At 71.5% G+C, this 57,671-nt stretch carries 44 protein-coding genes and 3 pseudogenes (1 of these 47 running past the window's edge); 18 read left to right on the top strand and 29 right to left on the bottom strand.

What is annotated here, in order from left to right; translation table 11 throughout:
• The 4 genes from ACFXOM_RS08485 to ACFXOM_RS08470 form a co-directional block, all read left to right on the top strand.
• Nucleotides 1-623: the end of a sarcosine oxidase subunit delta family protein gene (locus tag ACFXOM_RS08485; protein WP_385037396.1), read on the top strand. It extends 2,611 nt beyond the left edge of the window; 623 of the gene's 3,234 nt are visible here — the last part of the coding sequence; its start codon lies beyond the left edge, outside the window; its stop codon occupies nt 621-623.
• Entirely contained in the window at nt 616-1,230 is a 615-nt protein-coding gene (locus tag ACFXOM_RS08480) for a sarcosine oxidase subunit gamma (protein ID WP_384928737.1), read from the top strand. Before ACFXOM_RS08485 ends, ACFXOM_RS08480 begins: the two co-directional genes overlap by 8 nt.
• 667 nt (nt 1,231-1,897) lie before the next feature.
• Nucleotides 1,898-2,269, top strand: coding sequence for a hypothetical protein (locus ACFXOM_RS08475; RefSeq protein ID WP_384929027.1), 372 nt, complete (start codon nt 1,898-1,900; stop codon nt 2,267-2,269).
• Between the two features lie 209 nt (nt 2,270-2,478).
• Nucleotides 2,479-2,850 (top strand): ArsR/SmtB family transcription factor, encoded by a 372-nt coding sequence (locus tag ACFXOM_RS08470; RefSeq protein ID WP_384928734.1) that lies wholly within the window; start codon nt 2,479-2,481, stop codon nt 2,848-2,850.
• Nucleotides 2,851-2,857: 7 nt separating this feature from the next.
• Here ACFXOM_RS08470 and ACFXOM_RS08465 read toward each other — a convergent pair whose 3' ends face one another.
• The gene (locus tag ACFXOM_RS08465; RefSeq protein WP_384928731.1) at nt 2,858-4,054 is read right to left on the bottom strand and encodes a globin domain-containing protein; all 1,197 of its coding nucleotides are present in this window, start codon (nt 4,052-4,054) and stop codon (nt 2,858-2,860) included.
• A gap of 73 nt (nt 4,055-4,127) precedes the next feature.
• Nucleotides 4,128-4,571 (bottom strand): RrF2 family transcriptional regulator, encoded by a 444-nt coding sequence (locus ACFXOM_RS08460; protein ID WP_384928728.1) that lies wholly within the window; start codon nt 4,569-4,571, stop codon nt 4,128-4,130.
• A gap of 183 nt (nt 4,572-4,754) precedes the next feature.
• Here ACFXOM_RS08460 and ACFXOM_RS08455 point away from each other — a divergent pair, with 183 nt between their 5' ends.
• A complete protein-coding gene (locus ACFXOM_RS08455) occupies nt 4,755-5,000 on the top strand; it encodes a DUF6158 family protein (protein WP_384928725.1) in 246 nt (81 codons plus the stop codon).
• A 232-nt stretch (nt 5,001-5,232) separates the two neighbouring features.
• Nucleotides 5,233-6,006, top strand: a complete 774-nt coding sequence (locus tag ACFXOM_RS08450; RefSeq protein WP_384929024.1) for a VOC family protein — start codon at nt 5,233-5,235, stop codon at nt 6,004-6,006.
• Between the two features lie 501 nt (nt 6,007-6,507).
• Here ACFXOM_RS08450 and ACFXOM_RS08445 read toward each other — a convergent pair.
• The 3 genes and pseudogenes from ACFXOM_RS08445 to ACFXOM_RS08435 all read right to left on the bottom strand — a co-directional run bounded on the left by ACFXOM_RS08445 (nt 6,508) and on the right by ACFXOM_RS08435 (nt 8,200).
• Nucleotides 6,508-6,925: pseudogene (locus ACFXOM_RS08445) on the bottom strand (VOC family protein).
• A 186-nt stretch (nt 6,926-7,111) separates the two neighbouring features.
• Nucleotides 7,112-7,279 (bottom strand): CsbD family protein, encoded by a 168-nt coding sequence (locus ACFXOM_RS08440; protein ID WP_384928722.1) that lies wholly within the window; start codon nt 7,277-7,279, stop codon nt 7,112-7,114.
• 540 nt (nt 7,280-7,819) lie between these two features.
• The gene (locus tag ACFXOM_RS08435) at nt 7,820-8,200 is read right to left on the bottom strand and encodes a VOC family protein (protein ID WP_384928719.1); all 381 of its coding nucleotides are present in this window, start codon (nt 8,198-8,200) and stop codon (nt 7,820-7,822) included.
• A 372-nt stretch (nt 8,201-8,572) separates the two neighbouring features.
• On the opposite strand from ACFXOM_RS08435, the gene ACFXOM_RS08430 reads away from it, so the two are divergent.
• From ACFXOM_RS08430 to ACFXOM_RS08420, 3 genes are all read left to right on the top strand, one after another.
• The gene (locus ACFXOM_RS08430) at nt 8,573-10,741 is read left to right on the top strand and encodes a SpoIIE family protein phosphatase (RefSeq protein ID WP_384928716.1); all 2,169 of its coding nucleotides are present in this window, start codon (nt 8,573-8,575) and stop codon (nt 10,739-10,741) included.
• Between the two features lie 53 nt (nt 10,742-10,794).
• A complete protein-coding gene (locus ACFXOM_RS08425) occupies nt 10,795-13,302 on the top strand; it encodes a SpoIIE family protein phosphatase (RefSeq protein WP_385037393.1) in 2,508 nt (835 codons plus the stop codon).
• A gap of 253 nt (nt 13,303-13,555) precedes the next feature.
• Nucleotides 13,556-15,775: an NADP-dependent isocitrate dehydrogenase gene (locus ACFXOM_RS08420; protein ID WP_384928710.1), complete on the top strand. Its 2,220-nt coding sequence runs from the start codon at nt 13,556-13,558 to the stop codon at nt 15,773-15,775.
• A 228-nt stretch (nt 15,776-16,003) separates the two neighbouring features.
• On the opposite strand, the pseudogene ACFXOM_RS08415 reads toward ACFXOM_RS08420, so the two are convergent.
• The 5 genes and pseudogenes from ACFXOM_RS08415 to ACFXOM_RS08395 form a co-directional block, all read right to left on the bottom strand.
• Nucleotides 16,004-16,207, bottom strand: a pseudogene (locus tag ACFXOM_RS08415) (choline oxidase); the annotation flags it as partial.
• A gap of 65 nt (nt 16,208-16,272) precedes the next feature.
• Nucleotides 16,273-17,484 (bottom strand): type III PLP-dependent enzyme, encoded by a 1,212-nt coding sequence (locus ACFXOM_RS08410; RefSeq protein ID WP_384947172.1) that lies wholly within the window; start codon nt 17,482-17,484, stop codon nt 16,273-16,275.
• The gene (locus tag ACFXOM_RS08405) at nt 17,474-19,240 is read right to left on the bottom strand and encodes an IucA/IucC family protein (RefSeq protein WP_384947169.1); all 1,767 of its coding nucleotides are present in this window, start codon (nt 19,238-19,240) and stop codon (nt 17,474-17,476) included. The genes ACFXOM_RS08410 and ACFXOM_RS08405 overlap by 11 nt, the downstream gene beginning before the upstream one ends.
• Before the next feature lie 6 nt (nt 19,241-19,246).
• A complete protein-coding gene (locus ACFXOM_RS08400; RefSeq protein ID WP_385037391.1) occupies nt 19,247-21,028 on the bottom strand; it encodes an IucA/IucC family protein in 1,782 nt (593 codons plus the stop codon).
• Nucleotides 21,025-22,266, bottom strand: a complete 1,242-nt coding sequence (locus tag ACFXOM_RS08395) for an acetyl-CoA carboxylase biotin carboxylase subunit family protein (protein ID WP_384947164.1) — start codon at nt 22,264-22,266, stop codon at nt 21,025-21,027. The genes ACFXOM_RS08400 and ACFXOM_RS08395 overlap by 4 nt, the downstream gene beginning before the upstream one ends.
• Nucleotides 22,267-22,467: 201 nt before the next feature.
• On the opposite strand from ACFXOM_RS08395, the gene ACFXOM_RS08390 reads away from it, so the two are divergent.
• The 3 genes from ACFXOM_RS08390 (at nt 22,468) to ACFXOM_RS08380 (ending at nt 26,003) form a co-directional block, all read left to right on the top strand.
• Complete coding sequence (locus tag ACFXOM_RS08390) at nt 22,468-23,340, top strand: (2Fe-2S)-binding protein (protein WP_384928696.1); 873 nt, start codon at nt 22,468-22,470, stop codon at nt 23,338-23,340.
• Between the two features lie 463 nt (nt 23,341-23,803).
• Complete coding sequence (locus ACFXOM_RS08385) at nt 23,804-24,862, top strand: nitrous oxide reductase family maturation protein NosD (RefSeq protein WP_385037388.1); 1,059 nt, start codon at nt 23,804-23,806, stop codon at nt 24,860-24,862.
• A 58-nt stretch (nt 24,863-24,920) separates the two neighbouring features.
• On the top strand, nt 24,921-26,003 hold the full coding sequence (locus ACFXOM_RS08380; RefSeq protein WP_384928692.1) for a methyltransferase: 1,083 nt from the start codon (nt 24,921-24,923) through the stop codon (nt 26,001-26,003).
• Nucleotides 26,004-26,128: 125 nt separating this feature from the next.
• Here ACFXOM_RS08380 and ACFXOM_RS08375 read toward each other — a convergent pair whose 3' ends face one another.
• The 7 genes from ACFXOM_RS08375 to ACFXOM_RS08345 all read right to left on the bottom strand — a co-directional run bounded on the left by ACFXOM_RS08375 (nt 26,129) and on the right by ACFXOM_RS08345 (nt 31,423).
• Nucleotides 26,129-26,461, bottom strand: a complete 333-nt coding sequence (locus tag ACFXOM_RS08375; protein ID WP_385037385.1) for a TcmI family type II polyketide cyclase — start codon at nt 26,459-26,461, stop codon at nt 26,129-26,131.
• Nucleotides 26,462-26,505: 44 nt separating this feature from the next.
• Nucleotides 26,506-26,985: an SRPBCC family protein gene (locus tag ACFXOM_RS08370; protein ID WP_384928688.1), complete on the bottom strand. Its 480-nt coding sequence runs from the start codon at nt 26,983-26,985 to the stop codon at nt 26,506-26,508.
• 1 nt (nt 26,986) lies between these two features.
• Entirely contained in the window at nt 26,987-27,253 is a 267-nt protein-coding gene (locus tag ACFXOM_RS08365; protein ID WP_384928685.1) for an acyl carrier protein, read from the bottom strand.
• Between the two features lie 16 nt (nt 27,254-27,269).
• Entirely contained in the window at nt 27,270-28,520 is a 1,251-nt protein-coding gene (locus ACFXOM_RS08360; RefSeq protein ID WP_384928682.1) for a beta-ketoacyl synthase N-terminal-like domain-containing protein, read from the bottom strand.
• The gene (locus tag ACFXOM_RS08355; RefSeq protein WP_384928680.1) at nt 28,517-29,785 is read right to left on the bottom strand and encodes a beta-ketoacyl-[acyl-carrier-protein] synthase family protein; all 1,269 of its coding nucleotides are present in this window, start codon (nt 29,783-29,785) and stop codon (nt 28,517-28,519) included. Before ACFXOM_RS08355 ends, ACFXOM_RS08360 begins: the two co-directional genes overlap by 4 nt.
• Complete coding sequence (locus tag ACFXOM_RS08350; protein WP_384928677.1) at nt 29,782-30,219, bottom strand: cupin domain-containing protein; 438 nt, start codon at nt 30,217-30,219, stop codon at nt 29,782-29,784. The genes ACFXOM_RS08355 and ACFXOM_RS08350 overlap by 4 nt, the downstream gene beginning before the upstream one ends.
• 79 nt (nt 30,220-30,298) lie before the next feature.
• On the bottom strand, nt 30,299-31,423 hold the full coding sequence (locus ACFXOM_RS08345; protein ID WP_384928674.1) for a SchA/CurD-like domain-containing protein: 1,125 nt from the start codon (nt 31,421-31,423) through the stop codon (nt 30,299-30,301).
• 269 nt (nt 31,424-31,692) lie between these two features.
• Here ACFXOM_RS08345 and ACFXOM_RS08340 point away from each other — a divergent pair, with 269 nt between their 5' ends.
• Nucleotides 31,693-33,333, top strand: a complete 1,641-nt coding sequence (locus tag ACFXOM_RS08340) for an FAD-dependent oxidoreductase (protein ID WP_384947159.1) — start codon at nt 31,693-31,695, stop codon at nt 33,331-33,333.
• 178 nt (nt 33,334-33,511) lie between these two features.
• On the opposite strand, the gene ACFXOM_RS08335 is transcribed toward ACFXOM_RS08340, so the two are convergent.
• Nucleotides 33,512-34,015 carry a metallophosphoesterase family protein gene (locus ACFXOM_RS08335; RefSeq protein WP_384928669.1) on the bottom strand — a complete coding sequence of 168 codons (504 nt, stop codon included), beginning with the start codon at nt 34,013-34,015 and terminating at the stop codon, nt 33,512-33,514.
• A 160-nt stretch (nt 34,016-34,175) separates the two neighbouring features.
• On the bottom strand, nt 34,176-34,790 hold the full coding sequence (locus ACFXOM_RS08330) for a GPP34 family phosphoprotein (protein WP_384928666.1): 615 nt from the start codon (nt 34,788-34,790) through the stop codon (nt 34,176-34,178).
• Between the two features lie 461 nt (nt 34,791-35,251).
• Between ACFXOM_RS08330 and ACFXOM_RS08325 the strand changes: the two are divergent.
• From ACFXOM_RS08325 to ACFXOM_RS08315, 3 genes and pseudogenes are all read left to right on the top strand, one after another.
• A pseudogene (locus ACFXOM_RS08325) lies at nt 35,252-35,386 on the top strand (RNA polymerase subunit sigma-24); the annotation flags it as partial.
• 462 nt (nt 35,387-35,848) lie between these two features.
• Complete coding sequence (locus ACFXOM_RS08320) at nt 35,849-36,742, top strand: universal stress protein (protein ID WP_385037382.1); 894 nt, start codon at nt 35,849-35,851, stop codon at nt 36,740-36,742.
• An 87-nt stretch (nt 36,743-36,829) separates the two neighbouring features.
• A complete protein-coding gene (locus ACFXOM_RS08315; protein WP_384928660.1) occupies nt 36,830-39,490 on the top strand; it encodes a SpoIIE family protein phosphatase in 2,661 nt (886 codons plus the stop codon).
• Nucleotides 39,491-39,637: 147 nt separating this feature from the next.
• Here ACFXOM_RS08315 and ACFXOM_RS08310 read toward each other — a convergent pair whose 3' ends face one another.
• Nucleotides 39,638-42,088, bottom strand: a complete 2,451-nt coding sequence (locus ACFXOM_RS08310) for a SpoIIE family protein phosphatase (protein ID WP_384928657.1) — start codon at nt 42,086-42,088, stop codon at nt 39,638-39,640.
• Between the two features lie 229 nt (nt 42,089-42,317).
• On the bottom strand, nt 42,318-44,384 hold the full coding sequence (locus ACFXOM_RS08305; RefSeq protein ID WP_384928654.1) for a SpoIIE family protein phosphatase: 2,067 nt from the start codon (nt 44,382-44,384) through the stop codon (nt 42,318-42,320).
• Between the two features lie 199 nt (nt 44,385-44,583).
• Between ACFXOM_RS08305 and ACFXOM_RS08300 the strand changes: the two genes are divergently transcribed.
• A complete protein-coding gene (locus ACFXOM_RS08300) occupies nt 44,584-45,921 on the top strand; it encodes a hypothetical protein (RefSeq protein ID WP_384928651.1) in 1,338 nt (445 codons plus the stop codon).
• Between the two features lie 124 nt (nt 45,922-46,045).
• Complete coding sequence (gene polX / locus ACFXOM_RS08295) at nt 46,046-47,764, top strand: DNA polymerase/3'-5' exonuclease PolX (protein ID WP_384928649.1); 1,719 nt, start codon at nt 46,046-46,048, stop codon at nt 47,762-47,764.
• 6 nt (nt 47,765-47,770) lie between these two features.
• On the opposite strand, the gene ACFXOM_RS08290 is transcribed toward polX, so the two are convergent.
• The 8 genes from ACFXOM_RS08290 to ACFXOM_RS08255 form a co-directional block, all read right to left on the bottom strand.
• Nucleotides 47,771-48,568 carry an endo alpha-1,4 polygalactosaminidase gene (locus tag ACFXOM_RS08290; RefSeq protein WP_384929021.1) on the bottom strand — a complete coding sequence of 266 codons (798 nt, stop codon included), beginning with the start codon at nt 48,566-48,568 and terminating at the stop codon, nt 47,771-47,773.
• 5 nt (nt 48,569-48,573) lie between these two features.
• Nucleotides 48,574-49,236 carry a spherulation-specific family 4 protein gene (locus ACFXOM_RS08285; protein ID WP_384947154.1) on the bottom strand — a complete coding sequence of 221 codons (663 nt, stop codon included), beginning with the start codon at nt 49,234-49,236 and terminating at the stop codon, nt 48,574-48,576.
• Nucleotides 49,233-50,147, bottom strand: a complete 915-nt coding sequence (locus tag ACFXOM_RS08280; protein ID WP_384947152.1) for an NAD-dependent epimerase/dehydratase family protein — start codon at nt 50,145-50,147, stop codon at nt 49,233-49,235. Before ACFXOM_RS08280 ends, ACFXOM_RS08285 begins: the two co-directional genes overlap by 4 nt.
• A 7-nt stretch (nt 50,148-50,154) precedes the next feature.
• Nucleotides 50,155-50,868 (bottom strand): NDP-sugar synthase, encoded by a 714-nt coding sequence (locus tag ACFXOM_RS08275; protein WP_384928641.1) that lies wholly within the window; start codon nt 50,866-50,868, stop codon nt 50,155-50,157.
• A 39-nt stretch (nt 50,869-50,907) separates the two neighbouring features.
• Nucleotides 50,908-51,909 (bottom strand): SDR family NAD(P)-dependent oxidoreductase, encoded by a 1,002-nt coding sequence (locus ACFXOM_RS08270; protein ID WP_384929018.1) that lies wholly within the window; start codon nt 51,907-51,909, stop codon nt 50,908-50,910.
• A gap of 105 nt (nt 51,910-52,014) precedes the next feature.
• Entirely contained in the window at nt 52,015-53,397 is a 1,383-nt protein-coding gene (locus ACFXOM_RS08265) for a hypothetical protein (protein ID WP_384928638.1), read from the bottom strand.
• Entirely contained in the window at nt 53,394-54,908 is a 1,515-nt protein-coding gene (gene pelF, locus ACFXOM_RS08260) for a GT4 family glycosyltransferase PelF (RefSeq protein WP_384928635.1), read from the bottom strand. Before pelF ends, ACFXOM_RS08265 begins: the two co-directional genes overlap by 4 nt.
• A 102-nt stretch (nt 54,909-55,010) precedes the next feature.
• On the bottom strand, nt 55,011-57,170 hold the full coding sequence (locus ACFXOM_RS08255) for a hypothetical protein (RefSeq protein WP_385037380.1): 2,160 nt from the start codon (nt 57,168-57,170) through the stop codon (nt 55,011-55,013).
• Between the last annotated feature and the right edge of the window lie 501 nt (nt 57,171-57,671).

Below are 57,671 nucleotides of genomic sequence, written 5' to 3'. Positions count from 1 at the left end.
CGTGGCGCGAGTCGGCCGTCGCAGGCATCTCCGCCAGGATCTGTCGGATCAGCTTCTCCGGCGAGCTGGCCTACGAGATCAACGTGTCGCCGTGGCACGCCCGTACGGTGTGGGAGGCCCTGTACACGGCAGGTCGCCCGTTCGGCCTCACCCCCTACGGTACGGAGACGATGCACGTGCTCCGCGCCGAGAAGGGCTACCCCATCATCGGCCAGGACACCGACGGAACGGTCACCCCGCAGGACCTCGGCATGGGCTGGGTGGTGTCCCGGAAGAAGGCCGACTTCATCGGCAAGCGCTCACACACCCGCGTCGACACCGTGCGTCCTGACCGCAAACACCTCGTCGGCCTGCTCCCCGACGACCCGGATTCCCTCCTCCCCGAAGGGACCCAGCTCGTCGCCGATGCGGTGCTCCCGGCCCCGCCGGTGCCGATGCTCGGCCACGTCACCTCCAGCTACCGCAGCGCCGCGCTCGGCAGGACCTTCGCCCTCGCCCTGGTCAAGGGCGGTCGGGACCGCACGGGCGAGCGGCTGTACGCGCCGGTGGGTGACCGGATGGTCCCGGTCACCGTTGCGAGTCCCGTCCTCTACGACCCCGAGGGAGCACGTCGCGATGGCTGACACCGCAACCCGACGCAGCCCACTGGCGCACGCAGCCGTGGGATTCGCCGCCGCCACCCGTGCCTCGGGGGGCGCGCTGCGCCTCGCCGAACTGCCCTTCCTCGCCCAGGTCGATCTGCGGCTCGACCCCGAGGGGCCGGCAGCGGACGCCGTCGGTCTCGCCCTCGGAACCCCCCTGCCGCTGGAGCCCGACACCGCCGTCCGCGCCGGCGAGCGTTTCGTGCTCCGGCTCGGTCCCGACGAATGGCTGGTCGTGGCGCCGCCCGGAAGCCAGCCGGTGCTGGAGCAGCAGATCCGGGCGGCCTGCGGCGACGAACCAGCGGCCGTCACGGACGTCTCCGCCCAGCGCACCACGCTGCTCGTCGCCGGCCGCAGCGCCCGTGAGCTGCTGGCCCACGGCTGTTCGCTGGACCTCCACCCGCGTGCCTTCCGCCCGGGCCGCTGTGCCCAGACCACGCTGGCCCGCGCCCAGGTCGTCCTGGTCGCCCGGGGGCGGGCCGGGGCGGGCTTCTGGGTGCTGGTCCGTTCGTCCTTCGCCGGCTACCTGGCGGACTGGCTGCTGGATGCAGCGACGGAGTACACCGCACCGGGGTCCGCCCGGTGCTAGGGCGCAACACGCCCTAGCACCGGCAGCTGCCGCGGTTACGCGCGTGCCCTGCAGGGCCGGACGACCAGCCGTGCACGCGCCGGTTGCCGCGACGTCTCGTCCCGTGCCGGAGGGAGACGCCTCGTCCCGCGCCGGAGGGAGTGGTGTGCCCGTCCTCCCGTCCCCCGAGCCGGGATGGCCGTCCGCCGCGGCGGCCTGTGCACGGAACGTACGATGTCCTGATAAAAGACCCACAACCCCTTGACTCGGATGAAATAGGGAGGAGACTCATCAATACACCAGACAACCAGAAAGAGCCGCACCGCTGACGGAGACGTCCGGAGGCAGCGTGACGCTTATCTCGGCTCTGGCCAGGCCCCCGGCAGATCCTGCCGACGACGGAGCCGCCGGCGACGACCAGCGGCCCGCGGCATCGGTGAGGACTACCGGGGACTGTCGTTTCGTGCGGGGTCTGCCGCGCCGAGGTGGTGTGGCGGGGCGCAGGACCGGGTCGTCGGAGGCGCGAGGGCCCCGAAGCCCGCAGCGGGGGCGCGCACCCTACAGGAGCAGCGTTTCCTTTTTCCGGATGTCCACGATTTCCAATCTCGTCATATCTACGTTCCGTAGTGTCTTCATCACGGAACGGGCCGGACGTGCCCGTGCGGCGACGACGAGGAGCAACACCTGTATGAACGTGGAGACCTCCCTCAAGGAGACCATGACGTCGATCGAGGGCAGCCTGGGAGTGGCCCTCGTTGACTACACCAGCGGAATGGCGCTGGGCACGCTCGGGGGCGGCAAGGACCTCGACCTGACGGTCGCCGCGGCGGGCAACACCGATGTGATCCGTGCCAAGGTCCGAACCATGGAGCACCTCGGTCTCAACGACGACATCGAGGACGTACTGATCACGCTGGGCGGGCAGTACCACCTCATCCGGTTGCTCAAGGGGCGTGGGGGCAACGGCCTCTTCCTCTATCTCGTGCTCGACAAGGGTAAGTCGAACCTGGCCATGGCGAGGCACCAACTCAGGCGCATTGAAGCTGAGTTGGAGATCTAGCCGCAGTCCGTCCTCCCGCGTCCCCGCATGCCCGCGAATTGAAGAATTCTTCAATTCGCGACATCCGGATCAAACTAATCCCTCATCCCTGGGGTGTGCGGGACCGGGAGGCGGGAGGATGGACCTGCAGGACACCGCCCTGCGGCGGCCGAAGGCATGGCCGCCGCTCCGGACGAACGGCCGTCGAACCCGGCAGGAGCGATTTCACCATGCAGGTCCCCCTCTACCAGGCCAAGGCGGAGTTCTTCCGCATGCTCGGGCACCCGGTGCGGATCCGGGTGTTGGAGCTCCTCCAGAACGGCCCGGTGACCGTGCGCAACCTGCTGAACGAGATCGAGATCGAACCCTCCAGTCTTTCGCAGCAGTTGGCGGTGCTGCGGCGCTCAGGAATCGTGGTGTCCATACGCGACGGTTCCACCGTCAGCTATGCGCTCGCCGGAGGCGACGTGGCGGAGTTGCTGCGGGCGGCTCGTCGGATCCTGACCGAACTACTGGCCGGGCAGACCGAGTTGTTGGCCGAGCTCCGCCAGGCCGACGTGTATCCCGGGATGGTCCAGGAGGGCGCGCGAGCCCGTTCCTGAAGCCGCCCTACTGCTGCCCCAGCCAGAGGTCGGGGCCGAATACCTCGTAGTGGACCGACGCAGCCCCAATCCCGCGGTGCAGGAGGTCTCCCCGGACCGCGCGCATGAAGGGGAGGGGGCCGCACAGGTACGCGGTCAACCCCTCCGGCAGGGGCAGGGTGCTGATGTCCGCCAAGCCCGCGGACGCCCCGGACGTCTCGTTGCTCTGCTGCTCGTACCAGACGTGCAGTTCTGCCTGGGGGAGGGCGTGCACCAGTCGGTGGAGCTCGTCGCGGTGGGCGTGGTGCGCCGGACTGCGGTCGGCGTGGACGACGATCACGGGGCGGGGTGCTCCGGTGCGGGCGAGGTGGTCGAGCATCGACAGCATCGGGGTGGTGCCGATGCCCGCGGAGGCCAGGAGCAGCGGGCCGCTCCCGTCGGGCAGGACGAGGTCACCGAACGGAGCGGAAACGGTGAGGTCATCGCCGGGCCGCGCATGGGCGTGGAGCCACGATGACACCTCGCCGTCGGGTGCGTCCGCGCTGGTGACCCGCTTGACGGTGATCCGCCACTCGGACCTGTCGGGTGCGGCGGAGAGGCTGTACTGGCGGATCTGTCGGGCGCCGTCGGGCAGCGTGGTGCGGACGCTGACGTACTGGCCGGGGTCGAAGCTGCCCGCCGGGCCACCGTCGGCGGGCCGGAGGGTCAGGGAGATCACGTCGATCGCTTCGTCGTGCCGGTCGGTGATCTCCATCCGGCGCCAGACCTCACCCTCGGCCACCCCGGCTTCGCCGTACAGCCGGGCTTCCGTCGCGATCAGGGCGTTGGCCATGAGCCAGTAGACGTCGTCCCAGGCGGCGGCCACCTCGGGTGTGACGGCGTCCCCGAGCACTTCGACTATGGCGGCGAAGAGGTGCCGGTGCACGATCTTGTACTGCCCGGAGGTGACACCGAGCGACGCGTGCTTGTGGGCGATGCGCGCGAGCATCGCGTCCGGCCGCTCCCCGGGGCGTTCCACCAGCATGCGCGCGAACGCCGCGATGGAGCCCGCCAGGGCCTGCTTCTGCTCGCCGTTGGCCTGGTTGCCCCGGTTGAACAGGTCGCGCAGCAGCTCCGGGTTCTCCTCGAAGAGCCTGCGGTAGAACAGCTCGGTGATCTCGCCGATGGCGGCGCCGACGACCGGGAGGGTGGCGCGCACGACGGGGACGGACTGCTCGGAGAGCATGACGGAACTCCAAATTGGTAGATGATCTTCGAATTTAAAGGGATGGTGCGTGGGGCGGGTGTGTCGCGTGAGGTCAGTCGACGGGGCGGCCGACCAGGGTGACCAGGACTGGACCGGTCGGCGGGGAGGTCAGGTCGCTGACGGTCAGCGGGTCGAGCGTTGCGTAGAAGGCCTCCTGGGCGTCGCGCAGCGCGCTGCGCAGGAGACAGGCCCTGCGCAGCGGGCAGGGGGTGTCGCCCTCGCAGGCGACAACCTCCCCTTCGCCTTCCAGCTCCCGCACCAGCCGGCCGACCGAGGTGCGTTTCCCCGACTCGGTCAGGACGAGGCCGCCGCCGCGTCCCCGGCGCGCCTCGAGCACCCCGAGGTGCTGGAGGCGGGCGATGGCTTTGGCCATGTGGGTGTAGGGCACGTCCATGGCGTCGGCCACCTCGCGCGTGGTGAGGGGTTCGCCGTGTTCGGAAACCGCGAGGCGCATCACGGCACGCAGCGCCAGGTCGGTGAACTTCGTCAGCCGCACACCGGGACGGTATCAAATACACATCTGAGATTCCTATTTATCGCGGACGCTGGTCCCGTCATCTCGGTCACATTCCGGGCCCGTCCCCGCAGCACCGTCTTGCTCGCGTAGTAACCCGCAGGTCAGGGGCGTATGTTGGTGGGATACGACAGTGCGCGTTGCCCCGACCGGGAGGTGCGTGTCATGAAGGAGCACAACCACGGAGTGCCGCCGGAACGGCTTGCCGAGGCGACGCTCATCAAGGAGCTCGAAGCCGTTCACCGCACGCGCCACGACACCCTGCTCTACGGATCAGACGACGCCTTGACGACGCACACGCTTCGGATGACCGAGTTGGAGAGGGAGTACGTGAGGCGCCATCCCGAGCGCGCCCCGCTGCCGGGGCGCACCCGAGCCGGGGCGCGGGCACGGGAGGGCACCACCCCCTGACGCCGGACTGGGTCCGCAGGCCCCGGCCGTGCACTGCGCTGCCTCCGTGTGCCCGTGGGCACTCCTCGGTAGGCCACCCCGCCGGCGGTGGCCCGGGTGCGTCGCCACGTCCCGCGCAGGGGGCCGAGGTACCGTGGAACGGTTCCAGTCACGCGTGCACGGCGGATGGGGTTGGCAAGTCGTGTCGACGTCAAGTCATGCGGTCTTCGGTGCGCCCTGCTGGGTCAGCCTCATGGCCCGCGATCTGCACGCCGCGGAGGCCTTCTACGGCGCCGTCTTCGGATGGGAGTTCCGACCGACCCGACTGGGGGAGGAATTCTCCGTGGCCTTCCACGAAGGCGCCCCTGTGGCCGGTATCGGCGCACTCGCACCCCGCCTCTCGGTACCCGTCGCCTGGACCCCCTACTTCGCGGTCGACGACGCCGACGCCACCGCCTCGCGCATCCGCGAGCGCAGCGCCACCGTGGCGGTCGGCCCCCTCAGCTTCGGCACCGGTCGGGCCGCACTCGCCGCGGACCGCGACGGAGCGATCTTCGGGATCTGGCAGGGCAGGGTCATCCCCGACTGGAGCGTGGGCCGCGACAAGGCCCCGGCCTGGCTGGAGCTGCGCACCAGGGACGCCTTCGACGCAGCCATCTTCTACGCGGAGGTACTCGACTGGGCGTGCGAGCTTCCCGGCTGCTGCGAGGTGACGTACGAGGACGACCACGTCGTCCTGCGCCACGGCGGCGACACGGTCGCGCGGCTCTCCGGGGGTGCCGTCGAAGCGGCCCCCGATCCGCACGTCCGGCCGCGCTGGCACGTGTACTTCTATGTCCCCGACATCGAAACCGCCGTACGGACGGCCGTCCGGCTGGGCGGCAGCACCGTGGCGCCCACGATGCCGGGCTCCTGCGGACGCGTGACGCTGCGCGACCCGGACGGAGGATTGTTCACGCTCACGGCCCGTGACCTGGAGCAGATCACGGGGCAGACCGCCCGGTCCGATCCCTACACGGCCTCCTGATCCCCCGCTCGATGCCCTTGCGCGAGGGAGGCCACCACCGCGTCGCGTCATCACTCCGAGTGCCTCGTCGGGTCCGCGTGCGCGACCCGACGCTGTGGATCGGACGGTCGGACCGGTGAACGGACCGTGCACGGCCGCGCGGGCGGCGGGTCCCCCGAGTTCAGCAGAGGGGAGTAGCGGCGCCGCCGTGTGCGTCAGCCGTCGCGGGGCAGCAGGGGCTCAGCGGCGCGAGGTCCAAGTCGAGGTCTTCCGGCCGGGGCCCGGACTTCTCCCGAAGCTGTTCCATCGAATGGCCCGTCGCGCGGAACAGAAACCTGTCGGACCGTCATCAGTACTGCATGGAAAGGGAGTTCAGTGCCAATCCCCTGGCGGGGGTCCATCGCCGTCGGGGAGTCCGGCTACCGTGGAGCGTCCGGAGCGGACTCGGGCGGTTCGGGTACGGGAGCGACCATCGGGGGGGCGATCCCCGCCCCGATCCCGTGCGAGTCCGGTTCGACGCCGTCACGTGCCCGATGGCGCCACCGCGACGAGTTCCACCTCGAAGCCGTCGTCGTTCTCGAGGAAGGCGGCGTAGTGCCGTGCGCCTCCCGCATGGGGGTGTTGATCGGGGAACATCAGTCGCCAGCCGTGCTGGGTGGCGTCGACGGCGAGCCTCTCGACGGTCGCGGCGTCTTCCACGTGGAAGGCCAGGTGGTTCAGCCCCGGGCGGCAGCGATCGTGCTCGTCGGCGGTGAGGGCCGGGGACTGCTCGAGGGCCAGGTAGGTGGGCCCCAGCCGCCAGCTGCGACCGGCCTCCCAGTCCTGGAAAGGGAGCGTAGCCCAGCGCCTCCAGCAGCCAGCCGAGCGAGGCGAGGGCACGCTGGAGGTCGGGCACCCACAATTCGACGTGGTGCAGCGTGCCGTGCGTCGGCCGGCTCATCCGTCCACTTCCTCGACCCGCTGGGAACCCTGCGCCGTGGCGTTGTCGTGCATCCCGTACCTGTACACGTCGGCCGTGCCGTGCGCCGGTCGGGTGACGTACGGTCCGGGCAGCCCGGTCCGCGCGTCGAGGCGCCCTGCGGGCGCCGGAACCGTCCTGGCGGCTCCGGCGCCCGCGCCGGTCAGCTCAGTGCAGGCCCTTGCGTACCCGGTGGGCGGCCTTCTCCGCCATTTCCTGGGCCTTCCCGCGCAGCATGTCGCCCCTGCCCTCCCGCTGCATCGACTTGTTGTGCATCGTCTTGCCGAGGGTTTCCTTGAGCTTGCCCTTGATCTGTCTCGTCTTGCCCTTGTTCATGGGGATCGCTGTCCTCTCCGGGGATCGGCGGCATGGCGGTCCGGCGGGGCCGGCCCCTGTTCACCGTGCGCCCGCCCACGTGCGGCCGCAATCCGGCGCACGCCCGCCGGTACCGCACATACCTGCGGCGTGTGCGAGAGTCCCGGGATGCACGAGTCGCGGTGTACGCGGACCCCGACCTTTTCGACGCCTACTCCACTGACCGGGTGCTCGGGGCGGCGCCGGCTGTCGCTTGTTCAACGGTTCGGGCTGGTGGTCCGGATGCGGTCGACGCTCCTGGCGCCCGCAGGCCGGCACCGCCGTCCAGGCCGCGGAGGCCCGGGAACCCGCTCCCACCGGACCCGCGCGCCGGGTGCGGGGCCCTGCCGCGGTGATCGCCCGGATCTCCGGTGTGCACCCCCGTCTGCGCCGGTGGGCCGGGGCTGGCGGGGTGGCGCTCCGGGTCGCGCCCGGCCCGCCCCTCGCCGCCCCGCGGGGCGGGGGGCGCCCGTGTCGCCGCTGCCCGCCGGTCTGCCCGAACGGACCGGAGCCCGACGCGGCTCAGTTCCTCGCCACCAGGCGGAAGGAGTGCCCCGCCGGGTCCGACAGGAGTCGACCTTCGCGCGGGCTCCCGCGGTCCGTGACGTCCATGGGCGTCGCACCCGGGGTGACGGCCTCGCGCTCCGCGGCGTCCAGGTCGTCGCGCGCGACGAACACGAGCAGGTGGGCCTGCCGGGAGTCCTCCGGCCGGGGCCAGCTCGGCGGAGCGAAGCCGCGGTCCCGGCGGAATGCGAGGACCGTTCCGTCCGCACCGGCGACCTCTATGAGGTCGGGGTCGTCCGTCCGTCGGACGTCCGCATCCAGCAGGTCTGCGTAGAACGCGGCGAGCGCCTCCGGCTCGGCACAGTCCAGTGCCGGAACCGCCGTCCTTTCTGCCGCCATGGCCCCTCCCTCGTACCCGGAAGACTGGTGCCACGACCGGTACCCCCGCTGCCCGCGGGCATGCACGGATAGCCGGGGCCGCCCCTGGTGAGCGCCCGGGAGGAGTGGTTTCCCCGGGCACGAGGGAAGGTCGCCAGTGACGCCCTCGGTGGTGGCGGTCCCTGGACAGTGCGACGGGGCGGCGTCACGTGTGCTTGCGGACCTTCGCCTTGGTCTCGTCCGCTAGGGTGATCTAAGAGTGTTTGCCCGGAAAAGGACTGAATGTAGCCGAAGGGTGCTTCCCCGATGACGTGGCGGAAGCGCTCGGCCGGAGGGAGCCGCGGGAGCGCCCGGTAAGCGGAGCGCTCCTCGCCCCGGGGTTAGGTCGTTGCGTTGGAGACAGACGAGCCGACGAGCGATGTGCCGGACCAGCCCGTGACGGCGGTCGGGTACGCGGGCGTGCTCCGCGACCTGCTGCCCATGGCGCTGTGGCGGTCCGACGCCGACGGGCTCGTCGTCGAGTGGTCGCTCGCCGCCCAGGACGTGCTCGGCTACGCCGCGGAGCAGCTGCTCGGCCGGCAGGGCATCCCGGTGCTCGTTCCCGAGCCCAACTGGGAACTCGCCGAGGAGCTGAGCCAGAAGGTGATGTCCGGCGAAACGGTCGTGGGAACCTTCCCGGTGCGCCACCGCGACGGGCACATCCTCACCATGGAGATCTGGATCTGCCCTGCGGTGGACCCGCGGGGCCGTACGGGCGTCATGGCCATTGCCGTGGAGACCTCGACGGTGCTCGGGATGCGGGATTCTCTCGCGGCGCTGGAGGGCCTCTTCACCCAGTCGCCCATCGGACTGGCGCTGCTCGGGCCCGACCTGCGTTTCGTACGGGTCAACGACGCGCTCGCACGGATGAACGGGGTCCCCGCGGAGGAGCACCTCGGCAGACGTCCCGCCGAGGTCGCGCCCGGCCCCACGGCGACGTCTCTGGAGAACGTGATGCGGCAGGCGCTGGACCGGGGGCGGGCCGTGGTGGACGTACGCGGTACCGGCCGCACCAGGGCGGACCCCGACCACGACCGTGTGTGGTCCTGCTCGTGCGCCCCGCTGGTCGACAGCGCCGAGCGCCGGCTCGGGCTCGTCGCCTCGCTCCTCGACATCACCGAGCGGGAGCAGGCACAGGCGGCGGCGGAGCGGGCCCGTCAGCGCTTCGCCCTGTTGGCCGAGGCGGGAGCGCGCATCGGCACCACCCTGGACCTGTACCGCACCGCGGAGGAGGTGGTGGAAGTGCTGGTGCCCCGGATAGCCGACTCGGCCGACGTACAGCTCCTGGAGGAAGTCCTCGAACCCGACGAGGCCGCCGGGTCCAGCCGAGGAGTGGTGCGACGGGTGGCCGCCCAGTTCCCCGACCCCACTTCCCCCACCGCGCAACTCGTGGTGGGGACGACGTTGCAGCTCCCGCTCGGCTCCGTGTACGAGCGGGTCATAGCCGAGGGTCGTCCGATGGACCTCTACCAGGCGGACATCCCTGCCCTGATCACCGACCCCGGTGCGGAGCGGCTGCGCGCGTACCTCATGAGCCGCATCGGCTGTGCCCGGCTCGTCCCACTGATCGCCCGCGGCACGGCACTCGGTGCCGTGGTGCTCACCCGTACCCGGGATCGCGAGCGCTTCGACGAGCAGGACTGCGTCCTCATCGACGAACTGGTCGCCCGGGCCGCCCTGAACATCGACAACGCCCGCATGTACACCAGCCAGCGGGAAGCCGCGCTCACCCTGCAGCGCAGCCTGACGAGCACCGTCCTCCCCGAGGTGGCGGGCCTGGAGCTCACGGGCTGCTACCTGCCCGCCAGTGATCACGAGGTCGGCGGCGACTGGTTCGACGTGATCGACCTGCCCGGTGGCAGGACCGGCCTGGTCATCGGTGACGTCATGGGCCACGGGGTCCACGCGGCGGCGGTCATGGGACAACTGCGCACGGCCGTGCGCACCCTGGCCCGGCACGACATCCCGCCGGACCGGATGCTCCGCTCCCTGGACGCGGCCGTCTCCGACCTGGGCGACAACGAGATGGCCACGTGCGTCTACGCGGTCCACGACCCCGCCGAGGGCGGCTGCGTCCTCGCGCGGGCCGGTCACCCTCCGCCGGCACTGGCCGCCGGGGGCGGAAGGGTCGCGTTCCTCGACGGTCCCTCGGGCATGCCACTCGGCGCGGGCGGCCGGGAGTTCAGGACCGAGCGGGTACCGCTGCCCCCGGGCAGCCTGCTCGTGCTCTACACCGACGGGCTCATCGAGGCCCGGGACCGGGACCTCGACCAGGGCATGGGGCAACTCGCCGGCGCACTCACCCGACTCGACCGTCCCCTGGAGGAGATCTGCGAACGGGTCCTCGGCCGGTTGCTGCCGCGCACCGCCAAGGACGACGTGGCGATGCTGCTCGCCCGGGCCCGGCGCCCGGGGGCTCCTGCCCCCGGCGCCCGTCGCGGCGCGTCGGGGCGCGCATCGGGTGGGACCGCCACCGGACGGCGTAGTGGGCCTCGCCCCCCTTCCGGGCAGGGAGGAACATGAGAACGTCCAGAGGAACGGCCCGTACGACGGCCAGGACGCCGGGATGAGCCCGTATGCGCGCCACTGACAGCAACCAGGACTATCCGTTCGCCATCGCCAACTCGGCCGCTGCCGTGCTGGACGGCACGGGGACCGTCCTGGCGTGGACCGGGCCGGCCGAAGCCCTGCTGGAACGACCCTCCGCCGACGTCTGCGGACGCTCGGCCCGCGAACTCCTGGCGGACGCGAGCACCTGGGACGCCGTCCTTGCGCAGCGGACACAGTCCACGGCTGACGGCTGGGAGGGCCGGGCCACCCTGCGGCACGGGTCGGGACGCGCCGTGGACATCGGCTTCCGGGCCCTTCCGCTGACCGACGGCTCCCGCGCGGGCACGGCGCGCTGGCTCGTCCTGGCCGCGCCCGCAGAGCTGGACGCGCAGTGGCGCCAGGACCACGCCTTCACCCAGGAACTCTTCCTGCAGGGCAGGGTGGGCCTCGCGGTCTTCGACGCGGGCATGCGGCTGCTGCGAACCAACACCCACCTGTTGCCGTACACCGGCATGCCGCCCGAGCTGAACGGCCGGCGCCTCGCGGACTTCCTCTGGGAGGAGGACGCCAGGGCCATTGAGGAGCAGCTGAGGGAAGTCCTGCACACCGGGACGCCGCTGGTCGGCTTCCACACCGCCGCGCGCACGCTCGACGACCCCAGGAGCGGTCGCGTCCTGACCGTCCAGGCCTTCAGGCTGCAGGAGCCCTACGGGGACCCGATGGGCGTGGCGGCGGTGTTCACCGACGTCACCGACCACGAGCGCTCGCGCGGGCGTCTCGACCTGCTGTACCGGGCCACGGCGGCGTTGACGGGGTCCCTGTCCGTGCTGCGTACCATCGAGGACCTGGGCGGCGTACTGGCGCCCGCACTGGGCGACTGTGCGGCCGTGGACCTCGCCCAGACCGTGCTCACCGGCGGTGAGCCGCCGCCCGGCGAACGGTACGCGCTGATGCTCGTCCGCACGGTCGTCGCGGGGGCCCCGGCCGACGGGCTGCGCACGGGCACGACTCACGTCTCGCCTGTTCCCGCCGCCGCGGGCACCGGCGACGGGAGGTCCGACCGGAGCGGTGGGCAGCCTCCGGTACGCGAGTGCGGTGGGCTGCTGGTCGTGGACCTGGCAGATCAGCTGGGGGTGCAGGAGGACCACGCCTGGGCCGCCGCCGTCCCCGGGGCGCACTCGGCGATGACCGCTCCGTTGCGTGCGCGCGGCAAGATGCTCGGTGCACTGACCCTGTGGCGCGGTGGGGACCGTCCGCGGCTCGATGAGGACGACCTCGCGCTCCTGGAGGAGATCGCCTCCCGGGCGGCGATGGCCGTCGACAACGCCCGCAGGTTCACCAAGGAACGCCTCACGGCCGTCGGCCTGCAGCGCAGCCTGCTGCCGCCCGCGACGTCCGAGACGCCGGCGCTGGAGGCGGCGAGCGTCTACCTGCCCGCCGACGCCGACAGCGGCGTGGGCGGGGACTGGTTCGACGTGGTGCCCCTGTCCTCGGCGAGGGTGGCGCTGGTCGTCGGGGACGTCGCGGGCCACGGACTGCACGCCACGGCGATGATGGGGCGCCTGCGCAGCGCCGTGCGCGCGCTCGCCGATCTGGAACTGGAGCCGGACGAGCTGTTGGTGCACGTGGACGACCTGGTCCTGCAGGTCGCCGCGGAGGCCGAGACCGAGGACGGGCGCCACGGCACGGACGACGTGACCAGGCCGGGCGGACCGGTCGCCGCCACCTGTCTGTACGCCGTCTACGACCCGCTGACCCGGCAGTGCGTCATGGCGAGTGCGGGCCACCCGCCACCCGCCGTGGTCGGTGGGGACGGCGTGGTCACGTACCCGGAACTCAGCCCCGGACCACCGCTCGGGGTCGGGGGCTGGCCCTTCGAACAGGCCGAGGTCGAGTTGGCACCCGGAAGCGTCCTGGCCATGTACACGGACGGTCTGATCGAGCGGGGGGAAGGGGACATCGACGAGGGCATGCGCGACCTGGCGGACCGTCTCCTGCGCGCCGACGTGCTCGGCCGCCCCCTGCGTGACGCGCGCCACGACATCGTGGCCGGTCTGCCGCCCGGCCGACTGCGGGACGACGTCACGCTGCTGCTCGCGCGTGCCCGTACGGTCCCGGCGGACGCGAGCGCGACGTGGCAGCTCGACGCCGATCCGGCGGTCGTCGCCGACGCACGTCAGCTCGTCGTGGCGCAGTTGGCCCGTTGGGGCCTCGACGAGCTGGCGTTCACCACGGAGCTGATCGTCAGCGAACTGGTCACCAACGCCATCCGCTACGCGGGCGGCCCGGTGCAGCTCCGACTGATCCGTGCGGGCGCGCTGACCTGCGAGGTGTCCGATCCGAGCAACTCCCAGCCGCGGATGCGCCGGGCCCGGGCCTCCGAGGAGGGCGGTCGCGGCCTCTACCTGGTCGCCCAGCTCTCCCACCGCTGGGGCAGCCGTTACACGCGGGACGGAAAGACGGTCTGGTCGGAGCAGACCCTGCCGCTGAACGAGCGGGGCACGGCAACCGCGGCCGCGGGCAGTTCGTGGTAGCGGCGCGGTAGGGCGCGGCGACGAGAGGTGCCACCGCGGTGAACGGAGCCGTGCGGGCTGCCACAAGCCCGTGGCAGCCACTCGTCCCGGGCCGGGTCCACCCGCCGGGCGAGCCACCTCGACCCGGCGCACCGGCGGAGGACGGCGACGGGTGAGCCGCCCGGAGGCCGGCGGACAGGGCCCTGTCGAACGGGTGGCGATCACGAGATATCTTGATGTCGAGCAATGTTGCAGAAGTGGAGCGGAGCACCCGGTGACTGACTCGACGATCATTTACACACACACTGACGAGGCCCCGGCCCTGGCGACCCATTCGTTCCTGCCGGTGATCCAGGCGTACGCCTCGACGGCCGGCGTCAGTGTGGAGACCCGTGACATCTCCCTGGCGGGCCGGATCATCGCCAGCTTCCCCGAGCACCTCGAGGAGGGCCAGCGCATCCCCGACGCCCTCGCCGAGCTCGGCGAACTGGCCAGGACGCCTCAGGCGAACATCATCAAGCTGCCCAACATCTCGGCCTCGATCCCGCAGCTGAAGGCCGCGATCGCCGAGCTGCAGCAGCAGGGCTACGCGCTGCCTGACTACCCGGACGACCCGAAGACCGACGAGGAGCGCGAGATCCGCGCCCGCTACGACAAGGTCAAGGGCAGCGCCGTCAACCCGGTGCTGCGCGAGGGTAACTCCGACCGCCGTGCTCCCGCCTCGGTCAAGAACTACGCCAAGGCGCACCCGCACCGCATGGGTGCCTGGACGCCGCAGTCGCAGACCAACGTCGCCCACATGACGGCCGACGACTTCCGCTCCACCGAGAAGTCCGCGGTCGTCGCCGAGGACGGCGCCCTGCGCATCGAGCTGGTCGGTGACGACGGCACCACCACCGTGCTGCGCGAGTCGGTACCGGTACTGGCCGGAGAGGTCGTCGACGCCTCCGTCATGCGCGTCGCCGTGCTGCGCGAGTTCCTCAAGGAGCAGGTGAGCCGCGCCAAGGCCGAGGGCGTGCTCTTCTCGGTGCACCTGAAGGCCACGATGATGAAGGTCTCCGACCCGATCATCTTCGGACACGTGGTGCGTGCCTTCTTCCCCAAGACGTTCGCGGCGTACGGCGAGACCTTCGCGGCTGCCGGCCTGAGCCCGAACGACGGCCTCGGCGGCATCTTCAAGGGCATCGAGTCGCTGCCCCAGGGCGCCGACATCAAGGCGTCCTTCGAAGCCGAACTCGCCGAGGGCCCCGCCCTGGCGATGGTCGACTCTGACCGCGGCATCACCAACCTGCACGTGCCGAGCGACGTGATCGTGGATGCCTCGATGCCGGCCATGATCCGCACCTCCGGTCACATGTGGGGCCCCGACGGCCAGGAGGCCGACACCCTCGCCGTCATCCCGGACAGCTCGTACGCCGGCATCTACCAGGTCGTCATCGACGACTGCCGCGCCCACGGCGCCTACGACCCGTCGACGATGGGCTCGGTGCCCAACGTCGGCCTCATGGCGCAGAAGGCCGAGGAGTACGGCAGCCACGACAAGACCTTCGAGATCCAGCACACCGGTACGGTCCGCGTCGTCGACGCCGCGGGCGAGGCCGTCATCGAGCAGGCCGTCAGCGCCGGCGACATCTTCCGGATGTGCCAGACCAAGGACGCTCCGATCCGGGACTGGGTCAAGCTCGCCGTCTCCCGTGCCCGTGCGACCGGCGACCCGGCGGTCTTCTGGCTGGACGAGGGGCGCGCCCACGACGCCCAGCTGATCCAGAAGGTCAAGGCGTACCTGCTCGAGCACGACACCGAGGGCCTGCAGATCGAGGTCAAGTCCCCCGTCGAGGCGATCAAGTTCTCCCTGGAGCGCATCCGCCGCGGCGAGGACACCATCTCGGTCACCGGCAACGTGCTGCGCGACTACCTCACCGACCTGTTCCCGATCCTGGAGCTCGGCACGAGCGCCAAGATGCTGTCCGTCGTCCCGCTGATGAACGGCGGCGGACTGTTCGAGACCGGTGCCGGCGGTTCCGCGCCCAAGCACGTCCAGCAGCTGGTGAAGGAGAACTACCTGCGCTGGGACAGCCTGGGCGAGTTCCTCGCCCTCGCGGTCAGCTTCGAGCACCTCGCACAGACGACCGGCAACGCCCGGGCCCAGGTCCTGGCCGACACCCTCGACCGGGCGACCGGCACGTTCCTCAACGAGAACAAGTCGCCGAGCCGTCGTCTCGGTGGCATCGACAACCGCGGCAGCCACTTCTACCTGGCGCTCTACTGGGCCCAGGAGCTCGCCAAGCAGACGGCCGACGCGGAGCTCGCCAAGGCGTTCGCCCCACTCGCCCAGACGCTGACCGAGCAGGAGAAGACGATCGTCGACGAGCTCGTCGCGGTGCAGGGCTCGCCGGCCGACATCGGCGGCTACTACCAGCCCGACCCGGCCAAGGCATCGGCAGTGATGCGCCCGTCGCAGACGCTCAACCAGGCCCTCGCGACCCTGGCCTGACCCGACGGCAGCGGGAGGTGGCCCAGAGTTCCCGCTGGAGCGCGTACGGCCCCGCCCCGGCAGACCACGGTCCGCCGGGGCGGTTCCTCGTGCGGGGCCCGCACGGACACGTGGCGTCCCTGCGGCGGGGACGGCGTACCGGGGCGGGAGGCCGCCGGGCCGGGAGTCCGGTGAAGGCGCGTCAGGCAGCGGCCGGGGAGCGGAGTCAGGACGTCGCGTCCTCCTACAGGCCCGCGCGTGGCGCATGAGGCTGTTGCCGTTCTCCTGCGGCTCGACCGGGTAGTCCCCGTCGTAGCCCGCTTCCAACAGGGCCGTCCAGCGGTCCGGCCGGAGGACGACGTCGACGTCCTCCGGGCCCGCTTCGACCACGCAGACGCTGACGTCCGGGTCCTCGGTCAGTCGAGCGGCGATCGCCTGTGTTGCGAAAGTGATGCCTGGGTGGGGCCTCGACCCGGCGCCCCCTTCGGCACCGGCCCGGGGCCCCACCTCCCGGTGCGTCACGCGTCCAAGAAGTGGAACCCGGGCCTCGGGTGCATGAGGAACTCGTGGTGGGAGATGTTCCACGCGTACGCCCCGGCCAGTGCGAACACCACCCGGTCCCCGGCCCGCAGTCCCGCCGCCGGCACCCGCCCGGCGAGCACGTCCTTCGGCGTGCACAGCTGCCCGGTGAGGGTGACCAGGTCCCGATGGGCCCGTGGGCGTGGCCAGGAGTGCGGCCACTCCTCGACGGGCAGCACTTCGCACGGCTGGTCGTGCCCCTTCGTGACGGGGGTGCGCAGATGGTGGGTGCCGCCTCTCACGACGGCGAACTCCTCGCCGTGGCTGTGCTTCACGTCCAGGACCTCGGTGGCGTACCAGCCGCAGTACGCGGTGAGCGCCCGGCCGGGTTCGATGCGCAGCCGCAGGCCGGGGCGGGAGGCCGTCAGCCGCGCGAGTCCCACGCCGTACGCGGTCCAGTCGAACCGTTTCCCGGGCGAGGCGTAGTCCACTGCCATCCCGCCGCCCACATTGACCTCGTGGAGGGTGGTTCCGTGTCGCTCGAAGAGCCGCTCGGCCCAGGCGACGACGGATTCCGCGACGGCGGTCTGGGCCCGGGCGCCGAGGCCGCTGGCCAGGTGGGCGTGTACACCGCGCAGGTCGAGCCGGGGGAAGCCACCGCCGGCGAGCAGGCCGACGACGGTGTCGGCGTCCGAGGGATCCAGGCCGAACGGTGTCGGACGGCCACCCATGGACAGTGCACTGTCCTTCAGGGAACTCTCGTCGAGCGGCAGGTTGAAGCGGAGCAGCACCCCCACGCGCGATCCGGACCTCAGCCGGGAGGCCGTCTCCGCCAGGACGTGTAGCTCCTGCACGCTTTCGACGTGGAACCGCTCCACCCCCGCCGCGAGTGCCGCCGCCGTCTCGGCCGGCGTCTTGCCCGGTCCGCCGAAGGCCAGCGGGGCGCCGGGCACCGCCCTTGCGACGTGGGTCAGTTCACCTCCCGAGGAGACCTCGAACCCGTCCGTGTACGGGGCGAGGGCGGCGAGGACCTGCGGCTCGGGATTGGCCTTTGCCGCGTAGTACAGCTCGACGTGTCCCGGCAGGGCCGCACGCACGGACGCGGCGTGCTCGCGCAGCGCGGCGAGGTCGTACAGGTAGGCGGGAAGGTCCTCCGGGGGGAGGGCCAGCGCGCGCGCCCGGACGGACGGCGTCAGGAGGTCACTGGTCATCGCGGTTCCACGGGGCGTCGATCGGGTGTGCGCCGGACAGGACGTCCGGCGCCAGCGGGGAAGGCAGCCGGACGTAGCCCGCCTCGCGGTCTGCCGAACGGGCCCACCGGGTCAGCAGGTTGGCCTTCGCGGGCAGGGGACCGCCGGCGAGCAGCTCGCGCAGCAGGCGCGGGCGGCCGTGGGCGTCCGAGAACGCCTGGAAGGTGCGGCGCACCTGCGACCAGAGCGCGGCCTCCCAGTGCGGGTGCAGGTCGGCGAGGGCGGCGAGCAACTCCGCGACGTGGTTCACCACCAGGCAGTAGAGGACCCTGTCCCAGCCGCGCGCAGCGTCGTACGTCAGCGGGCCCGCCACGTCCGCCGGAAGCGTGGCGAGAGCTTGGGCGTGGTGCTCCGGGACCAACTTGGTGCCTTCCAGATCGCGGAAGAGCACGTGGGCCGGTCGACCGTCGCCGTCGACACAGACGAGGACGTTCTGTAGGTGCGGCTCGAGGACGAGTCCGTGGTCGAAGTAGGCCGCGAGCACGGGCGGGACGAGCAGGTCCAGGTACGCCCGCCACCACGACAGGGCGGTGCGGGGGTCAGAGTCGGGGAGCAGACGGGACACGTGGGCGGGCCCCGAGGGGTACTCGTCCGCCACGGCGCCCGCGAGCAGGGGGGTGACTCCGGGGCGCAACCGGCTGCCGAGCCCTTCCCGGACGATCACGCCGAAGCCTTCCAGCAGGTCGAGCACGGGCTCGCCGTCCGGACCCGGGAGCGCGAGGCTGCGATAGGCGGGCTCGCGGAGCACGCCGCTGTCCGGGAAGCGCGCAGCCAGGTCGGCCAGTGCGGGCCTGAGCAGCCGGGTGAGTGCAACCGCACCCGCCAGCTCGTAACGGGCGTTCTTCCGCAGGCAGTTGGTGATGCGCACGTTGAGGCTGAACTTCAGGAAGGTGTCGCCGTCGTAGACGGTGCGCACCGAGGCGGTGGCGGTGAACGGCGTGCGGCCCGCTCCGAGGTCGATGACGTCCCGGCGCGCGTACGCCTGTTGCAGCGAGGGGTGGTCGCGCAACAGTTCGTACTGCCACGGGTGGGCCGGCAGCAGCCGGTAGCCGTCGGGCGCCCGCCCCAGCCGGTCCAGCGGAGCCGTGGCACCCGGGGCGGCCGTCTCCTCGGCGATCCGCTCCTCCCGCACGGCGAGCAGCCGGAGCGGGAAGGAGGCCCCGGCCTCCGGAGCGTAGGCGGACCAGGTTGCCGTATCGCCTCCGCGTGCCTTGGGGGCGGGGTGGAAGCGGTGGCCGAGCACCAGGGACTGCTCGGACGCGAGGTAGCGGCCGAGCGGGCTCCCGTCCCCCGCGCGGTGAGGGGCAGTTCTCCCCGACCGGCACCGGGCGAGTCCGGCGGTGACCCCCCGGTGGCTGGAGGCGATCTGCGTCAGGAACTCGTCATTGTCCGCGCCGGTACGCAGCGACAGTTCGGCACGGGTGTACTCGGCGAGCCGCTGCCAGTCGAGGTCGGACCAGCCGTCGTCCGTCTGTTCGGCCACCGGGCCGGTGAACCGGTGGGCGCCCAGCAGGGACGTGCGGCGCAACGCCACCCGCAGCAGCACCCCGTGACGGGGTAGCCGCAGCAGCAGGTGGCCGTCGATCACGGCGGTCTGGTGCTCGGGTCCTGACACTTCGCGGAGCAGGCAGTTCAGCAGGGTGTGCGCCACGGCCTCGTCGGCGGTGGGCATCCCTGCCAGGGCGGAGTGGCGTGCAGAAGGGCTGGTCGATGTCATCGCCGTTCACACTCCCCGCAGCAGGTAGTTGGGGCCTGTGGTGTAGTGCTTGTTGATGTCCGACGCTCCCGAGCGGTCCTTGGCGAGCAGCGTGCCCGCCGTCACCATCGCCTTGATGGGCAACCGCGCTGCGTCCAGGACATGTTCGCGCAGGACGGTGCCCGGCTCACCCGGACCCCCCTCCCAGCGCCCCACCGCCTCGGAGAGCCGCTCCCGGACGAGCCCGAGCAACCGCCGCAGCGGGGCGCGTTCGAGCCGGGCCAGCGCGAAGGCGTACGCGCCCGCGCACAAATGGACGGTGATGGTGGTGAACAGGTCCACGACGGGTCCGTCGTCGTGACAGACGACCCGCGGGTCGTCGAAGACGGCGGGGTCCGGCGTACCCGGACCGAGGGTCGCACGCAGCCGGTCGATGTTGACGCGCGGTCCGTCGTTGTCCTTGAGTAGCAGGCGCATGCGCGGACGCCCCTTTCGTTCGTCCAGCACCAGGGACACGTTCTGTTGGTGGGACTCCAAGGCGATTCCGTACGCGAAGAGGGTGGTCTGCCAGTCGAAGAGCACGGTGAACCAGGCGTCGAGCAGGGCGAGCGGATCGCCGCCGTAGAAGCGGTCCGCAAGGTGGTCGAGGAGCATCCGTCCGCCCGGGGCCCGGCCCAGGAGGGCGGCTGCCGGCACCACGACGGCATCGTCGAGACCGGCGGGGTACCGGCGCAGGAGTACGGCGAGGAGCTCGTGGCCGGCGTGGGCGTACCGGGATTCGTCGGCGAGCAGCACGGTTCTGCGGAAGCGCGGCTCACGGTCGATCACCGACTGCAGCAGGCGCTGCCCGGCCGCTCCGTCCACGAGGGTGCCCGGCTTGATGGTGCGCCGGTTCAGGCTGCCCAGGGTGGAGGTGGCGAGGGGCAGTTTGAGATGGACCCGAGGGGTGTCGGCCAGGGCGACGGTGCGCATGGACAGGGTCGGTACGACGTCGAGGTGGGAGCGGTCTGCGAGTACCGCGGCCCCGTCGAGCACCGCGTCCCGAAGGGCCGCACGCAGCGGGGCGCCCACCGAGAGCGGGTGCACGGGGAGGGCGACGTGGCTGTCGTCGAGTCCCCGCAGGCCGAGCTCGGAGGGGCGCGGTCCCGGGAGCGCGCCCCGGAGCGTGACCGCGTCCGCGGGGAGCGCGATCCAGCGCAGCGCGAAGCGGGGGTGGAATTCGGGTGCGTAGGCGCGCAGCTGGCGCGGGACGAGGCCGGATCGGCCGCGCGCGGTCGGATAGACCGGGTGGTCGAGCCGCGCGGCGAGCGTGTCGTGGGCGAGTCCGGCGAAGAGGCCGGTCCAGCGGGCCGGGTCCGCTCCGTGCCGCTCGGCGAGCAGGGCCAGGACCTCCTCCTGCGTGCCGGTGTGCAGCCGGACGGTGGCGAGCGTCTGACGGCACTCTTCTGCGAACGTGTCGAAGCCACCCCGGTCCACCGGGTCGGCCAGCGCCCTCAAGGCGGCGAGGACGGCGTCGCAGCCGCTCACCACCGTCCCGTCGGACTCCCTGCGCAGCAGCGGCAGTCGAGGCGCCCAGACGCACTGGAACCCGTCGCTGCGCACCGGCAGCAGCAGTGCGTCGTGTCCTGTGGTCGGCCGGCGCAGCCATACGCCGTCCGGCCCGTCCACCGGGACGCTGCCGGAGCGCAGCCCCACGACGTCCTCGCGCAGCAGCGCGCCGAGTACGCGCAGCGTCAGCTCCGCCGACTCGGCCGTCCCGCCCGGCGGTGCGTCGGGCGTGCCGTCGGAGCCGGCCGCCGGTACGGTCACGGTGCGATCTCCCAGTGCTGCCCTTCGAGGAACGCGCGCACCGCCCGGTCCACCCGGCCCTGGTCGACGCCGGTGGCGCGGACGACGCCCAGGAAGTCGCGGTTGGTCCGGTAGAGCTCGTGGCGCTCGCCGACGGCGCGCAGCGGGCGGTACGTCAGTTTTACTCCGTCGTCTTCGAGTTCGACTGCTGCGGGAGCCGAGGCCAAGGTGCCCGCGCGGTCCGCGCAGGGGTAGTGCAGTCGCGCGGCGACCCCGGTGCGCAAGCCGAGGTCGACGGGGAGCGGCTCTCCGAGGTGCGTGCGCAGGACGTGTTCGAAGTACGGGACGTCCAGCAACTCGGCGAGCAGCAGGTCGCACTGGTCGCCGACGGCCCGGTAGTTGACCTCGATGATGCGCGCGCGACCGTCGTGCACCACGAACTCGGTGTGGCAGGCGCCGAAGCCCACGCCGAGGGCGTCCAACTGCGCCAGCACCTGCTCGGCGACGGGAGAGGAGTGCGCCGGCACGTAGGACAGGCGCTCCTCTATGAAGTGCGGGGGCGGTGACAGCTCGGTGCGGAACCCGCCGAGCGTGTGCAGGACGCGGCCGTCACCGAGCGTCTCCAGCGTGTAGAGGTCGCCCGGCAGGTACTCCTCGACCACCAGGGCCGCCCCGGGGCGACGTGCCCGGATCTCCTTGCAGCGCTGCCCGAGCTCCCGGAGGTCTTCGACGAGGAAGACGTCCTCACTGGCCACGCCCTCGCGGGGCTTGACCACGCAGGGGTAGGGCAGGTCGGCGACCCCCCTTGCCGTGGTCGGGTCCTGCCCCGGGGCGAGTTCGACGGACCTGACGGTGCCGCCCGCCAGAAGGTCCTCCCCGGTGCCCGGGGCGCAGCCTCCTCCTGCGGCCGCCGCCGCCCGGAGGTGCCGGCGCATCTGCGCCTTGTCCTTCGCCCGCAGCGCGGAGCGCCAATTCTTGGCGGGGAGGCCGAAGTAGTCGGCGGCGAGCGCGGTCTGGGTCTGCACGTGGTCGCTGTTGCTGAAGACCGCGTCGGGCGCGCGGTGGGCGGAGACCCGGGAGATCACCGCGTGGACGTCGCGTACGTCGCACTCCAGGATCTCGACGTCCGGGTACACGGCACGGTGTGCTGACGGCTGGTCGGTGAGCATGGTGACGTGCAGGCCGAGCCGCCGGGCAGCGGGGAGGAAGCCCTCGGTGACCGAGTCGGTCGGGTTCAGGGCGAGCAGGTACAACTGCATGAAGGGATCACTTCCGCCGCGGATCGGTGACCCGGCAAGTTCTGGATCACGACCCGAGAGCTTAAGTTAGGTACGCCTAACTTTGTCAATTCGCGCCGACGCGGGCTCGATTGGTGCAAGGGCCGGGGAGTGTGGTTAAGGTGAGCCTTGCCTTACCGTTGCGATCATTCCGGTCTCCGACATCGTGTCGAGGTGCGTTCCGTGACCATGGCTCCGGTATGCCTGCCGACAGGCGCCGCCACGAGCTGCTCCGCCCTGCTGGCCGTCACCTACGAACGGCTCTCGGTGCTCTGCCCGGCCCTGCAGGTGGACGTCGCGGCGCCGGGCGCGACGGCGGGCCAGGGCTGGGCCGACGGTGCGGAGCTGGCGGGTCGTCCGCGGTTCCTCGACGCCTTCCTCGACGCGGAGGCGTTGCGCATCGAGCGGGACCACGGCCGCACCCCGCGACGTGACGTCGTCGCGTCGCGGGCCCTGCACGACTACCTGTGGTCCGTGAGCCTGCTGATGAGCGGCCCCTGGTACCTCCAGCGCCGTGTGCCCCGCATCCGACCCCAGGACGTGCGCGTCAGTCTGATGACCGCCTCCTACGCCGTCGTGCCCACGGGCTTCGCCTGCCTGCCCGGGGATCCGGCGGCGGAACTGCCCGGGGTGCGGGTGCTGGCGCACGAGGAGGCGCTGCGTGCGGAGCTGCGCGCCGCGGTGGCCGACCATGTGCGCCCGCTGCTGGCGGCGATCGGCCCGCAGGTGCGCCGGGGACCGCGCGCGCTGTGGGGCATGGTGGGTGATGACCTCGTCTCCGGGATCTGGTACCTCGGTCGGATGCTGGGGGAGGAGGATGAGGGGGTCCGTGCCGCGGGGGAGTTGCTGCCCGAACCCGTCGCCCCGTTCCCCGGCGGTGCGGGTTTCCGCAGCCTGACGGGTTCTTCCGGGCGTTCGTACCCCACCCGTACCCGCCTCGGCTGCTGCATGTACTACGCGATCCGCCCGGCCGAGGCGTGCGGCACCTGCCCGCGGACCTGCGATGCGGAACGGTTGCGCAGGATCGACGGCGACGGCGTGGCCGAGGGCACTTGAGGCGGGGGCGCTCGACGCGTCGACGGCTCGGGCGGGGAACGGTCGGCGGCGGACGGTCGTCAGCGTCGCCGCGCCCGTCGCGTCCCACGGTGCCGGGAAACCGGCGGACGACCGCATCCGGAGCGATCCACCCGCACGCGCGGTGACGTCCTTCGGCGTCCGGTAGGGGCGCCGGCGGGCCGGGGCGTGCGGACCGGCGGCGCCGAGCCCCGACCGCGGGGTCCCTCGTTCGCCGTACGTCATCCCCCCCGCGCGTCGGGCAGTGAGCCCCGCGCGTGTCGGCGTCGCTCTGTGTGACGCCGTCCTGTGCTCCGAACGGGTGGCGGCCCGCGGTTTGATCCGTATGGGCGGACGGTCGCACTCCCCGAGCCGTAAGCGCTTGTCCTTCCCCGGGGCACCCCGACACGCGCCTGTTGGCTTATGGTATGTGGCGATTCGTCATAATTGCCCATAATTTTTTCTCATGACGAAACAACAGATCATGTACCTCGGAAGCGTTGCCCTCCTCATGGCCTCGGGAGTGGGCGCCGCGGCGCCGAAGCCCGTCCCGGTCACCCGCACCGTGAACCCGGGGCAGTCCATCCAGGCCGCCGTGAACGCCGCCAAGCCGGGCGACACCATCCAGATCGCACCCGGCACCTACCGGGAGAGCGTGCAGATCGCGAAGTCGGACCTGACCCTCCGCGGATCAGGCCGTTCCACCGTCATCGCCGCCCCGGCCGTGAAGCCCGCGCACACCTGTGGCCAGGCAGGCAACGGGATCTGCGTCCTCGGCACCAGCGCGAAGCCCGTCAGGAACGTCCGGATCGAATCCCTGCGGGTGTTGAGGGCCAAGAAGAACGGCCTCTGGGCCTCGGGCACCGACCGGCTCAGCGTCCGGCAGGTCACCGTGGACAAGAGCGGCAACTGGGGCATCGCCACCGAGCGGTCCCTGCGCACCGAGGTCGTACGGAACACCGCGCGCGACAATGCCGAGTCCGGCATCTTCCTGTCGAACACCGTGGACTCCGAGGCCGGAGCCACCGACGCCCGACGGGCGGTCGTCAAGGAGAACCTGATGACGGGCAACCGCGTCGGGTTGACGGTCAGACGGCTCAGGAACCTCACCGTCGAGGGCAACGCCTTCACCGCCAACTGCGCCGGGGTGTTCCTCGTCGGCGACGAAGGGGTCCCGCGCGCCGGAGCGCTGACGGTCCGCAGGAACTGGGTTCACAACAACAACAAGTTGTGCCCGAAGACCGCACGGCTCCCGGTGATCCAGGGTGCGGGGATCGTCCTCACCGGCGTCGAGCGCGTGACCGTCGAGGACAACACGGTCTGGGGTCACGCGGGCTCCTCGCCCTTCGCAGGCGGGATCGTGCTCTTCAAGAGCATCGTCGGTGCCCCCAACAGCGGCAACGTCATCCGCGACAACGTGCTGCTGAACAACGCGACGGCAGACCTCGCCAACCGGGACACCGGCAAGGGCAACAGGTTCGACGGCAACTTCTGCCGGGTGTCACAACCCGCAGGACTGTGCTGACGCGGGCCGCTCCCACCGGCCCCTCCCTCCCCCCGAACACCGTGAGAAACGAGAGGGCATGACGACCGTAAGCACCACCCCGAGCAATGCCACCACCGCCACCGCCACCGCCAGCACCACGATCCTGACCACGACCCCGCCGTCCATGCGGCTGCGGGAGTTGGTGTTCGGGGCGGCATGTGCCGCCGCGGTGCGCGCCGCAGCGCGACTCGGCGTCGCCGACGCACTGGGGGAGACCCCCGCCACAGCCGAGGAACTGGCGTCGGCCGTGCAGGCCGACCCGAGGTCACTGCGGCGGATGCTGCGCGCCCTGTCGTGCTACGGCATCTTCACCGAGACTGACGACGGCGCCTTCGCCCACACCGAGATGTCCCGGATGCTCCGCGAGGACGACCCGCACAGCCTCAAGTACATCTCGCTGTGGTGCACCGAGCCCTGGACATGGGACGCGTGGCCCGTCCTCGACGAGGCCGTGCGGTCCGGCAAGAGCGTCTTCGACAGCCTCTACGGCAAGGGGTTCTTCGACTACCTGCACGAGGACGCGCACGAATCGGCCCACGTCTTCAACCGGGCCATGACCACGTCCAGCATGCAGTCGGCCCGTGACGTGGCGGAACTCCTCGACCTCACCGGGGCGGCCACCGTCGCGGACATCGGCGGCGGCCAGGGGCACGTCCTGGCCAGCCTGCTGGAGAAGCACCCGGACATCCGGGGGACCCTGCTGGACCTCCCCCGGGTGGTGGCCCACGCGGACCCGCGGCTGCGGGACGGGGGCGCGCTCGCCGACCGCGTGCGCATCGTGCCCGGCGACTGTCGCGAGTCGATCCCGGTCGAGGCCGACGTCTACATCATCAAGAACATCCTGGAGTGGGACGACGACAGCACCCGCAGGACCCTGCGCAACGTGGTCTCGGCCGCCCGCTCCGGTGCCAGGGTCGTGGTGATCGAGAACCTCGTCGACGACACGCCGTCGATGAAGTTCACCACCTCCATGGACCTGCTGCTCCTGCTCAACGTCGGTGGTGCGAAGCACACCAAGGAGAGCATGCTCAGCAGGATGGCGGACGCGGGTCTGGCCGTCGGTGACGTCCGACCGGTCAACAGCTATCTGCACGCCTTCGACAGCGTCGTCCCCGGCTGATCCGGACGGGGGACCGCCGGGAGGTACTTCCCCTGCCCCCGTCGACCCGTTCGTCCGACCCGGAGAACCCCTTCGCCGGCTCCGCGTTCCCCACGCGGAGCCGGCGACCGGTGTTGCGGGGCGCCCTACACCGTGCCGGCGCGCTCCCAGAGGTAGAACCGGTGGGCCATGGCGTCCTTGGGACTCCGCCAGGTCTCCGGATCGTAGGCGCTGACGTAGGCGGAGAGCTTCTCGCTGACGTCCCGGAACGCCGGGTGGTCCGCGACCTTCGCGATCGCGGGACCGGGCGGCCTGTCGGCTTCGACCAGGTGCACGTAGACATCGCCGAACTGGAAGAGGCTGCGCCGGGTGACCCCGACGAGCCCCGGCAGCTCACCCCGGTCCGATTCCTCGAACACCTTGGCGATGTCGGGCGCCGAACCCGGTGCCATGCGGGCGACGATGAGGGCCTGGTGCATCAGGGGGAGTCCCTTCTGTCGGAGTCAGTTGGAGTCGGTCGGAGTCAGTCGGTGTGGACGGGAACGGTCTCGCGTTCCCGGGCACGCTTCTCGATCTTGTCCCGGATCAGCTCCATCTGGACACGGGAGTTCCGGTTGATGTTGTCGGTCATCCAGTCGTCGTCGACGGGGGCGTCCGGCTTCATCGCGAAGTCCTGCGTCCAGTGCATCACGACGCCCTTCGGGGTCTCCTTGTACGTCCAGCGGATGTCCATGTGCTGGAAGGGGCCGGTCTCGACGCGACGGGCGTTGACCGTCAGCGACGGCCGGTCCGTGACCCGCTCCGAGACCCAGCTCCAGATCTTGCCGTTGTCGTCGGGATGCATGGTCAGACGGAACTTCGTCCTGTCGCCCTCGCGCTCCAGGATCTCCACGGAGGCGTACTCGCTGAACAGCTGCGGCCAGTTCTCGATGTCGTTGGTCACGTTCCAGACGAGGTCGAGGGGTGCGTTGATGGTGATGTTGTTCTCGGTGTGCCCGGACACTTCAGGCTCCTGCCATGAGGGAGTTGTTGACGAGGTCGAGGAACTCTCGGGGGGTCTTGCAGCGGTCCGCGTCGGAGGGCAGCGACCGGCCGTACCGGTTCTCCAGCTCGCCCACGATGCCCAACAACCCGAGGGAGTCGAGGCCGTACTCGTCGAACCGCGCTTCGGGACGGCCGCCCATCTCCTTGGGGTCGACCGTGACACCGGCGCCCTGCTTCATCAGGACGGCCAGCTCTTCGATGGTCAGTTTGGTCACTTGAGTGGTCATGAGGGAGTCCTCCTTCTCATGAGGGGTTGTCGGTGCCGTGCCGCAGCACGAGCGCCGCGTTCGAACCCATGAGCCCTCGACTCAGCACCAGGGCGGTGCGCAGCTCGGCGGGGCGGGCCCTGCCGGTCACGACGTCCAGGTCGTGGCACACGTCGAAGACATTGGGCGTGGGCGGGACGAGACCTTCCTGCATCGCGAGCACCGCAGCGGCCGCGTCCAGGACGGGCGCCCCGCAGTAGGCCCGGCCGGTGCCCGTCTTGGGCGCCGTCACCGGCACGCGCCGGGCGTGCCGGCCCAACGCGTCCGTGATGGCCCGGGCTTCTGCTTCGTCCGCCGCCGGTACGCCGAGCGCGTCGGCGAACACGACGTCGACTTCCTCCGGCGCGCAGCCCGCGTCGTCGAGGGCACCGGAGATCGCGCGGGCCAGTCCCTCGCGCGATTCCTCCCACCGGGAGGCGCCGGTGAACGTCCCCGCGTGGCCGGCCACGACGGCCCGGACCGTGGCCCCGCGGTCACGGGCCAGCGATTCCTCCTCGACGACGAGCATGGCGCCGCCCTCCGCAGGGACGAAACCACAGGCCCCCGAGGTGAACGGGCGGTAGGCGCGGTCCGGTTCGTCGCTCATGCTGAGCTCGCGGTAGCCGAGTTGACAGACGAGCGAGTACGGCGCCAAGGGAGCTTCGGCGGCACCGATGACGACGGCACCGGTGCCGCGTTCGATGGCACGCGCCGCATGGGCGATGGCATCGAGCCCGCCGGCCTCGTCGCTGGCCACGACACCACAGGGGCCCTTGAAGCCGCCGCGGATCGAGATCTGGCCGGTGCTCGCGGCGTAGAACCAGGCGATCGACTGGTAGGGGCCCACGTAGCGGGAACCCTGCCCCCACAGCCGTTGCAGCTCCCGCTGGCCGAATTCACCGCCACCGGAACCGGCGGCCGTGACCACGCCCACCGCGAACGGTGAGTCGTCGTAGTCGCCGGCCGCTATCCGTGCGTCGGCCAGTGCCATGTCGGCCGCCGCCATCGCGAAGTGGGTGAACCGGTCGGTCTGGACGAGGAAGCGCTCCTCGACCAGCGATTCCGGATCGAAGCCGCGGACCTCCCCGGCGACACGGACCGGCATGTGGTCGCAGCCTTCACGCGTGATGTGGTCGAGGACGCTGACCCCCTCCCGTGTGGACTTCCAGAAGGCATCGGTGCCGACCCCGTTGGGGGCGATGACGCCGATTCCGGTGACGGCCGTACGCCGGTCCTGCCGAGGACTCATCGTGTCCTCCCTCCTGGCCGGGTCAGGACCACGGCGGACTGGAATCCGCCGAATCCGCTGCCGACCGAGAGCACGTTGCGCAGCTTGAGGGCGCGCGCCGTGCGTGGCACATAATCGAGATCGCACTCGGGGTCAGGGGTCTCGTAGTTCGCCGTGGGCGGCACCACCTGGTTGGCCAGTGCCAGGACACAGGCGACGACCTCTATGGCCCCGATGGCGCCGAGGGAGTGCCCCACCATGGACTTGATGGAACTCATCGGCACCTCGTACGCATGCGTTCCGAGCGACTCCTTCACTGCCGCGGTCTCGTGCCGGTCGTTCTGCTGGGTGCCCGACCCGTGTGCGTTGACGTAGTCGATGTCCGATCCGTCGACGCGGGCGTGGTCGAGCGCACTGTCGATCGCGCGCGCCATCTCCAGGCCCTCCCGGGTGAGGCCGGTCATGTGGTACGCGTTGCCGAACGTGGCGTAGCCGCCGATCTCGCAGTACACCGTCGCCCCGCGGGCCCGGGCGTGCTCCAACTCCTCCAGGACGAGCACCGCACCGCCCTCGCCCATGACGAAACCGTCGCGGTGGGCGTCGAAGGGGCGCGAGGCGTGCGCGGGGTCGTCGTTGTTGGGGGACGTGGCCTTGATCGCGTCGAAGCAGGCGACCGTGATGGGTGAGATCGGTGAATCGGACGCACCGGCGATGCAGACGTCGACCCGGCCCTCCTCGATCGCGTGGAAGGCGTAGCCGATGGCGTCGAGACCGGAGGTGCAGCCCGTGGAGACGGTTTGCACCGGGCCGTGGGCACCGGTCTGTTCGGCCACTTCCGAGGCGAGGGCACTGGGCGAGAACGCCCGGTGCAGGTGCGCCTCCGCCTGGCTGGGATCGACGTCCCAACGCTGCCCGGAATCGCTGACCTTGACGTAGTCGTGCTCCAGCCGGGTGGTGCCGCCCACCGCGGTGCCCAGGGACACCCCGATCCGCCAAGGGTCCTCCTTCTCCGGGTCCAGCCCTGCGTCACGCAGGGCCTCCCGGGCGGCGACCATGGCGAACTGGACGTACCGGTCCGCACGCTGCACTTCCTCCGGACCGAGGCCGTGGGCCGCGGGATCGAAGTCGCACTCGGCGGCGATGCGCGAGCGGAACCCCTTCGGATCGAACAGCGTGATGCCTCTGGTCGCGGTACGGCCGTTGGCCAGGAGGTCCCAGAACGCCGGTATGCCGACGCCTCCCGGCGCGACTATGCCGACACCGGTGACCGCTACGCGCCGGGTCATGAAGCCGCCTTCGTCCGTTCGGGCGGACGCTGTGCGGCACCTTCCCTGGAGGGCGTCTCCTCCGTGTCGACGTGGCCGAGTTCTGGACGCGGCGCCAACGGTCCCAGGTGGAAGACCATCCGGGCCTCGGTGTCGCCGACGTTGCGGAAGCGGTGCCGCACGTACGGCGGGATCAGCAGGCCCTGGTCCGGCCGGATGGCGTACGTCTCGTCGTCCAGGTCGACTTCGAGCGAGCCGCTGACCACGTACACGAACTCTTCGGAGTACGGGTGGTAGTGCTCACCGATGCGGTCGCCGGGCTCCACGATCGCGAGGCCCATGAAGCCGCTGGTGGCTCCGACTGCGGTGGGCGTGAGCATGGCGCGCAGATCGCCGCCGCGCTTGCGGTTGGGCTGGGTCTCGCTCAGGTCGACGATGCGATGGGGTGTGGTCATGACTGGTTCCTCCACGTGGCCGTTTGGCGTGCTGCCGGCGGTTCGGTGTGTGTGCGACCGGTGGGGCCGGAAGCACGGTTCAGGGGGCCCGGCGGTCGGTGAGCAGGTTCATGTCGGCACGGGCGAGGAAGCGCGACATGTCCGCCTCCGTCGGGGTCGCGCCCCCGCGGAACTCCTCGTCGTCGAGCAGCCGCGCCAGCATGGCCGCCTTGCGGGGACCGTGCGCACCGATGGTGAGCAGGGGCTGGGCGTCGATCGGGCCGCGCACCTCCACCAGGCGTACGACGATGTCGTCGCGCTGGAAGATGGTGCTGCTGTCCAGGGGTGTGCTCGGGTCGTCGGCCGCCACCTCGTCCTGGCCGGCGAGCAGCCTGGCGAGGGCCATGCCGCAGCCTTCCTTGGCCTGGTAGAACAGCGCGTGTCGCTTGACGTCCGGATGGTCCTCGCCACCCGCCGTGGCGAGGTGGTGCACCGCGGGCAGCGCCGCCCGGGTGAAGAACACCCGCGCCGAGTCGGGGTCGTGGAGGTCCCGGTCCTGCTCCAGGTAGGGGTTGATGGCCTCCTCGACCTTCCTGACCTCGGGCTGCCGCGCCACGTGGCGCAGGGCCGCGAGCAGGTCGCCCTGCACCTCCACGGCCCGCACGACCCGGTTGCCGTGCATGTACAACGAGGTGCGGCGCAGCCTGGTCGTCTCGTCGACCTGTGCCTCGGGCGACGTGTAGTTCGCGAGGATGTCCGCCACGACGGGCTCGCTGCCCGGCTTGACGGTGAAGGTGATGGCGTGGCGGACCACACCGTCACCCACCCGGGCGTACGGCTGCAGGCCCCCGCCGGGCTGCCCCGAGAACGCGGAGGTGTTCATGTTGCCCGTCTCCCGCAGCACGCTGAAGCGCAGCGAGCGGGTGTCCCGCACGCAGTTGTGCAGGGGACGTACCGTCTCGACGTGTTCCTCGCTGTTCACCCAGGCGAGGAAGGGCGGAGCGCTCTCCCATTCGCTGGTGATCAGCCACTGCGAAGGATTCTCGATCGACTGGCACAGCTGGTCGCTGATGTGACCGGGGACCGACGCCACCTGGTTGCGCATGTGCTCGTACGCCTTCAGGAAGTCCTGCTGGGCACCGTCATGGAGATCCAGCAGCAGCACGACGCGCAGCCTGGAGCCATCGAAAGCCGACTGAGATATGCGTTCGGAAAGCGTTGTCATTTGCACGCCTCTCCTTCGAGACAGTGAGGCCGCCGCGTGCGGTGCACGAAGTCGGCTTCTCGGGGTTTCCGAGTGCGAGACCCGACAGATCCGACAGGTACGGACGGCCGTTCACACTGACGCGAAGTGGCAGTCCGGCTTCGATCCTGTGCCGCTACCACGGGTGGCGCGAGATGTGTGAACCAGGTGGGTGAACGGGCGATCGACGCCCTCCCACAAGGGCATGGAAACTCCATTCCCCCTACCGGCGGCTGGAGCTGAGGCACCTGATGGAAGAAAACATCGACGAGCGCGTACCGGTCCTGATCACGGGAGGCTCCCTGGTGGGCCTGTCCGCATCGCTCTTCCTGGGCCGCCTGGGCGTGGACCACATGCTGGTGGAGAGACACGCGGGCACGTCGAGGCATCCGCGCGGACGGGGCAACAACATTCGCACGATGGAGTTGTTCCGGGTGGCGGGCGCCGAAGCCCTCATCCACGAAGCCGCCTCTCTCCTCGCCGACAACCACGGCATCCTGCAGACGCCTTCCCTCACCTCGGACGCGGGCGAATGGCTGTTCAAGGAGATCGACCCCGGACACGGCTCCGCCCGGTTGAGCCCCTCCTCCTGGTGCGTGTGCAGCCAGAACGACCTGGAGCCCGTCCTGCTGGACTGCGCCCGCAAGCACGGGGGCGACCTGAGGTTCTCCACCGAGCTGCTCTCCTTCGACCAGGACGCGGACGGCGTCACCGCGGTCGTGCAGCACCGCGACACCGGCCGGCGCAGGACGGTGCGCGCGAGCTACCTGATCGCCGCCGACGGGCCCCGCAGCCCCATCCGGGAACGCCTCGGGATCGGCAGGACCGGCCCGGGAGACCTCTTCCACAACGTGAGCATCACCTTCCGCTCACGCGCGCTCGCCGACGTGGTCGGCGACCGGCGCTTCATCGTCTGCTACCTCACCGACCCCGAGGCCGACGGCGCCCTGCTCCCCGTGGACAACGAGGAGAGCTGGGTCTTCCACGCACCTTGGCAGCCGGGTCGAGGCGAGGCACTGGAGGACTTCACCGACGAGCGCTGCATCGACCACATCCGCAGGGCGGTCGGCGAGCCGGACATCGACGTCGAGATCACGGGGAAGGCCCCGTGGCACGCAGCCGAACGGGTCGCCGAACGGTACGGGCACGGCAGGGTCTTCCTCGCCGGCGACTCGGCGCACGAGATGTCCCCGACCGGCGCGTTCGGCTCCAACACCGGCATCCAGGACGCGCACAACCTCGCCTGGAAGCTGGCCCTGGTGCTGGACGGCTCTGCGGGCCCCGGGCTGCTGGAGACCTACGAGGCGGAACGCCTCCCGGTGGCGGCGGCCACCAGCGCACGCGCCTCGGCCCGGTCCGCGGAACACAGCCACCCCGGGTACGTGCCGGCCCCGGGCGCGGGCGGCGGGCGGCAGGGCGGCATGCTCACCGTCGCCATGGGCTACCGCTACCCGCGCGGCGCGGTCCTCGGCGCCGATCCCGAGCAGCCGGTCGTACCACAGCGGATGCAGCTCGCCGGGGAGCCCGGCACCCGAGCCCCGCACCTGTGGCTGCACCCGCCCGGCACCATGCGGATGATCTCCACCCTGGACCTCTACGAGCGGTCGTTCGTGCTGCTCACGGGTACCGACGGGACTCCCTGGCACGCGGCTGCTGCACTGGTCGCGAGCAAGCTCTCGATCACGCTCGACGCGTACCGCATCGGTGAGGGCAAGGACGTCGACCTCGTCCCCGAGACGGGATCGGACTGGGCCGAGCTCCACGGCACGACGAACGCGGGCGCCGTCGTGGTGCGCCCGGACGGCTTCGTGGCCTGGCGGTCGGTCGACGGCGTCCCGGACGCCGAGGAGGTCCTGCTGACGGTCATGGACGCGCTGCTGTACCGCTCCTGACCCCCGGAACCGCCGGTGCGCCGCGGGCGCACCGGCAGCCGTGCCGCTCGCATGCACGGCGGGGCGGTCCGACGGCGGCGCATGACGTGCCGGGAGGATGCACGAGCGGGCCGGACCGCCCCCGCCGTCCGCCGAGGCCGCCCACCGCTCGGCCCCGGGCTCCCCGCGGGGACCTGCCCTAGGCGCGCGGCGGAAGACGGTGCAGGGTCACGTCGACCAGCAGCCCCCGCTCGATCACCGCGGTCATGTACGTGCAGTGCGGCTGCCGGCGCCGGTCGGTGGGCGACCCCGGGTTCAGCAGCCGCAGACCGCTCTCGGCGGTGGTGTCCCACGGGATGTGGCTGTGGCCGAAGACGAGCACGTCCAGTTCGGGGAAGCGTGCGGCGCACCGTCGTTCCCGACCCTGCGCGGCACCCGTCTCGTGGACCACCCCGACCCGGAGCCCGCCGAGCTCGGCACGCGCCACCTCCGGCAAGCGGGCGCGCAGCTCGGGGCCGTCGTTGTTGCCGTGGACGGCGATGAGGCGCCGTGCGCAGTTCTCGAACAGGTCGAGGGTCGCCACGTCCACCCAATCACCTGCATGGAGGACCGCGTCGACGTGCCCCAACGCGCCGAGAACCTGGTCCGGAAGCACCCGGGCGCGGGTCGGGACGTGTGTGTCGGACGTCAGGAGGAGCCGCACGCGTCACTCCCCAGGCGCATCCCTTCACTCTTTCGTGTGGACGTAATCCTCTCGGGGCCCACCATGCCACTCCGCCGTCCGACCCGCGGCGGGCCAGGACGAGATGGCCGGAAGCGGAGTCGGGGCGGTAGCGGGGTCTGCCCGCGTCCCGTCTCGCGGCTCACTGCCCACGCCAGATGTTGTCGAAGGCGGCCTGCTCGATGGCGCGTTGCTGGCGAATGGCGGCGAGTTCCAGCAGTGAGCCGTGGACGGCGGCCAGCACCGTGTCCACGGCGTCGTCGGCCACGCCCGCGGAGTCGACGGTCTCCTCCGCGTCCCCCGCGCGGATCCCGAGGGCTGCCGCGAGGGCGACCAGCACGGGCTCGGCCGACGCCCAACGGTCCGTCGCGGCGCGGCGGTCCGGAGAGTCGGCCGTTACGACGTGACCGGTGCCGAACGGCATCCCGCGGCGTCGTCGTCGACCGACCAGCCCCTCCGCCTCGAAGGCCGTGCGATAGGCCTCGGACAGGCCGCGGCCCCGGCGCCACAGCCAGTCGTCGACCGACTCGTAGGGCACGTCGCGGACCAGGTCCGATGCCGCCTGGTCCAGCAGGGCATCGGCCAGGGTGGGCCGGTAGCCCGGAACGATGCGGTCGTCGTCCAGGACGACGGCACCGACCTCGATGAGGTCGATCACCTCGGCGCCCGCGAGCGCGAGCGACAGCTCGCCCCGCTCCACGGGACGGCTCGACTCCGCGTCCACGGCGATGATCATCAGGTCCCGTGATGTGGTCATGGAGCAGGTCCGCCTCGCATCGGTCGATGGTTCCCTCGGCCGTCCGCAACTCGTCACCGGGGCCACCGGCAGGCCCGTGTGCGTGCGTCCAACGGCCGACGCCCGCGCCCCCCGAGGCCGGCGCCGGTCCGTCGGTGCCGAGCACCATCGGGAAACGGGCGGCACCGGTCACGATCATGCCCGAAGGCGAAGCCCTCCGCCCCCGGAACGGGCCGTCCGTTACGCGACCGTGGTACGGACCGGACCTTACGCGACCGTGGTCCGGACCGGGCAGGGCGGCGGCGCCCCGCGGGGCGGGCCGGCCGCGCACGGGCACTGCCGTCCGGCGGGGCCGATCTCCCGGCCGGGAACGGGGCGCCGGGTCAGGACGTCACCGGCCCCGGTCCGTTCCGACCGCGTACGCCGAAGTCGACTTCCACGACCGGCGGTTCGGCGGCCACCCCCACACGAACCGGTGCGCGCTACGTCCGAACGGCGAACTCGACGGCGTCCTGGCCGTCCACGTCGAAGAAGCCCGCAACGCCGGCCTCTACTACGTCCGCACCCCCGAGAGGCTGACCCGTGTCGGTTCCGAGACCCTGCTCACCCTGCGCTGAACGCGCGTGACCACCGGCACGCGTGCGACCGCCACCGCACGCCCGACGTGAGGACCACACCACGGCCGGCCCGATGACGGCCACTCGACGCGGCCCGTCCTGTGCGCGACGTCTCCCGCGGCGAGCGGACACATGGGACGCCTGGGACGTCGATGCCGACGGCGCAACAGGGTGACCGCCCGCCTCGACGCAGACGTCCGGCGCTGACCGGGGGCGCCGGACGCGACCGGTCCGGGCGTGCACCGGTTCCGCGGGGCTCCGGCGGGAGTTCGGCGCCGCTGGGCCGGCCCGGCGCGAGGGTGCTGGTGGGCCGGCCCAGCACGCGGACTCCGCCACCATCAGCGGGCCGTCACCGGAATATCCCTGACGGGGCGGCACAATCCGGAGTACCGCACGCCGACGCCGCCAGGACGCCGGCGACCGAAAGCCTCCAGCCGTCGGCAACGAACAGGGAGAGCCCGCATGCCGGACGCCGCCGCACCCCCAGAACGACCGGTACTCGTCGGCGTCGACGAAGGGAGCGAACAGGAGCCCGTGGTGCGCTACGCGGCCCAGCAGGCCGCTCTCCACGGACGTCCTCTGCACCTGCTGCACGTCGTGGAGCCCCACCGGCGTCCGGCCGGTTCCCACCCGGAGCACGGTGCGGCAGCCGTACCGGGCGATCCGGGCACGGAGGTCGTGGCACCGCACGCGGCACGCGTCCGCGCGGAGTTCCCCGGCCTGACGGTCATGGCCGAGTCGGTCGTCGGGCGACCGTCCGGCGTCCTCCTCGAGCGGTCCGCCGGGGTCGCCTGGCTGGTGGTGGGGCACCGGGGGAGTGGCGGTTTCGCCAGACTCGCCCTGGGTTCGGTGAGCTGGCAGGTGGCCACGCACGCCGCATGTCCCGTCTTCGTCGTCCACTCCGGCGAGGACTCCCGGGAGGTGGAGGACAGGGTGGTGGCCGGTGTGGACCCGTACGACGTGTCCGAGGAGGCCCTGGACGTGGCCTACGCGGAGGCCCGCCTGCGGGGGGCACGCCTGCAGCTGGTGCACGGGAGCTTCCATCTGGGCGAAACCCCGACGGGCCCCGGCATGGTGGCGCCGGACTTCGAGGTGCGCGACGAGGCGCTGCGGACGACCCTGCAGGAGATCGCGGACGGGCGCCGCGACCGCTACCCGGGGGTGCAGGTCGAGGTCCAGGTCGAGCGACTGCGCCCGGCGACGCTGCTGGCGGACGTCTCGCGCGGCGCGGCGCTGCTCGTCGTCGGTTCCCGCGGGCGGTCCGGACTGCGCAGGCTGCTCCTGGGTTCGGTGAGCGCCGAGGTGCTGCACACCGCCGCCTGCCCCGTGGCGTTGGTGCACGCCGCCGGCGACTGAGACCGCCCGCTGGGACCGGTCGGAGTGCGGTGGCTCCGGCCGTGCAAACGTTCGCCCAGCGTGTGCGCACGGTGTTAGAAAGGAGACATGGCAGGACCCCGCGGCCGTCTGCGCTCCCTGATGAGTGCGCGCGCCGTCTCCAGTCAGGTGTTCGTGCTGCAGGTGGCCGTCGTGGTGCTGCTCGTCATCGCAGCAGTCGTCGCCCTGCTGCTGCAGTCACGCAACGACAGCTCCCGTGAGGCGCGCAACCGGTCGGTCGCCGTGGCCGAGACCTTCGCCCGGTCACCTGGGGTCGCCGAGGCACTGAAGAGCCCCGATCCGACAGCCGCGTTGCAGGGCCGGACCGAGGCCGCCAAGCAGGCGTCCAAGGTGGACTACATCGTGGTGATGACCCCCGACGGGGTCCAGACCACCCACCCCGACCCGGCGCAGATCGGCAAGAAGTACCCGGGAGCCACAGCGGCCGCCGTGAAGGGCGGGGTCGTCACGGAGACCGCGACCGGCAACCGCGACCCCTCCGTGCGGGCCGTGGTCCCCGTCAGGGACGCCCAGGGCAAGGTGGTCGGCCTGGTCGCCTCGGGCATCACCGTTGACCAGGTGAGCGGGGTCGTCGAGGAACACCTGCCGCTGCTCTTCGGCACCGCCGCACTCGCCGTGGCGGTCGCCACCGCGGGAACCGCCCTGGTCAGCAAGCGGCTGCGGCACCAGACCCACGGTCTCGGGCCCGCCGAGATGACCCGTATGTACGAGCACCACGACGCAGTCCTGCACTCGGTACGGGAAGGTGTGCTGATCGTCGACGGCGAGCACAAGCTGGTCCTGGCCAACGACGAGGCCAGGCGACTGCTCGACATCGGCCCCGGCGCGGAAGGCCGCCGCGTCGTCGAGCTGGGCATCGACCCCGAGATGACGCGCCTGCTCGCCTCGGGGCGGCCGGCCACCGACGAGGTGCACGTCATCGGGGACCGGCTGGTGGCCGTGAACCAGAGGTCCACCACCGAAGGCGGTGGACCTCCCGGTGCCGTGGCCACCCTCCGGGACACCACCGAGCTGCGGACGCTGACCGGCCGGGCCGATGTGGTCCAGAGCCGGCTGAAGCTCCTCTTCGACGCCGGCATGAAGGTCGGCACCAGCCTCGACGTGGTGCGGACCTCGCAGGAGCTGGCGGACTTCGCCGTGCCGCGGTTCGCCGACTTCGTCACCGTCGACCTCCCGGACGCCGTACTGCGCGGCGAGGAGCCCGTGGACCTCACGGCGGGACTGCGCCGCGTCGCCTTCGCCGGAGTCCGGGACGACACCTCCCTCTACCAGCCGGGCCGACTGATCCACTTCGTGGAGAGCACTCCGCAGGGAAGGGGGTTCCACACCGGGAAGGCCGTCCTCGAAGCGGACATGACCACCTTCGGCGGCTGGCAGGTCCAGGAGCCCGAACGCGCCCGACGGCTCGTCGGGGAGGGCATCCACTCGATGATCGCCGTACCGCTGCGCGCCCGAGGCGTCATCCTGGGCGTGGCGACGTTCTGGCGTTCGCAGAAGCCCGAGCCGTTCGAGAAGGACGACCTGTCCCTGGCCGAGGAACTGGTCGCACGCGCCGCCGTGAACATCGACAACGCGCGCCGCTACACCCGCGAGCACGGGATGGCCGACACCCTGCAGCGCAGCCTGTTGCCGCGCGCCCTGCCCGAGCAGACCGCACTGGAGGTCGCGCACCGCTACCTGCCCGCCCACGCCGGACTGGGCGGCGTCGGTGGGGACTGGTTCGACGTCATCCCGCTCCCCGGCGCGCGGGTTGCGCTGGTCGTGGGGGACGTGGTGGGCCACGGGCTCCACGCCGCCGCCACCATGGGCCGGCTGCGCACGGCGATCCACAACTTCGCCACGCTGGACCTCCCCCCGGACGAGTTGCTGTGGCACATGGACGAACTGGTCAGCCGTATCGACCAGGACGAGGACACCGAGGGAGCGGTCACCACGGTCACCGGGGCGACGTGCCTGTACGCCATCTACGACCCGAGTTCCCAGCAGTGCACCATGGCCCGGGCGGGCCACCTCGAACCGGTCATCGTCCACCCCGACGGCGCCGTCGAGTTCCCCGGCGTACCGAGCGGCCCGCCGCTGGGCCTCGGCGGCCTCCCCTTCGAGACGATCGAGCTGAACCTCCCCGAGGGCAGCCAACTGGTGCTGTACACGGACGGGCTCGTCGAGGACCGCAGCCGGGACATTGACGAAGGGCTGGAGCTGCTGCGCCGTGCCCTGGCTGCGAACACCGGCCGGGCGCCGGAGGAGACCTGCAGCGCGGTGCTCGACGCCCTGCTGCCCGAACAGCCGCGCGACGACATCGCGCTCGTCGTCGCGCGTACCCGCGTCCTGGACGGGAACCGCACCGCGTGCTGGGACGTGCCCTCCGACCCGTCGGCCGTCGCCCGTGTGCGGGCCGACGTGGCCGGGACCCTGGATGCCTGGGGACTGTCGGACGACGCCTTCACCACCGAGTTGATCCTCAGCGAGCTCGTCACCAACGCCATCCGCCACGCCACCGGACCCATCCGGGTACGGCTGATCCGTGACAGGACGCTGATCTGCGAAGTCTCCGACGGGAGCAGCACCGCACCGCACCTGCGGACGGCCGCAGCCACCGACGAGGGCGGGCGGGGCCTGTTCCTGGTGTCCCAGTTCGCCGAGCGATGGGGCACCCGCTACACCGGTTCCGGCAAGGTCATCTGGACCGAGCAGCCGCTGCCCCGGTGACGGCCGGCCGCGGCACCCGTGGCTCGCACGGCGGTGCGGCACCGTCCCACGCGGGACGTCACGGTCCCCCATCGTCTGGGCTGCGTGCGGGACCGGGGCCCGCGGTGGCCGCGGCACCGCCGGGGTGCGCTCCGCCGGGCGGCGCGGCTAAACGTGCTTGGTGAGCCGCTCGCGCGGTGCCAGCGGCACCTCGGCCCAGACCTGCTTGCCACTGCTCAACGGTACGGAGCCCCACGCCGCCGTCGTCGCCTCGACGATGAGGAGCCCGCGCCCGCCCGTCGCCGACCAGTCCACGTCCGCAGGCTTGACCGGGCTGCGGGGCGAGGCGTCGTTCACGGCGATCCGCAGCCGGTCCGCGGACAGCGTCAGGTCCAACCGCACCTCCCCCTGCGTGTGGGCGATCGCGTTGGTGACCAGCTCGGAGACCACCAGCAAGGCGACGTCGAGCTCCTCCGCCACGCCCCACGAGCGCAGTGTTCGCGCGGTGAAACGGCGCGCGTGCTGGACGGCGTTGGGCAGTCGCCACACGGTCCAGTGCGTCCGCATCGGCCGCACGCGGGTGCCGTCGTAGCGCAGGAGCAACAGTGCCACGTCGTCGTCGCGCCGGTTGACGCCCGCGAGCAACTCGTCGGCGACCACACCGGGATCGGCCGGATCCGCCGTGGCCAGCACGTCGCACACCCGGCGCATTCCGTCCTCCAGACGGACGTTGGAGGACTCCACCATGCCGTCCGTCAGCAGGGCGAGCATGCTGCCCGGAACCAATCCTGCTTCCGTCATGGGGAACTCGGTGTCCGTGACCACGCCCAGCGGTGGCCCTCCCTCGACCGCCATCTCCTCGGTACTGCCGTCCGGGTTGCGCAGCACCGGCTGGAGGTGACCGGCGCGGACGAACCTGGCGATGCCCTCCTCCATGTCCAGGTCCACGTACAGACAGGTGGCGAACAGGTCGGTCTCCATGCCGACGAGCAGCCGGTTCGCCCGAGCCACCACCACGTCGGGCGGGTGGCCCTCGACCGCGTACGCCCTGACCGCGGTCCGCATCTGCCCCATGATGGTGGCGGCTCCGGCACTGTGGCCCTGCACGTCGCCGATGACGAGCGCCACGTGGCCGTCGGCCAGTGGGATCACGTCGTACCAGTCGCCGCCGACCTCGAGACCCACGGTCGCGGGCAGGTAGCGCGCGACGGCCATGCCCCCGGGCAGTGACGGCAGTTTGCGCGGCAGCAGGCTGCGCTGGAGCATCGTGGCGAGTTCGTGGCCGGCGTCCAGCGCGTGGGCGCGCATCAGCGCCTGCCCGACCAGGCCGGCGGTGGCGGTCAGCAGCGACCGCTCCTCGGGACCGAACCGGTGCTCACCGTCCCAACCGACGAGGCACACCCCGACCATCCGGCCGTCCGCCGGTAGCGGCAGGACCGCGAGCCCGCCGGGCCCGATCCCCGCGAGGGCGGGTTCGAGGTCGGCTCCCGGCGGCCACAGGCTCACATGGCCTTCCCGTAGGGCAGTCTGCAGCGTGGGCAAGTCGTGGATCGATGCGTCCGGCCACTCGGACCGCCATTCGGAGCGCCACATCCCCGGCCACGCCTGCGGTTCCGGAGGGTCGAGGACCGTGACCACGAGCCGGTCGGCCTCCAACTCGGCGACGGCGACCCGGCTCGCGTTCAGCGGGCTGCGCAGGGAGCTGACGACCATCTGGCTGACGTCCCTGATGGTGGTCGCGCCGGCGAGGGTGGCGGACAGCCTTTGCACGATGGAGACTTCGTCGGCACTGGGGCGCAGGTAGGAGGCGTCGGCCACCACTCCGAGGACCCGCACCGGCGTGCCGACGTCGTCCGTCAGCACCCGGCAGCGCAGCCCCAGCCAGCGCAGTTCGCCCCCCGGGCGACGGATGCGGAACGCCAGCTGCTGTGCACCCGACGCCAACCTGTCGGGCTCCACGATGGCCATCAGCGCCGGGATGTCGTCCGGCACGGCACTCGCGAGCAGCGTTTCCACATTGCCGTCGAACTGGTCGGGAGGGATGCCGAGCAGCTCCAGCACGTGCGCGTGCGCCTCCATGCGGCCGGATCCCAGCTCCAGGATGAACGCGCCGCCCTGGAGCGGCACCAGCGTGTGCCCGAGCACGGGTCGCGGGGCGGCACGCCCGGAGACGTGGGCTGCCACCGATTCCAGTCCGGCGGCGACCTGGTCGGCGTAGAGCTCGAGGAGGCTGCGGCGGTCGTTGCTGAACCCGTCGGGGACCTCTCCTGCCACGATCAGGCAGCCGAGGTCCTTGGAGCCGTGGCCCAGCGGCAGGGCACCGAGCGAGAGCCGGGCCGGCGACGCGCGGGCGTCGTCGTCGCGCACCCGTCCGGGGAAGTGGTGGGGGTCCTCCTCGGCGTACGCCGCGAGCTCCTTCGGGGTCAGCCACAGCGGCCGGCCCGAGCGGTAGGCCTCGGCGGCCGGGGAGTGCCCGTCCACGGAGAGGACCGCGGGCAGCCCGTACAGCATGGCGCGGTTCCCGGTCATCTCCGCCAGGTGGAGTTCCTCGCCGCCCTCGGCGAGCGCGTAGACAGCGGCCAGCTCAGCCCCGCAGAACGCAAAGCGCTGCCTGGTCACGGTCTGTAACGCCTTCCTGCGCGGGCAGCCACGGTCGACCGCCCTCCCTCCATGCTGTCGCGCCCCGTACCGTCCGGGCGAGTCAGGAGCGGACAGGACTCCGACGGGGGTGCGTGGAGCCTTCGGTGCGTGGACCTTACTGGGAGGGCGGCGGGTTCGGCCATGGGTGTGCGCGAGGTCGTGCACCCGGGAGTCCGGGCGCCGGCCGGCGTGTTGCCGTTCGGTCCGTTCATGGCGGCGCTACGAGGTCCGGGAGGGTCTGTTCCGCCCACACGCTCTTGCCCGTCGCGGTGGTCCGCGTCCCCCAGCGGTCGCTGAGCTGCATGACGATGAGCAGCCCGCGGCCGCCCTCGTCGGTGGGGGCCGCCTGGCGCATGTGGGGTGAGGTGCTGCTGGTGTCGGAGACCTCGCAGATGAGGGTGCGGTCCAGGATCAGCCTCAGCTCGATCGGCCCCTTTCCGTACCGGATGGCGTTGGTCACCAGCTCGCTCGCGATGAGCTCGGTGGTGAAGACGCTCCCCGGGAGGTTCCAGGCAGCGAGCTGGTGTTCGACCAGCCTGCGGGCCGTGGCGACGACCGACCCGTCGGCGGGCAGGGTCCAGGTGGTGACGCGGTCCGCCGGGAGGGCTCTGGTGCGGGCCAGGAGCAGCACGGCGTCGTCCTGCGGCTTCGACGGCATGAGTTCGTAGACGGCTGCATCGCACAAATGATCGAGATCTTCGTCGGTCTGGGCCAGGATCTCCTGGAGTCGCGAACGGGCGGCTTCGGTGTCCCGGCCGCGGGTCGAGACCAGGCCGTTCGTGAACAGGGCCAGCAGGCTGGATTCCGGCAGGGTGACGGTGGCGGACGCGTAGCCCGCACCGTTGCTGCCGAGCGGGGGCCCGGCCGGGATGTCGAAGGGCGTGGCGGACCCGTCGGGCGCCAGCACCATGAGAGGCATGTGACCGGCCCGGGCCGCGACGCACACGCGGGTCACGGGGTCGTAGACGGCGCACAGACACGTCGCGAGGAAATCCTCCTCCGGCGGGTCCCCGGCGGACCGGGTGGCGGCGAGGAAGGAAGCGGTTTCGTCCAGCCGAGTGAGCAGTTCGTCGGGTTCGAGTTCCTGGAGGGCGAGCGTGCGCAGTGCCGTTCGGAGCTGACCCATGGTGGCGGCCGCCTCGATCCCGCGGCCCGCCGTGTCGCCGACGACCAGGGCGACCCGTGCCCCGGACAGCGGGATGACGTCGTACCAGTCGCCTCCCGCGCCCTCGGGGAGGTAGGCGTACGCGGTGTCGACGGCCGACAGCACCGGGGGCCGGCCAGGCATCAGGCCCCGTTGCAGGGAGGTGGCGATCGTGCGTTCACGGGCGTAGCTGCGCGCGTTGTCGATGTGCGGGGCCGCCTTGGCGACCACTTCCGTCGCCAGGACCAGGTCGTCGTCCTGGAACGGGTCGGGACGGGCGAAGCGGTAGAGGGAGGCCAGGCCCAGTACCGAGCCCCGCAGGGCCAGCGGCACCACGATCAGGGAGTGGACCCCGGCGGACACGAGCGCCTCCAGACGCTCGGGATCGGCGGCCAGCCACCGCTCGTCGGCGCCGAGGCGGGAGACGACGCGGGGCCGTGCGTCGTTCAGCACCTGCGTGTACGGCGTGGGAAAAGGGTAGGTGCTCGGCTCGCCCGTGTGCACCGGTGCCTCCTCGGTCGCCGTGGTGCGGAACGCCGCCCGGCGCATGGGTGACGCCGCGGTGACCGGACCGGGGTGGACCGTCCGCCCGCGTAGCACCTCGTCCACGAGGTCCACCGCGACCGCGTCGGCGAGGCGCGGCACCAGTACGCACGCCAGCTCGTCGGCGGTGCGGAAGGCGTCCAGCGACGTGCCGATGGACCGGTGGGCCTCGTGCAGGACCCCCAACCGGTCCAGGGCCCGCTCGCGCTCCGTCACGTCGTCCGCGATCGCCGCGACCCCCAGGATCTCGCCGTCGTCGCCGTGCAGCCGGAACACGGAGAGCGAGATCACCATCTCCTTGGTCGGATCCGACAGGGGCCGCCCACGCACCAGCCGGTCACGGACCACCTCGCCGGTCCGCAGGACGTGTTCCGCCAAGGAGGTGATCTCATCGGTGCCGCTGATGCCCAGCTCGTCGATGGTGCGCCCGAGTACGTCCGCAGCCCGGACACCGCGGACGCCGGGCGCCTCGGCGTTGAAGCGGACGACGCGCAGTTCGGCGTCACAGATCCACAATCCGTGGGGCGCCTGGGTGAAGAGGGCGTCGAGCATCGCCGTGTGGGCCCGGTCCCTGTCTTCTGCACGCACAGTTCCACGATCGCGCTTGGGGAGCCGTGGGCAAGTCGGCCCCGGTCAGGGGCGCGACCGCCGGGCGCCCCGCGAGTCACCGGCCCGGTCGTGCCCCGGTCCCGTCCGCGCCCGTCACCCGGGCGGCCCAGCAGCGCTCGCGGGAGCCCCCGCTCCCGGGTTCTGCTGTTGTGCAGCCCGCCGAGAAGAGGAGAGCGGCATGCCGGACAGCGGGAACACCGGCCCCGAGGGCAATGAGCTGAACCAACTGCGCTCGCGCGTCGCAGCACTGGAGGCATCGCGAACGGCCCGGGCACAGCGGCACCGGGTGCGCTCCTTCTTCTCCGCGCTGCTGATCGTCATCGGCTGCGTCCTGGCGCCGCTGTGCATCGTCGCGCGGTGGACCGCGAGCGAGGTCGGCGACACCGATCGCTACGTCGCCACGGTAGCCCCCCTCGCTTCCGATCCGGACGTCCAGCAGGCCGTCGCGACCCGTGTCACCAACGCCGTGATGCAGCACATCGATCTGGCGAACCTGCTGGAGGGCGTCGCACCGACCGACCGACCCAGGCTGGAGGCGGCGCTGGGCAAGCTCGGGAACTCACTGGAGGGCGCCGTCCGCAGTTTCGTGCAGGACAGGGCACAGGACATCGTCGCCTCCGACGCCTTCAAGACCCTGTGGATCGAAGCGAACCGCAGGATTCACGCTGCCCTGGACAAGGCACTCACCGGCAGTGGTGGTGGCGCCATCGAACTCACCAACGATGCGGTCAAGATCGATCTAGGCCCTGTGATCGAACAGGTCAAACAGCGACTGGTCGCCGAGGGGCTGACCATCGCCCAGCGGGTTCCGGAGATCCACACCGACTTCACGGTCTTCCAGTCGCAGGACATCGGAAAGATCAAGACGGGTTTCCGCCTGCTGGAACTCGCGAGCACCTGGCTGCCCGTCATCGCCGTCGTCTGCCTCGCCGCGGGCATCCTGCTCTCCGCGCACCGGCGCAGGTCCCTGGTGGCCGCGGTCCTCGGGGTCGCGTTCGCGGCGCTGCTGCTCGGCATCAGCCTGACCGTGTTCCGGGCCATCTACCTGGACTCCCTCCCGGCCGGCGTCTCCCAGCCCGCAGCCGAGTCCGTGTACGACGCATTGATCCACTACCTGCGCACCTCGATCCGCACGGTCATCACGCTCGGCGTGGTGATCGCCCTCGCCGCCTGGCTCAGCGGACCCGGTCGCCACGCCGTCGTCACCCGGCAACTATGGACGTCCGGCATCGCCGCGACCCGCTCCACGGCCGGCCGCGCAGGGCTACGGACGGGACCCGTCGGGCCGTGGGTGCGCCGCTACCGCACCTGGATCACCTGGGTGCTGGTCGCCGCCGCTGTGCTGACCTACCTGCTGTGGTCCTACCCGACCGGCTGGGTCGTCGTCGGCCTCGCCCTCGCCCTGCTCTTCGCCCTCGCGGTGATGGAGTTCCTCGCACAGGACACCGACGGGGACGCCGAGCACCCGGGCGGCTCCGGGCCGGCCGCCACCGACGGCCCGCAGACCACCGGGTGACGCCTGGTCCGGCCCGGTCGGGACACGGCGCACGGGCCACGGGCAGCCGGAAGGCGGGACCGCACCCCGGCACACGGATCCCGAGCCGGGAGCGCGGCCCCGCGTCCCGTGTGAGGCTGGAGGCATGGCCAGGGCCAACGAGGAGATCGAGGCGCTGCTCCAGGAGTACGCCGACCTCATCGCCATCACCGGTGGCGACACCTTCCGGGCACGTTCCTACGAGAAGGCCGCCCGCGCCGTCGGTGGGCACCACACGGACGTGGCCACGCTCGACACCAAAGGACTGCGCGAGATCCCCAACGTCGGCAAGTCGATCGCCGACAAGATCGTCGAGTACCTGGAGTCCGGGCAGATCGCCGTCGTGGAGGAGCGCAGGCAGTCCATTCCCGCCGGGGTCCGCGAACTGATGTCGATCCCCACGCTCGGGCCCCACAAAGCCCTGATGCTCTACGAGGAGCTCGAGGTCTCCTCCGTGGACCAACTCCTCGACGCGATCCACCAGGAGCGGCTGCGCGACCTGAAGGGATTCGGGCCGAAGACCGAGGAGAACCTCCTGCACGGCATCGCCCTGATGCAGAAGGCCGGCGATCGCATCCTCATCAACGCCGCGATGGACTCCGCCGAGCAGATCGTCGCCGAGTTGTCAGGGATCAAGGGCTGCCGGGGGTGCACGTACGCCGGATCGCTGCGCCGGATGCAGGAGACCATCGGGGACATCGACATCCTGGTCGCCGCCGAGGATTCTGCTCCCTTCATGGAAGCCCTCGCTGCGCTCCCGTACACCGCAGAGGTCATCGCACACGGGCGGAAGAAGACTTCCGTCCGCACCACCAAGGGCCTCCAGGTCGACCTGCGCGTCCTGCCGCCCGACTCATGGGGCGCGGGGCTCCAGTACTTCACCGGCTCCAAGGCGCACAACATCCGCACCCGGGAGATCGCGGTGCGGCACGGGCTCAAACTCTCCGAGTACGGGCTCTTCGACGTCGAGAGCGGCAAGAAGATCGCCTCCGGGACGGAGGAGGAGATCTACGCCCGCCTCGGCCTGCCCTGGATCCCGCCGACGCTGCGCGAAGACCGGGGCGAGATCGCGGCCGGGCTCAGGGGCGAGCTGCCGGACCTGGTGACCGAGCAGGACATCAGGGGGGACCTGCACACCCACACCGACCTCACCGACGGCATCGCCCCGCTCGAAGACATGATCGCCGAGGCCGCCGCACGCGGCTACGCCTACTACGCGGTCACCGACCACGCCCCTGACCTCGCCATGCAGCGGATGACCAAGGAGAAGATGCTCGCCCAACGGGACCGGGTCCGGGCACTCGACCGCAAGCACCGCGGGATGCGGTTGCTGCACGGCACGGAGCTCAACATCGGCCCCGAGGGCGCCGTGGACTGGCCGGAGGAGTTCCTGGCCGACTTCGACCTCTGCGTGGCCTCCATCCACTCGCACTTCAACCAGAGCCGCGTCGACTTGACCCGCAGGCTGGTCCGCGCCTGCGAGAATCCGTACGTCGCCGTCATCGGGCACCCCACCACCCGGCGGATCGGCAGGCGCCCGGCCATCGACGCCGACTTCGACGCCGTCTTCCGAGCGTGCGCCAGGACCGGGACCGCCCTGGAGATCAACGCCCACCCCGAGCGGCTCGACCTCTGCGACGAGGACGTCCTGCGCGCCAAGCGGCACGGCGTGAAGTTCGCCGTGAACTCCGACGCGCACTCCACCACGCACCTGCCGTACCTGCGCTACGGGGTGGCGACCGCCCAGCGGGGCTGGCTGACCAAGGACGACGTCATCAACACCTGGCCGCTGACGAAGTTGCGTCGTTTCCTGCGCCCTTCCTGACCGCCGTCAGCACGGCTCCCGCCACCGGTCGAGGTTCAGGTTCTTCCGCATCGACGACAGGCCGAGCCGTCTAGCCTCGGCACAGAACTCCCGGGTCGTGAGGGCGTACTCGACGTGGAACACGGCCTTCCCCGCCGCGATGAACGGGGTGAGCTTGGCGCACTCGCCGTACTGGGCGCACTCCTCGTTGACCGCGAAGTCGAAATCCCCCACCAGGTGCGGGACCTGCGGCAGGTCGTTCTTCAGCCCCACGGAAAGCCCCCGTTCATGGGCAAGGCGAGCGACCATGCGGTTGTACGCGAGTTGGTGGCCCGCGTTCAACGGGAAGCCGGTGTCGTTCAGGTAGGCGTCGAGCAGATCCGGTTCGACCGCGTCGAAGCCCTTCTCCCGGCACATCTCGATCCGTTCCTCCATCAGGGGGCGGAGCTCGTCCAACCGTCGGATGTCGAGCCACCGCTCACCGTGCCAGCCGTTGGGCTTCCCCCGCAGTGCGGCCGCGAAACGGGCCTGGTCGGGACGGAAGTCCTCCCAGGCGCCGGCGTTGATGTAGCAGATCACCTTGCGGCCGTCCCGGTGGAGCCGCGCGACGTCCGCCGCGGAGTTCTCGAAGCCGTCGATGTCGTAGACCGGGACGTCGGCGGACGTCGGGTCGGCCCGGCCGTTGAGCTGCCACTGCCACGCCGTCCCGGGCCGCGGCTGCCAGCGGTGCCCGGCCCGGGGCGGCGCCGGCGACGGCTCGGGGCCCGCCGTACACGCCGCGGTCAGCAGCAGGGCGACGAGGGCGCCCCACAGGGGCCGACGGATCCCGGTCAAGACGACTCCTCCAGTAGTGCCGGGGGCGGAGCAGCCCACGGATTGGGCAGGGTGTCGGCGACCGCGCACGACACTGCCGCACCGCGTTCCCGCGCCGCCCGGGCGGCGACTTCGGCCAGCGCGGGCGGCACGTCGTACACGAGGTGGCAGAACCGGTCCGGGGAGTGCCGGGCGGTCCACCGCGGGCGGCTGAACGAGGACAAGTAGACCTTCCACGGTCCCTCGAAGGTGACCACGAGATCGGCGATACGGGCGTAGCCGGGAGCCGGATGGATCCCGGGGTTGAGCACGACCGTACCCGCGCCCCGCTGCCGCGCTGCGCGCACCAGTCGGCGGCAGCCGCGCAGGGCCGACCTGTCCGCGGGCACCTGGTCGAAGAAGCAGCCGTCCGTTCCGTACCACTCATGGTGCCGGTCCAGGTCGCGCAGGACGGCCGAGCCGGGCCGCACGCCGTAGTCCAGGTCCACGTAGCCGAGGACGCGGGTACCCGACGCCCGGAGCGCCTTCGCGACGGAGACGAACGCGGGATCCGGCTCGTCGCCCGGGCCGCTGGCGGCGTTCAGCACCACACCGTAGAGCCGGTCACCCGCGGTGGTGAGCAGCCGCCAGGCATCCGGGTCCTGATCGGGGTGGACGTAGAGGGGAACCAGCAGGGTCACGGCACGGGATCCAGTTCGGCGTCGGACGCCACCGACGCCCACAGCGTGGCGAGTGCGTCGGAGAGGTCGTGGCGCGGTTCCCAACCCAGGCTGTCCGCCGCAGCGGTGATGTCCGAGCACTGCCAGTCCACGCCGGCGGAGCGCGCGGACCCGCTGCCGGCCTCGTCGATCCGGCCGCGGAACCCCGCCACCTGCACAAGCCCGTCCACCAGGTCGCGGATCGGTACGCCCCGGCCCCCGCTGATGTTCAGGATGCGGGGCAGCGGACCGGTCGCCGTCGTGGCCAGCGCGACCGCCCGGGCCACGTCCCGCACGTCGACGAAGTCGCGGTGCGCCGAGAGGTCCCCGAAACGTACGACGGCGCCCGGATCCCCGCCCGCCCGGTGCAGTCGCAGCGCCGTGCCTCCCGGGAGGCTCTGCGCCGGGGCGCCGGGACCGACGGGATTGCCCACCCGCAGGACCACGGCGTCGAGTCCGGACGAGGCGACGGCCACCGTTCCCGCCAACTTCGTCGCGCCGTAGGGAGCGACGGGACGGGTGGCGGCGTCCTCCGCGACCCGCACCCCTGGAGCGGCCGGCCCGTACTCGGCGGCGGAACCGAGATGGACCAGCCGGGCGGTGGGCGCCGCATCCCGCAGCGCGGCGCAGAGCACGGCCGGCCCGCGCGCATTGACCTCGGCGAGGGTCACCGCGTCACCGCCCACCGCCCCCGCGCAGTTGACGACGGTGTCGGGAGCGAAGTCGGCGAGCGTCTCGGCCAGCCGCGCTGGATCGGCGGTGGCCAGGTCGACGGACAGGTCCGCCCCGGCGGACCGGCCGCCGCCGAACAGTCGCACGCCCCCCAGCGCGCGGAGCTGTCCGGCGACGTGCCCGCCCAGGTACCCGGTGAAGCCCAGGACGAGGATGCGCATGAGGTGTTCAGGCTCCCTTGAGCAGCAGTGACTGGTGGGTGGTGAATTCGGCGTTGGCCCGGTCGTAGTCGTCCGGACGCCCGATGTCGAGCCAGTAGCCGTCGAACTCGTAGGCGTGCGGGGGCGTGTCGCTCTTCAGAAGGTCGAGGACGAGCTCGTCGAAGCCGAGCGGAAGCCCCGGGGTGTAGGCCGCGAGCGTGTCGCGGGAGACACCGTAGACACCCATGGAGACGCGGTAGTCCATGCTGGGTTTCTCGGCGAAGTCCACGACCCGGCCGGCGTCGGTGGTGAGCACGCCGAAGTCGATGTGCACCTTGCGGGCGTAGGTGGCGATCGTCAGCGGAGCCCCCGAGCCGCGGTGCGTGCGCAGGACGTCCGCGTAGTCGAGGTCGGTGAGGACGTCGCCGTTCATCACCAGGAACGTCTCGGGCAGCCGGTCGCGCATGGTGAGCAGAGGTCCCATGGTGCCCAACGGGCTCTCTTCGGTCGCGTAGTCGATGCTGAGCCCCCACCGCGAACCGCTGCCCACGTAGGCGCGGATGATCTGGCCGAGGTGACCGACGGCGATGGTGCAGCTGGTGAAACCGCTCGCCGACAGCTGGCGGAGCACGATCTCCAGGATGGCGTGCTGATCGCCGATCGGGACGAGCGGCTTGGGGAGCGCCGTCGTGTACGGACGCAGCCGGATGCCTTTGCCTCCGGCGAGAATCACTGCATGCATGGGATCCCCCCTGTGGGTACGAGGTTCGGAGTTCGGCGGTCAGATGTTGTAGATGCCGGTCTTGTAGCGGGCCAGGTTGGCGGGGTCACGGAAGAACTCGACGGTGCGTGTGAGGCCCTCCTCCAGGCTGTGCTCCGGTGCCCAGCCGGTCGCCTCCCGCAGCCGAGTGGCGTCCGCGACGAGCCGCATCACCTCGGAGTTCGCGGGGCGGATGCGCTGCTCGTCCTCGCGGACGTCGAGACCGGTGTCCATCACCTTGCCGATGAGGTGCACCAGGTCGGCCACGGAGATCTCTCCGCCCGTACCGGCGTTGAACGTGCGGCCCACGACGGCCTCCGCGGGAGCGGTGCCGACCGAGAGGAACGCCCGAGCGGTGTCCTCGACGAACGTGAAGTCCCGGGTGGGCCGCAGATCGCCCAGGGTGATGCTGCGCGACCCTGCCGCGACCTGGCCGATGACGGTCGGGATCACCGCGCGCATCGACTGGCGCGGGCCGAAGGTGTTGAAGGGGCGCAGGGTCACGACGGGGGTGTCGAAACTCGCGTGGTAGCTGTCGGCGAGCCGGTCCCCGCCGGCCTTCGACGCCGCGTAGGGGGACTGGGTGTTGATGGGGTGGTCCTCGGTGATGGGCACGGTCTGCGCGGTGCCGTACGTCTCGCTCGTGGAGGTGTGGACGAGCCGCGGGGTACCGGCCGCGCGGACGGCCTCCAGCACGTTGAGGGTGCCGGTCACGTTGGTGTCCACGTAGCTGTGCGGGGCTTGGTAGGAGTACGGGATCGCGATCAGCGCGGCGAGGTGGTACACGGCGTCGGCGCCCTCGACGAGCCCGCGCACCGAGCCCGGGTCGCGGACGTCGCCGAGGACGATCTCGACGTGGTCGAGGATCTCGGCGGACAGGGTCTCCAACCAACCGTAGGACGAGAAGGAGTTGTACTGGGCCATGGCACGGACCCGGTGGCCGGTGGCCACCAGGGCCTCGGTGAGGTGCGAGCCGATGAAGCCCTCGGCTCCGGTCACGGCGGCGAGCGGTGCGGTGGTCAACTGGTTGCCCTTTCTTCGGTGTTGCATGGTTCTGTTGGGTTTCTGTTGGGTGGGGGGCGTCTGCCGCGGACGCCGGTGAGTGGGTTTCCGCAGGAGCACGCCGGATCAGGCATGTGCGGTCGGCCGACCCAGCAGCCAGAGGACGGCGAGGACGAGCGCTCCCGCCGCCGTGCCGCACAACAGCGGCAGCACCGGTAGCCCCGGCGGGGCACCCAGGAGGGCGGCCGTGACGACGCCCGTCGCCGCCGCCAGGGTGACGGCGGCGGACGGCCAGGCGATCCCGAACGCCTGGAGCAGCAGGGCCGCCCACAGGACGGCGGCGACGGTCAGCAGCGGCGCGGGTTCGGTACCGGTGAGCAGGGCCGCCGGCACGAGCGGCGCGAGGTAGCCGCCGAGACAGATCACCAGGGTGCGCAGCGAACGCAGCCGGAATCCGGCCTCGTCCGCCGCCGCCCGCAGTGCCGCCACCGACAGACCGCGGTAGCGGTAGAGGAGCCATTCGGCCGGGCCCATGCTGACCGTGAGGGTGATCACCGCGAGCGGCTGCTGCCGGCCCACGGACATCACCAGGACGCCGGCGGACAGGCCGAACAGCCCGTAGGGCACCGAGTCGGCGAGCCGGGGCCGCCGTGTCCCCTCGGCTGCCCCCGTGGAGAGCATCCCGGCGATGCCGTGTGCCGCTGCCGCGCACGACAACACCACGGTGAGCACGGGCAGTCCGATGCGGACCACCGGGCCCGGGTCCCACCACAGCAGGGTGGCCGCCCCCGCCATCAACGGGCTGAGCGTGGCCAGCAGGGTCCGCTCCCTGCCGCACACCAGCAGCACCCCCGCTGCCGCCAGGTACAGCGACTGTCCGACGCCGAAGAGCGCGGCCGGTCCGGGACCCGCCACGGCGTACCCGGCCAGCGAAGCCAGCAGCGCACCCGCGGGGGCTCCCACCAGTAGGGACCTCCCGGCCTCCCTGCGGCCCGCGGCCAGCCAGAGGTAGGCGCGATGGCTCAGTGCCTGCCCCCACGCCCAGGAAAGGAGTCCGGCGGCCACCAGACCGTACAACCCCTGTTCGGAGTGCCACAGTCGGCCCGTGAGCAGGTACGCCAGCCCCGGCAGGGCGAACAACGCACCGCGCAGCGCGCATCTGACGTGGTCGGGCGCCCAGGGATCGCCCCCGGCCGGCGGCTCCGGGAAGCTGCGCGGCACCCGCTGGTAGAGGTCGCGAGCGAGCGAGAACAGGTCCGGGTGACCGTACCGTTCCTGGATCTGCTCTCCGGTGAGGCCTTCGGACTCCAGAACGGCGGCCACCTCGTAGGCGTGCACCGCGGGGCCGATGTGGTCGGCCAGTTCGGCGGCCAGCGTGTCCACCGGGTCGTCGGCGACGCGCTTCCGCCAGGGCAGGCGCAGAGACAACGTGGTGTCGGGGACCGCGAGCCGCAGGGCCAGGGTGTCGCCTTCGCCGCCGTCGGGTTCGAGAGCGATGGGGCCGCTCATCCGGCCACGCTCCCCAAGGCCGCTTCGTCGTCGTAGGACGCGCTCCACGGGTCGACGAGGCGCAGCGCGCCGCGGACGGACAGTTCGAGGTAGATGGCCCGGAACGTGTCGATGGTCTGACGGAGCGTGAACTGCTCGATCACCCGCAGCCGTGCCGCCTCGCCCATGGCGGCGCGCCGTTGCGGATCGTCGAGCAGCTCCAGCGCAGCCGCGGCCATGGCGGAGGGGTCCCGGGGTGGTACGACCAGCCCCGCCCCGCCGACCGCTTCCCGTACGCCGCCCACGTCGGTGGAGACGGTCGCGCGTCCGCACGACATCGCCTCGATCAGGGTGAAGGGGAAGCCCTCGCTGATGCTCGAGAGCATCACCACGTTGCCCGCCGCATAGGCGTCCCTGATGTCGTCGACCCGGCCCTCGAACGTCACCGCGTCGCCCTGGCCCAGCGAGTCGGCGAGGGCCTCGCACCGCTCGCGGTAGGCCTCGCCGCCGCGCGGCGTACCGCCGAAGAGACGCAGGGTCGCTTCCGGGAGTGTGCCCCGCACCTGGGCGAACGCCCGTATCAGGGTTTCCAGGTCCTTGATGGGGTCGACCCGTCCCGCCCAGCTGAGCGTCGGACCCTGTGGTTCCGGGCCCGCGGGCGGGAAGGCCGCCGGGTCCACACCGTTGTACACGGTGCGGATGAGTTCCGGGTCGGCGCCGCCCTGCTCCTCCCAGAGCCGGTTGTAGCGATTGCCCGGGGTGATCAGGGCGGCCCGCCGGTAGGTCTCCTCCGCCAGCAGTCGGAAGAATCCGAGCAGCACCGCCTTGACGGGCCAGCGGTACGGGGCGGTCCGGTACCCCAGGTAGCGCTCGCGCAGGTAGACGCCGTGCTCGGTGAGCAGCAGCGGGACGCCGTGCAGGTCGAGGGCGGCGAGCCCCGGGAGCACGGCGACGCCCCCGCTGACGGCATGGGCGACTCCCTGTTCCGGAGGGCGGGCGGCGAGCGGCCGGAGGGCGTGCTCCAGCAGCCCGGTGGCGGTGACCGCGTCGTGGACGCTGGGCCGGGCCTCACGGACCGTCAGTCCCGGCCGGTTCCAGACGGCGGTCAGCACCCGTAGGGCGCGGTCACCGCGCAGGGCGGTGCTGAGCAGGCCGTCACGCGCCGCGTGGGCCAGTTCGTAGAGGGCCGGGCCGAAGCCGTCCTCCGCGGACGGATCCAGCAGGGCGGTCAGGAAGCGTTCGTACGCGGCCATCAGCCGGCGCTCCCGGCGGCCACGCGGCGGTGCACCGGCGGGAGCGGGACCCCACATGGGCACCGAGACGGGCTCGGCCACGTGCGGCGGCAAGTCCCAGGCCAGGGATTCGCGGCCGGTTCCGGTCACGGCGATCACGTCGAAGTCGATGTCAGGCATGCCGTTCACGAGCTGGTCACACCAGACGCTGACTCCGCCGTGACTGTGCGGGTAGGTGCCTTCGGTGAGCAGGGTGACCCGCGCGGCGCCTCGGCGCGGCGCGCGGTGCGATGCGTGCATGGATGAGCTCCACGGCAGGAGGGCGCGAAGGCGCGGCGGTTCCGGGCGCGTTGGTGGCTGCGCCCGGAATCCGCGTCGTCGCGGTGAGCTGGTGCGGTCGGATCAGCGCTCGGCGCCGGGTGCCACGGGCTCCGCGACGCCTTCGGGCACGGGAGCGCGCGGCGCGGTCCGTGCCGGGGCGGGTGCGATGCCGCGCGGCGTGGTCGCGGCGGCCGGAGCGGTGGGCAGCGAGAGCGTCACGCTGTCCTGGCCGGCCGCGGCGGAAACCCTGCCGGAGACCGTTCTCGCGTACGGCAGGCCGAAGGTCGCATCCCCACTGGGGAGCACCTGAGTGGTGCCGGAGGGCATGGTGGCACTTACTGCGACGTCCTGGGGTGCCGTGACGGTCACCTCGTCACCGATCCGGTACGCGGTGACCCGGCCGGCCTGCAGCGCTTTGCGCCAGGACGCCCGCTCGCGCAGCTCCGCCCCGATGTCCTTCATCCGCAGGTTCACCAGCGGTGCGTTGTCCGCGTACAGCGCGGAGTACTGGTCGAGGATCCGGTCCAGCACCGGGTAGGCGATGCGGTCCTCGGTCAGGTTGGACTGGTGGATGAAATGCGGGCGGGGGTCGTTGCCGAGCACGTGCCCCATCGCGATCTGCGCCTCCAGCGGCACGATGTAGTCGGTGTATCCGGTCGCGGTGTCCAGCGGTGCGTCGAGGCAGGTGGTGGTGGCGGAGTCCTCGCAGATACCGCTGCCGCCCTGTGCCCTGCTGGTGTAGATCCAGTTGTATTCGTCGACCTGTTCGGCGGCCCGGCCGACGTTGTAGAACACGTTCATCGGGTAGCGGGAGACGGTGAGTGCGGGCCCGACCTGACGCTGGACCGGGTCGCGCGAGTTGTCGGAACCGAGCCAGGCGACCTGGTTGTCAGCGAGCGCCGGGGCCAGGTTCGGGTTGTCGTCCGGCTGCTGGGGCAGCAGCTTCAATCCGGAGTGCTCACCGGTCACCAGTTCACTGCTCTCCAGCGGCAGCCCGGCTTGCTCCGCCCATTGGCGGTTGTCGGCGATCTGTCGGGAGATCTCCGCCTGCGTCACGTAGCGGGTGCTGCCGTCGGGCTTCGTGGTGCACTTCCACGGGACGACGCTGATGTTCTGCTCGCAGCCCAAGTACGGGTGGTCGTACGTGTGGTTGATCCAGCGGAATGCGGTGCGGTCCGCCACGAAGCGGTCCGCGAGGGGGTCGGCCCCGCCGTGGTCCTCGCGGTATTCGACGCTGCCGCCACCGTTGTACGCGAGGTCCAGGGTCAAGCCCCGTGCGTCTGACCACTCGACGGCGTGCTGGACGTCGTCGGGCGTCATCCGGATGGGGTGGGGGGTGCCCTGTCCGGGCTGGCAGTCGACGTCACCGGGCGTGCAGTTCAAGGCGGTGTCCCAGCGGTCGTCGCTGGCGAAGACGTCGTCGACGTGTACGGAGAGGTAGTTCCGGGCGTAGCCCAGCCGGATGCCCTGGGTCATCCAGTCGACGATGCCTCGGGCCAGCAGCCTGAACTGCTGCTGGTACTGGTTGGCGACGAAGGTGACCACCAGCTCGCGGCGGCCGTCGTGACGGTATTCGCCGATGAGCGAGCCTCTGGTGGTCCGGCCGGGTATCGGGGCGTCGACGTAGGTCGTGAAGTCGGCACCGGCCCTGGGACGGGACAGGAAGCCCCAGCTCTCGTCGATGGACGGGGAGTTGTCCTCGAAGGTGAAGGAGCCCTTCAGGTAGCCGAACGGCCCGGCCTTGCCCGCCGTGGTGATCTCGGCCGTGATGCCGTCGACGGGACCCGCGTACCCGCCGTTCACCGGGTACTCCAGTCCGGCCTGGGGGCGCGCGTAGGTGTAGGCGTCGACCTGGGGGATCCCGTAGGCCTTCTCGTAGGCGGCCAGGGCGGTCATCTCCTGGGAACCGGCCGGGAAGGGATTGTCGTTGGGCAGGACGACTGCTTGGTACTTGGCGCGCGGGCGGCCGTCGACCGTGTCGGCCAGGAAGGCCGCGTCGATCACCGGTCGGCCGGACTCGCCGAGATCGAGAACGGTGTACGGAGTGCCCGCGCCGTCGAGTTCCGCCGCGATGGCCTCCGTCGCCGGGCCCCCGTCGGACACGATCAGGACGCGCAGATCCACTCGTGGTGTTTGTTCGTCGGCCTGGACGGGTGACGCCGGCAGGCCGAGTGACAGTATGAGCACACTTGTCGCGAGCACAGCCGTGCGTATGGTCCGCTGTGCGCGGTTCCGCTTCATGCGGTGAAGTCCCTCCCCGGACAGACGTGCCGGTTTCCCAGTTCCGGACACGCCTGAACCCCCCAGCACGACGGCGCCGCATTCCGGAGCGCGCCACCGTTGTGCCCTGACCCGTCACATAGTGGTGGCTCCGTGTGGGTTTCGTGCGCCTGTGGTGAAACTTGACGGAAAAGTGCAGGTGCCCGCGCGGGAGTGAGAGGGTCTGACGGCTTTTCGGATCGTCGTACGGGCTCGACCTGGTGGGTGTCGGCTGGGAGCGCGGCCAAGTGCGCCCAGAGGGTAAACGCTTTCCGTGGCGTCGAGCAGATGAAGGAGGGACCTTCAGTGGTCTACTCCAATCATCGTTGGATGGTTCTGAGCGTTTTCAGCCACTCATGGGTCCGGGAAAATGCCGACGGCGGGCGACGGGGGCGGAGGGGGTCCTCTGGCGCCCCGGTGTCCCCCGCCAGGAGGCGGGGCGGCGGGAGTTGGGGGAGGAGGAGCCGACAAAAAAGGCGGTTA

It is taken from the genome of Streptomyces sp. NPDC059169 (assembly GCF_042755225.1).
Classification (GTDB): Bacteria; Actinomycetota; Actinomycetes; order Streptomycetales; family Streptomycetaceae; genus Streptomyces.
The sequence above is the reverse complement of the archived record's forward strand: the minus strand, read 5'-3'. Positions and strand labels throughout refer to the sequence as shown.

Coding starts and splice junctions, on each gene's coding strand:
- ACFXOM_RS08320 (WP_385037382.1), top strand. CDS start 35,849: ATGCCGGACGCCGCCGCACCCCCAGAACGACCGGTACTCGTCGGCGTC.
- ACFXOM_RS08385 (WP_385037388.1), top strand. CDS start 23,804: ATGACGAAACAACAGATCATGTACCTCGGAAGCGTTGCCCTCCTCATG.
- ACFXOM_RS08470 (WP_384928734.1), top strand. CDS start 2,479: ATGCAGGTCCCCCTCTACCAGGCCAAGGCGGAGTTCTTCCGCATGCTC.
- ACFXOM_RS08440 (WP_384928722.1), bottom strand. CDS start 7,279: ATGAACAAGGGCAAGACGAGACAGATCAAGGGCAAGCTCAAGGAAACC.
- ACFXOM_RS08300 (WP_384928651.1), top strand. CDS start 44,584: ATGCCGGACAGCGGGAACACCGGCCCCGAGGGCAATGAGCTGAACCAA.
- ACFXOM_RS08280 (WP_384947152.1), bottom strand. CDS start 50,147: ATGCGCATCCTCGTCCTGGGCTTCACCGGGTACCTGGGCGGGCACGTC.
- ACFXOM_RS08475 (WP_384929027.1), top strand. CDS start 1,898: ATGAACGTGGAGACCTCCCTCAAGGAGACCATGACGTCGATCGAGGGC.
- ACFXOM_RS08380 (WP_384928692.1), top strand. CDS start 24,921: ATGACGACCGTAAGCACCACCCCGAGCAATGCCACCACCGCCACCGCC.
- ACFXOM_RS08455 (WP_384928725.1), top strand. CDS start 4,755: ATGAAGGAGCACAACCACGGAGTGCCGCCGGAACGGCTTGCCGAGGCG.
- ACFXOM_RS08265 (WP_384928638.1), bottom strand. CDS start 53,397: ATGAGCGGCCCCATCGCTCTCGAACCCGACGGCGGCGAAGGCGACACC.
- ACFXOM_RS08425 (WP_385037393.1), top strand. CDS start 10,795: ATGCGCGCCACTGACAGCAACCAGGACTATCCGTTCGCCATCGCCAAC.
- polX (WP_384928649.1), top strand. CDS start 46,046: ATGGCCAGGGCCAACGAGGAGATCGAGGCGCTGCTCCAGGAGTACGCC.
- ACFXOM_RS08465 (WP_384928731.1), bottom strand. CDS start 4,054: ATGCTCTCCGAGCAGTCCGTCCCCGTCGTGCGCGCCACCCTCCCGGTC.
- ACFXOM_RS08395 (WP_384947164.1), bottom strand. CDS start 22,266: ATGCAGTTGTACCTGCTCGCCCTGAACCCGACCGACTCGGTCACCGAG.
- ACFXOM_RS08450 (WP_384929024.1), top strand. CDS start 5,233: ATGGCCCGCGATCTGCACGCCGCGGAGGCCTTCTACGGCGCCGTCTTC.
- ACFXOM_RS08410 (WP_384947172.1), bottom strand. CDS start 17,484: ATGACCAGTGACCTCCTGACGCCGTCCGTCCGGGCGCGCGCGCTGGCC.
- ACFXOM_RS08480 (WP_384928737.1), top strand. CDS start 616: ATGGCTGACACCGCAACCCGACGCAGCCCACTGGCGCACGCAGCCGTG.
- ACFXOM_RS08345 (WP_384928674.1), bottom strand. CDS start 31,423: ATGACAACGCTTTCCGAACGCATATCTCAGTCGGCTTTCGATGGCTCC.
- ACFXOM_RS08315 (WP_384928660.1), top strand. CDS start 36,830: ATGGCAGGACCCCGCGGCCGTCTGCGCTCCCTGATGAGTGCGCGCGCC.
- ACFXOM_RS08340 (WP_384947159.1), top strand. CDS start 31,693: ATGGAAGAAAACATCGACGAGCGCGTACCGGTCCTGATCACGGGAGGC.
- ACFXOM_RS08435 (WP_384928719.1), bottom strand. CDS start 8,200: ATGGCGGCAGAAAGGACGGCGGTTCCGGCACTGGACTGTGCCGAGCCG.
- pelF (WP_384928635.1), bottom strand. CDS start 54,908: ATGCACGCATCGCACCGCGCGCCGCGCCGAGGCGCCGCGCGGGTCACC.
- ACFXOM_RS08255 (WP_385037380.1), bottom strand. CDS start 57,170: ATGAAGCGGAACCGCGCACAGCGGACCATACGCACGGCTGTGCTCGCG.
- ACFXOM_RS08330 (WP_384928666.1), bottom strand. CDS start 34,790: ATGACCACATCACGGGACCTGATGATCATCGCCGTGGACGCGGAGTCG.
- ACFXOM_RS08360 (WP_384928682.1), bottom strand. CDS start 28,520: ATGAGTCCTCGGCAGGACCGGCGTACGGCCGTCACCGGAATCGGCGTC.
- ACFXOM_RS08405 (WP_384947169.1), bottom strand. CDS start 19,240: ATGACATCGACCAGCCCTTCTGCACGCCACTCCGCCCTGGCAGGGATG.
- ACFXOM_RS08365 (WP_384928685.1), bottom strand. CDS start 27,253: ATGACCACTCAAGTGACCAAACTGACCATCGAAGAGCTGGCCGTCCTG.
- ACFXOM_RS08375 (WP_385037385.1), bottom strand. CDS start 26,461: ATGCACCAGGCCCTCATCGTCGCCCGCATGGCACCGGGTTCGGCGCCC.
- ACFXOM_RS08275 (WP_384928641.1), bottom strand. CDS start 50,868: ATGCATGCAGTGATTCTCGCCGGAGGCAAAGGCATCCGGCTGCGTCCG.
- ACFXOM_RS08355 (WP_384928680.1), bottom strand. CDS start 29,785: ATGACCCGGCGCGTAGCGGTCACCGGTGTCGGCATAGTCGCGCCGGGA.
- ACFXOM_RS08350 (WP_384928677.1), bottom strand. CDS start 30,219: ATGACCACACCCCATCGCATCGTCGACCTGAGCGAGACCCAGCCCAAC.